General features: G+C 64.2%; 48 protein-coding genes and 1 other RNA gene (2 of these 49 cut by a window edge). 32 read left to right on the top strand and 17 right to left on the bottom strand.

All coding sequences use genetic code 11. The features are described from left to right. Together FTO74_RS02250 and ffs are read right to left on the bottom strand one after the other, a co-directional pair. A protein-coding gene (locus tag FTO74_RS02250; protein WP_162536683.1) for a beta-ketoacyl-ACP synthase III crosses the window boundary here: on the bottom strand, positions 1-958 show its 5' portion. The gene continues 59 nt to the left of window position 1, outside the view; only the first 958 of its 1,017 coding nucleotides appear in the window; it begins with the start codon at positions 956-958; the stop codon falls past the left edge of the window. 216 nt (positions 959-1,174) lie between these two features. Beyond that, an RNA gene (ffs, locus tag FTO74_RS02245) (signal recognition particle sRNA small type) lies at positions 1,175-1,272 on the bottom strand. Between the two features lie 41 nt (positions 1,273-1,313). Here ffs and FTO74_RS02240 point away from each other — a divergent pair. The 11 genes from FTO74_RS02240 (at position 1,314) to FTO74_RS02190 (ending at position 13,263) form a co-directional block, all read left to right on the top strand. Next, positions 1,314-3,185 carry a hypothetical protein gene (locus FTO74_RS02240; protein ID WP_162536682.1) on the top strand — a complete coding sequence of 624 codons (1,872 nt, stop codon included), beginning with the start codon at positions 1,314-1,316 and terminating at the stop codon, positions 3,183-3,185. 330 nt (positions 3,186-3,515) lie between these two features. Next, positions 3,516-4,535 carry a pectinesterase family protein gene (locus FTO74_RS02235; RefSeq protein WP_162536681.1) on the top strand — a complete coding sequence of 340 codons (1,020 nt, stop codon included), beginning with the start codon at positions 3,516-3,518 and terminating at the stop codon, positions 4,533-4,535. 50 nt (positions 4,536-4,585) lie between these two features. Next, the gene (locus FTO74_RS02230) at positions 4,586-4,729 is read left to right on the top strand and encodes a DUF3309 family protein (protein WP_162536680.1); all 144 of its coding nucleotides are present in this window, start codon (positions 4,586-4,588) and stop codon (positions 4,727-4,729) included. A gap of 59 nt (positions 4,730-4,788) precedes the next feature. After that, positions 4,789-6,249 (top strand): GH1 family beta-glucosidase, encoded by a 1,461-nt coding sequence (locus tag FTO74_RS02225; RefSeq protein WP_345933917.1) that lies wholly within the window; start codon positions 4,789-4,791, stop codon positions 6,247-6,249. Between the two features lie 9 nt (positions 6,250-6,258). After that, positions 6,259-7,467 (top strand): glycogen synthase, encoded by a 1,209-nt coding sequence (glgA, locus tag FTO74_RS02220; protein WP_162536679.1) that lies wholly within the window; start codon positions 6,259-6,261, stop codon positions 7,465-7,467. 88 nt (positions 7,468-7,555) lie between these two features. Further along, complete coding sequence (locus FTO74_RS02215) at positions 7,556-8,707, top strand: FUSC family protein (RefSeq protein ID WP_162536678.1); 1,152 nt, start codon at positions 7,556-7,558, stop codon at positions 8,705-8,707. A gap of 473 nt (positions 8,708-9,180) precedes the next feature. Then, a complete protein-coding gene (gene rimO / locus FTO74_RS02210) occupies positions 9,181-10,950 on the top strand; it encodes a 30S ribosomal protein S12 methylthiotransferase RimO (protein ID WP_162536677.1) in 1,770 nt (589 codons plus the stop codon). A 218-nt stretch (positions 10,951-11,168) separates the two neighbouring features. After that, positions 11,169-11,441, top strand: coding sequence for a hypothetical protein (locus tag FTO74_RS02205; RefSeq protein ID WP_162536676.1), 273 nt, complete (start codon positions 11,169-11,171; stop codon positions 11,439-11,441). Next, positions 11,438-11,662: a DNA gyrase inhibitor YacG gene (gene yacG, locus FTO74_RS02200; protein ID WP_162536675.1), complete on the top strand. Its 225-nt coding sequence runs from the start codon at positions 11,438-11,440 to the stop codon at positions 11,660-11,662. The genes FTO74_RS02205 and yacG overlap by 4 nt, the downstream gene beginning before the upstream one ends. Positions 11,663-11,681: 19 nt before the next feature. Continuing rightward, a complete protein-coding gene (locus FTO74_RS02195) occupies positions 11,682-12,170 on the top strand; it encodes a phosphatidylglycerophosphatase A (RefSeq protein ID WP_162539651.1) in 489 nt (162 codons plus the stop codon). A gap of 43 nt (positions 12,171-12,213) precedes the next feature. Then, complete coding sequence (locus FTO74_RS02190) at positions 12,214-13,263, top strand: IPT/TIG domain-containing protein (protein ID WP_174242205.1); 1,050 nt, start codon at positions 12,214-12,216, stop codon at positions 13,261-13,263. Positions 13,264-13,591: 328 nt separating this feature from the next. Here the strand turns inward: FTO74_RS02190 and FTO74_RS02185 are convergent, their stop codons facing one another. Next, positions 13,592-14,341, bottom strand: coding sequence for a hypothetical protein (locus FTO74_RS02185; RefSeq protein WP_220399061.1), 750 nt, complete (start codon positions 14,339-14,341; stop codon positions 13,592-13,594). 171 nt (positions 14,342-14,512) lie between these two features. Between FTO74_RS02185 and FTO74_RS02180 the strand changes: the two genes are divergently transcribed. The 5 genes from FTO74_RS02180 (at position 14,513) to ftsY (ending at position 18,902) form a co-directional block, all read left to right on the top strand. After that, on the top strand, positions 14,513-15,769 hold the full coding sequence (locus FTO74_RS02180; RefSeq protein WP_162536673.1) for a competence/damage-inducible protein A: 1,257 nt from the start codon (positions 14,513-14,515) through the stop codon (positions 15,767-15,769). Between the two features lie 200 nt (positions 15,770-15,969). Continuing rightward, on the top strand, positions 15,970-16,221 hold the full coding sequence (locus FTO74_RS02175) for a hypothetical protein (protein WP_162536672.1): 252 nt from the start codon (positions 15,970-15,972) through the stop codon (positions 16,219-16,221). 48 nt (positions 16,222-16,269) lie between these two features. Beyond that, the gene (gene plsY, locus FTO74_RS02170; protein ID WP_162536671.1) at positions 16,270-16,884 is read left to right on the top strand and encodes a glycerol-3-phosphate 1-O-acyltransferase PlsY; all 615 of its coding nucleotides are present in this window, start codon (positions 16,270-16,272) and stop codon (positions 16,882-16,884) included. After that, entirely contained in the window at positions 16,881-17,873 is a 993-nt protein-coding gene (locus tag FTO74_RS02165) for an NAD(P)H-dependent glycerol-3-phosphate dehydrogenase (protein WP_162536670.1), read from the top strand. Before plsY ends, FTO74_RS02165 begins: the two co-directional genes overlap by 4 nt. Before the next feature lie 30 nt (positions 17,874-17,903). Then, positions 17,904-18,902 (top strand): signal recognition particle-docking protein FtsY, encoded by a 999-nt coding sequence (gene ftsY / locus FTO74_RS02160; RefSeq protein ID WP_162536669.1) that lies wholly within the window; start codon positions 17,904-17,906, stop codon positions 18,900-18,902. A gap of 254 nt (positions 18,903-19,156) precedes the next feature. Here ftsY and FTO74_RS02155 read toward each other — a convergent pair whose 3' ends face one another. Next, positions 19,157-19,603 carry a DUF6249 domain-containing protein gene (locus tag FTO74_RS02155; protein WP_162536668.1) on the bottom strand — a complete coding sequence of 149 codons (447 nt, stop codon included), beginning with the start codon at positions 19,601-19,603 and terminating at the stop codon, positions 19,157-19,159. A 101-nt stretch (positions 19,604-19,704) separates the two neighbouring features. On the opposite strand from FTO74_RS02155, the gene FTO74_RS02150 reads away from it, so the two are divergent. The 4 genes from FTO74_RS02150 to FTO74_RS02135 are packed head-to-tail and all read left to right on the top strand — an operon-like array spanning position 19,705 to position 22,422. Then, positions 19,705-20,274: a sigma-70 family RNA polymerase sigma factor gene (locus FTO74_RS02150; RefSeq protein WP_255462453.1), complete on the top strand. Its 570-nt coding sequence runs from the start codon at positions 19,705-19,707 to the stop codon at positions 20,272-20,274. Continuing rightward, positions 20,256-20,621, top strand: coding sequence for a hypothetical protein (locus tag FTO74_RS02145; protein WP_162536667.1), 366 nt, complete (start codon positions 20,256-20,258; stop codon positions 20,619-20,621). The genes FTO74_RS02150 and FTO74_RS02145 overlap by 19 nt, the downstream gene beginning before the upstream one ends. Further along, complete coding sequence (gene ribD, locus FTO74_RS02140; RefSeq protein ID WP_255462452.1) at positions 20,588-21,748, top strand: bifunctional diaminohydroxyphosphoribosylaminopyrimidine deaminase/5-amino-6-(5-phosphoribosylamino)uracil reductase RibD; 1,161 nt, start codon at positions 20,588-20,590, stop codon at positions 21,746-21,748. The genes FTO74_RS02145 and ribD overlap by 34 nt, the downstream gene beginning before the upstream one ends. 23 nt (positions 21,749-21,771) lie before the next feature. Next, on the top strand, positions 21,772-22,422 hold the full coding sequence (locus FTO74_RS02135; RefSeq protein ID WP_162536666.1) for a riboflavin synthase: 651 nt from the start codon (positions 21,772-21,774) through the stop codon (positions 22,420-22,422). 94 nt (positions 22,423-22,516) lie between these two features. On the opposite strand, the gene FTO74_RS02130 is transcribed toward FTO74_RS02135, so the two are convergent. After that, positions 22,517-23,806, bottom strand: a complete 1,290-nt coding sequence (locus tag FTO74_RS02130) for a GGDEF domain-containing protein (RefSeq protein ID WP_162536665.1) — start codon at positions 23,804-23,806, stop codon at positions 22,517-22,519. A 198-nt stretch (positions 23,807-24,004) separates the two neighbouring features. Beyond that, on the bottom strand, positions 24,005-25,222 hold the full coding sequence (locus FTO74_RS02125; RefSeq protein ID WP_162536664.1) for a D-alanine--D-alanine ligase family protein: 1,218 nt from the start codon (positions 25,220-25,222) through the stop codon (positions 24,005-24,007). Positions 25,223-25,651: 429 nt separating this feature from the next. Here FTO74_RS02125 and FTO74_RS02120 point away from each other — a divergent pair, with 429 nt between their 5' ends. Continuing rightward, the gene (locus FTO74_RS02120; protein ID WP_162536663.1) at positions 25,652-26,281 is read left to right on the top strand and encodes a hypothetical protein; all 630 of its coding nucleotides are present in this window, start codon (positions 25,652-25,654) and stop codon (positions 26,279-26,281) included. Between the two features lie 54 nt (positions 26,282-26,335). Here the strand turns inward: FTO74_RS02120 and FTO74_RS02115 are convergent, their stop codons facing one another. Beyond that, positions 26,336-27,223 (bottom strand): sugar phosphate isomerase/epimerase family protein, encoded by an 888-nt coding sequence (locus tag FTO74_RS02115; RefSeq protein ID WP_162536662.1) that lies wholly within the window; start codon positions 27,221-27,223, stop codon positions 26,336-26,338. A gap of 443 nt (positions 27,224-27,666) precedes the next feature. After that, a complete protein-coding gene (gene ggt, locus FTO74_RS02110; protein ID WP_255462451.1) occupies positions 27,667-29,442 on the bottom strand; it encodes a gamma-glutamyltransferase in 1,776 nt (591 codons plus the stop codon). Between the two features lie 119 nt (positions 29,443-29,561). Between ggt and FTO74_RS02105 the strand changes: the two genes are divergently transcribed. Next, on the top strand, positions 29,562-30,161 hold the full coding sequence (locus FTO74_RS02105; RefSeq protein ID WP_162536661.1) for a class I SAM-dependent methyltransferase: 600 nt from the start codon (positions 29,562-29,564) through the stop codon (positions 30,159-30,161). A gap of 326 nt (positions 30,162-30,487) precedes the next feature. Here FTO74_RS02105 and cysS read toward each other — a convergent pair whose 3' ends face one another. After that, positions 30,488-31,981: a cysteine--tRNA ligase gene (cysS, locus tag FTO74_RS02100; protein ID WP_162536660.1), complete on the bottom strand. Its 1,494-nt coding sequence runs from the start codon at positions 31,979-31,981 to the stop codon at positions 30,488-30,490. Between the two features lie 186 nt (positions 31,982-32,167). Further along, positions 32,168-33,307, bottom strand: coding sequence for a tRNA (adenosine(37)-N6)-threonylcarbamoyltransferase complex transferase subunit TsaD (gene tsaD, locus FTO74_RS02095; RefSeq protein ID WP_255462450.1), 1,140 nt, complete (start codon positions 33,305-33,307; stop codon positions 32,168-32,170). Between the two features lie 38 nt (positions 33,308-33,345). Here tsaD and FTO74_RS02090 point away from each other — a divergent pair, with 38 nt between their 5' ends. Further along, positions 33,346-34,698, top strand: a complete 1,353-nt coding sequence (locus FTO74_RS02090; protein ID WP_162536659.1) for a CCA tRNA nucleotidyltransferase — start codon at positions 33,346-33,348, stop codon at positions 34,696-34,698. A 15-nt stretch (positions 34,699-34,713) separates the two neighbouring features. Here FTO74_RS02090 and FTO74_RS02085 read toward each other — a convergent pair whose 3' ends face one another. Next, entirely contained in the window at positions 34,714-35,733 is a 1,020-nt protein-coding gene (locus tag FTO74_RS02085; RefSeq protein WP_162536658.1) for a hypothetical protein, read from the bottom strand. Between the two features lie 224 nt (positions 35,734-35,957). On the opposite strand from FTO74_RS02085, the gene fdhF reads away from it, so the two are divergent. The 3 genes from fdhF to kdsA all read left to right on the top strand — a co-directional run bounded on the left by fdhF (position 35,958) and on the right by kdsA (position 40,555). Then, positions 35,958-38,996, top strand: coding sequence for a formate dehydrogenase subunit alpha (gene fdhF / locus FTO74_RS02080; protein WP_162536657.1), 3,039 nt, complete (start codon positions 35,958-35,960; stop codon positions 38,994-38,996). A 14-nt stretch (positions 38,997-39,010) separates the two neighbouring features. Beyond that, on the top strand, positions 39,011-39,466 hold the full coding sequence (locus tag FTO74_RS02075; protein WP_162536656.1) for a DUF1641 domain-containing protein: 456 nt from the start codon (positions 39,011-39,013) through the stop codon (positions 39,464-39,466). 255 nt (positions 39,467-39,721) lie between these two features. Beyond that, positions 39,722-40,555 carry a 3-deoxy-8-phosphooctulonate synthase gene (kdsA, locus tag FTO74_RS02070; protein ID WP_162536655.1) on the top strand — a complete coding sequence of 278 codons (834 nt, stop codon included), beginning with the start codon at positions 39,722-39,724 and terminating at the stop codon, positions 40,553-40,555. A 320-nt stretch (positions 40,556-40,875) separates the two neighbouring features. On the opposite strand, the gene FTO74_RS02065 is transcribed toward kdsA, so the two are convergent. The 3 genes from FTO74_RS02065 to FTO74_RS02055 form a co-directional block, all read right to left on the bottom strand. After that, positions 40,876-41,790, bottom strand: coding sequence for an OmpA family protein (locus FTO74_RS02065; RefSeq protein ID WP_162536654.1), 915 nt, complete (start codon positions 41,788-41,790; stop codon positions 40,876-40,878). A 256-nt stretch (positions 41,791-42,046) separates the two neighbouring features. Beyond that, the gene (locus tag FTO74_RS02060) at positions 42,047-42,565 is read right to left on the bottom strand and encodes a DUF2393 family protein (RefSeq protein WP_162536653.1); all 519 of its coding nucleotides are present in this window, start codon (positions 42,563-42,565) and stop codon (positions 42,047-42,049) included. 344 nt (positions 42,566-42,909) lie between these two features. Continuing rightward, positions 42,910-43,686 (bottom strand): ATP-binding protein, encoded by a 777-nt coding sequence (locus tag FTO74_RS02055; RefSeq protein ID WP_162536652.1) that lies wholly within the window; start codon positions 43,684-43,686, stop codon positions 42,910-42,912. Between the two features lie 192 nt (positions 43,687-43,878). On the opposite strand from FTO74_RS02055, the gene rpmE reads away from it, so the two are divergent. From rpmE to FTO74_RS02030, 5 genes are all read left to right on the top strand, one after another. Continuing rightward, a complete protein-coding gene (rpmE, locus tag FTO74_RS02050; protein WP_162536651.1) occupies positions 43,879-44,121 on the top strand; it encodes a 50S ribosomal protein L31 in 243 nt (80 codons plus the stop codon). A gap of 95 nt (positions 44,122-44,216) precedes the next feature. Next, positions 44,217-45,449, top strand: a complete 1,233-nt coding sequence (locus FTO74_RS02045) for a tRNA-dihydrouridine synthase (RefSeq protein WP_162536650.1) — start codon at positions 44,217-44,219, stop codon at positions 45,447-45,449. Positions 45,450-45,600: 151 nt separating this feature from the next. Next, positions 45,601-46,134 (top strand): YfiT family bacillithiol transferase, encoded by a 534-nt coding sequence (locus FTO74_RS02040; RefSeq protein ID WP_162536649.1) that lies wholly within the window; start codon positions 45,601-45,603, stop codon positions 46,132-46,134. 7 nt (positions 46,135-46,141) lie between these two features. Further along, positions 46,142-47,740, top strand: a complete 1,599-nt coding sequence (locus tag FTO74_RS02035) for a hypothetical protein (RefSeq protein WP_162536648.1) — start codon at positions 46,142-46,144, stop codon at positions 47,738-47,740. Between the two features lie 9 nt (positions 47,741-47,749). After that, positions 47,750-48,676: a LysR family transcriptional regulator gene (locus tag FTO74_RS02030; RefSeq protein WP_162536647.1), complete on the top strand. Its 927-nt coding sequence runs from the start codon at positions 47,750-47,752 to the stop codon at positions 48,674-48,676. Between the two features lie 110 nt (positions 48,677-48,786). Here the strand turns inward: FTO74_RS02030 and FTO74_RS02025 are convergent, their stop codons facing one another. Next, complete coding sequence (locus FTO74_RS02025; protein ID WP_162536646.1) at positions 48,787-49,791, bottom strand: putative sulfate exporter family transporter; 1,005 nt, start codon at positions 49,789-49,791, stop codon at positions 48,787-48,789. 215 nt (positions 49,792-50,006) lie between these two features. On the opposite strand from FTO74_RS02025, the gene FTO74_RS02020 reads away from it, so the two are divergent. After that, positions 50,007-50,828 carry a glycoside hydrolase domain-containing protein gene (locus FTO74_RS02020; RefSeq protein WP_162536645.1) on the top strand — a complete coding sequence of 274 codons (822 nt, stop codon included), beginning with the start codon at positions 50,007-50,009 and terminating at the stop codon, positions 50,826-50,828. A 78-nt stretch (positions 50,829-50,906) separates the two neighbouring features. On the opposite strand, the gene FTO74_RS02015 is transcribed toward FTO74_RS02020, so the two are convergent. After that, entirely contained in the window at positions 50,907-52,277 is a 1,371-nt protein-coding gene (locus FTO74_RS02015; RefSeq protein ID WP_255462449.1) for an NAD(P)/FAD-dependent oxidoreductase, read from the bottom strand. Positions 52,278-52,440: 163 nt separating this feature from the next. Then, a protein-coding gene (locus FTO74_RS02010; RefSeq protein WP_162536644.1) for an IPT/TIG domain-containing protein crosses the window boundary here: on the bottom strand, positions 52,441-57,671 show its 3' portion. 214 nt of this gene lie beyond the right edge of the window; only the last 5,231 of its 5,445 coding nucleotides appear in the window; its start codon lies beyond the right edge, outside the window; it ends in the stop codon at positions 52,441-52,443.

Raw genomic sequence — 57,671 nt, 5'->3', positions numbered from 1 at the left:
ACAGGACGATATCTCCCTTTTTCAGCCGGTTCTCATCTATCGCCGTCTGCATCGCCATCGGAATCGTCGCCGCCGTCGTATTACCGAAGCGGTCGATGTTGATGATGACCGAGCTCTCCTTCATCCCCAGCCGCTCGGCCGTGGAGAGGATAATCCGCTTATTCGCCTGGTGCGGAATAAAGCAGGCCAGGTCCGCTCCCGTAAGGCCGTTGCGCGAGAGGACGATCTCGGCCGCCTCGGACATCTTGCGCACGGCAAACTTGTAGACCGAAGCGCCGTCCTGGTGGACGTAGTGCATCTTGGATGCGACTGTCTCCGCCGTAGCCGGGTGCAGGCTGCCACCAGCAGGCATGTTCAGCGCAACCGCTCCCGAGCCGTCGATCTCATGCCAGTAGTCGACCAGCCCTACCTCGGACTCCTCGCACGGCTCGATCAGGACAGCGCCCGCGCCGTCGCCGAAGATGACGCAGGTGGTGCGGTCGGTGTAGTCGATGATGGAGCTCATCACGTCGGCCCCGATCACCAGGACCTTCTTGTGCGCGCCCGACTCGACCAGCTTGGCCCCGACCTGCAGCGCGTACGGGAAGCCCGAGCAGGCAGCCGAGAGGTCGAAGCCCCAGGCGCCCTTGATGCCGAGCTTGTCCTGCACCAGGCAGGCAGTGGCGGGGAACATCATGTCGGGCGTGACGGTGGCGACGATGATGACCTCGATCTCGGAGGCGGAGATGCCGCGCTTCTCGAGACACTTCTTCGCGGCTTCGACGGCCAGATCGCTGGTGGCTACGCCCTTGTCGACCAGGTGCCGCTCGCGGATGCCGGTGCGCTCGACAATCCACTGGTCATTGGTGGCGACCATCTTTTCGAGATCGGCGTTGGTGAGTAACCGGGGCGGAACATAGGTTCCAACCGAACTGATCTTTGCCCGCACAGACTGCTGCGGCTTCAACGTCAAGCTCAAATCATTCACCTCTAAAAAACAACACGACCAGAGCAAGCATACAAAATATCGGGTCTCCCTCGCTGGCCCGGATCGGACCGGCGGTGGGGAAACATGATAGAACCCGCATCATTGCTGGGGATATGCGATTTTCAGGGAATTTGCGGCAACGCGCGGGACAGGCACTTTGTGTGCGTTTTTCGGCGGGGTTACTTTTTTGGAAGGGGTAGGAGGAAAGTGCACCGGGCGACCTACTGCGCCCATACTAGCCCGTTACCGTTGCTTCCTTCCGGACCTGGCGGGGTTGGCGGGATTACGTCGCGTAGGACCCGGCACAAGGACAAGTCTACCATCGAGTGAGGGGACGGACCAAACGATGGCGATGACGTTGGAGGAAGTGCTGGGTGTGTATCGCGGACGGCTCGCGCACTTCGAGGGGGAGAAGCGGGCGGCGGAGCGGCGGCGGGGCGAGGTGCGGTGGGCGATGCTGCTCGTGCTGGCGGTGGTGGCGTGGCGGGCGAGGATGGCGTTTCTTGGAGTAGGCCCGGTCTGGGAGGTGTTATTGCCGCTGGCGGCGGAGGGGGCGCTGCTCTGGTGGTATCTGGAGCTGGAGAGCAGGCTGGGTCGGGTGGGGCGGTTGCTGCTGCATACGGATCGGGCGATTGAGCGGGCGGACGAGAGGGTGGTGCAATCGGGCCGAACAGGTGAAGTGTTCCGAGAAGCCCTTCACGCGAAGCGTCGAGAACCGCACGAAGTGCCGCCCGCCCGGCGTGAGGGCGCTTTTGCTTCTGAGCATTTGTACGAGCGAGATCTAAACGTACTGGGAGAGGCTTCCCTCTTCGGCCTGATGGCCACGGTGCGGACGGGGCTGGGCGAGCGGGGGCTGGCGCGGTATTTGCTGGAGCCGCCGCCGGGGGCTACCGGGAAGGACTCCTTTGCCGAGAACATGAAGCGGCAGGATGCGGTGCGGGAGCTGGCCCCGAAGGTGACGCTGCGCGAGGAGATCGCGGTGATGGGGACGAGCCGGTTCCAGCAGGTTCCGGCGAACTTCTTCGACGAGTGGCTGGAGGCTCCGGCGCCGGTGGTTGCGGGCTGGTATCGCGTGGCGCTAGCGATAACGGCGGTGCTGCTGACGGGGCTGCTGATAGCGACTCTGGCGGGCGTGGCGGGCATGATGCCGAACCTGCTGGCCGTGGCTGCGATCCAGATGGCTCTGGCGTGGCGGCTGCGGGCACGCCTGACGCCGATTCTTGAGTCTACGGTCAGGCTTTCGAACCACATCCAGCTCGTCTCCGAGGGGCTGGCGGTGATGCAGAAGGAGAGCTTCGAGGCGGAGAAGCTGCGGGATTTGCAGGCCACGCCTGCGGACGCGGTGCGGCTGCTGGCGCGGCTCCAGAACCAGGTGGCCGTGGTGCAGCAGCGGGATAAGGGCGTGTTCATGGCCGTGTCGCTGTTGCTGGCCGGAGGGACGCAGGCGGGGATCTCGATTGCCAATTGGAAGCGGGCGCACGGGGCGGCGATGCGCGGATGGCTGGATGCGTGGTCGGAGTTCGAGGCGCTGAATGCGGTGGCTACGTATGCGTTCGAGCATCCCGAGAATGTCTATCCGGAGCTGCTGCCGCCAGACCACGCCGCGGTCTTTCAGGGCACGGCCATCGGGCATCCGCTGCTGCCGCGTGGGGGCTGCGTGGTGAACGATGTGACGCTGAATCCGGCGAATAGGTTCTACCTCATCAGCGGGTCGAACATGGCGGGCAAGAGCACGCTGCTGCGGGCGATCGGGCTGAACGCGGTGTTGGCGTATGCGGGCGCTCCGGTGCGGGCGGCGTGCCTGCGCCTCTCGCCGATGCGGATCGGGGCTTCGCTGGCGCTGATCGACTCTCTGGCTGAGTCCAAGTCGAAGTTCATGGCGGAGGTGGAGCGGCTGGCGGCGATTGTTCGGCTGAGCGAGAGTGGGCCGGTGCTGTTTTTGATCGACGAGCTGTTCAGTGGAACGAACTCGAACGACCGGCGCGCGGCGGCGGAGGCGGTGTTGACCGCTCTGCTGAAAAACGGGGCGATTGGAGCCCTATCCACGCACGATCTGGCGTTGACCTCGCTGGCCGATGGCGAGAGCTATGGGCGGAATGTGCATATGGCCAGTCCGGATGATGAGGACCCATTGGGGTTTGATTATCGGCTGAAGACAGGGGTGAATCGGAGTTCGAATGCCTTGGCGATTTTGAGGATGATGGGGTTGGAGACTTAGGGCGGGCCAAGATCTATGGCAGGGAAAGGAAAGCATACCTCGGGGGCTAAAGCCCGCTTCTGTGTGTGTTTTTAATGTCCGGGCTGAAGCCCGGACCTACCCCAGAAGCAAGAGCAACAGCAGAAGCAGATTCCTCCGCTTCGCTCCTGAATGACAACCAAGAGAACAGGCAACAGCAAAGGCAAAGGCGCAAGCAACGGCAAGAACAGCGGCGGCTCGCTGCCTACCGGTGGAAGGCCCTCAGGAGATCATCCCGCCCATTCCGCATTGAGGACCGCACGAGGTGCCTCGTAGTTGTCAGTTGTCGCGGGTGGGCGATAGGCTTGCGTCATGCGCTTGATTGGACGGACCACTTTGCTGGTGATCGGGTTTGCGGCCTCTGCCGCGGGCTATGGACAGGATGTACACGTGCGGGTCTCGCACGGAGTCAAGGCCGTCGTCGATGGGGCCAACGAGTTTCCGACGATCCAGAACGCGCTCGACCATCATCCCTTCCCCGGACCGGGCGGGCGGGTGTATTTGGAGATCGAGCCGGGCACCTATCACGAGCGGATCATCGTGACCCAGAACCACTGGAACGTGACCCTGGTAGGCAAGGGCGAGAAGCCCGAGGACGTCGTCATCACCAACTCGCTGAACGCGAAGGTAGCGGGCGGCACGTTCTTTACCGAGACCGCCGAGATCAACGGCGAGGGCTTCGCGGCGGTGAACCTGACCATCGAGAACACGGCGGGCAACACCGGGCAGGCCGTGGCCGTCGCGGTGCGGGCCGACAAGGCGGTCTTCAAGCACGTTCGGCTGCTGGGCCATCAGGACACGCTCTTTGCCGACTACGGCCGCCAGTACTACGTGGACAGTTACATCGAGGGCGGAGTGGACTTCATCTTCGGCGACGCCACCGCCGTCTTCGACCGCTGCGAGCTGCACTCGAACGGGCCGGGGGCGCTGACGGCGCAGTCGCGCACGCGGGCAGAGGAGACGACCGGCTACGTGGTGCTGAACTCGAAGGTGACCAGCGGGTTGGACCACTCGGCTCCGGGCAAGTCGCCCGTGATTACGCTGGGGCGGCCCTGGCGGGCGTTCGCGCGAACCGTGTTCATCAACACCGAGCTGCCTGCGGACCTGAATCCGCTGGGCTTCACCAAGTGGGCCAAGCGCGAGAGCGAGACGACGGCGTGGTACGGCGAGGCCGGATCGACCGGGCCGGGCGCGACACCGGAGATGCTGGCGCAGCGGTCGGACTGGGCGCACAAGCTGACTCCGGCTGAGGTGAAGAAGTTTATGCCGAAGGCGTTCCTGGCCGGGAAAGACAAGTGGGACCCGGTGGCCGCAGCGGCAAAGCTACCCTAGAGTTGACCTATTTCCTCCAACCCTGCATCTCACCCTCCAGAGGTGACACGATGCTGATTCTGCTGATTGTCTTGATCCTGGTCTTCGGCCTGGGCGGCTACAGGATGGGCCCCGGCCTGGGGTACTACGGTGGCGGCAGTCTGTCGCTGATTCTTACGATTGTGCTGATCCTGCTGCTGCTCAAAGTGATCTAGCCATTGCACGCACGAGATACAATCCGGAGGCCGGGTGATGCCGGCCTCCGGAGTGATTCATGATGAACGCACGCTTCTCTCGACGATCCTTTGCGCGCCTGCTGGGCCTGAGCGCGAGTGCCGCTTCCCTGCCCCTCCATGCACTTGGAAGTGCGCCGCCGACCGGCTCTGACCTGGCGGGCGGACGGTTTCCCGAGGGCTTCGTCTGGGGCTCGGCTACGGCCTCCTATCAGGTGGAGGGTGCGGTGCGCGAGGATGGGCGTGGGCCTTCAATCTGGGACACCTTCTCGCACATGCCGGGTAAGACGCATAACGGCGATACGGGCGACATCGCCGACGACTTTTATCATCGCTACCTCGATGACATCGCATTGATGAAGGAGCTGGGGCTGAAGGGCTTCCGCTTCTCGATCTCGTGGTCGAGGATCTTTCCGACCGGAACTGGTGCGGCCAATCCGAAGGGCTTCGATTTTTACGACCGCATGATCGATGCGTTGCTGGCGGCGGGGATTCAGCCCTACTGCACGCTGTATCACTGGGATCTGCCGCAGGCGCTCGAGGACAAGGGCGGCTGGCAGAACAAGGACACCGCGAAGGCCTTTGGCGAGTATGCCGGGGTTGTGGCGAAGCACCTTTCGGATCGCGCAAAGCAGTTCATGACCGTGAACGAGCTGAGCAGCTTTGTCGATATCGGCTACCGCGAAGGGAGGCACGCGCCGGGGTTGCGGCTGGATCGGGGCAGGCACGCGCAGGTGGCTCACCATGCCGTGCTGGGGCATGGGCTGGCGGTGCAGGCGATCCGCGCCAACGCGAAGCCGGGGACGAAGATCGGGCTCGCCGATAATCCGGCCGCGATCTGCCCGGTGATCGAGACGCGGGAACATCTCGAAGCAGCGTCGCGGGCGTTTCGCGAGGAGAACGCCAAGTTCCTGACCGTCATCATGGAGGGCAAGTACACCGAGCAGTACCTGCGCGGGCTGGGAGCGGATGCGCCGAAGTTTACCGATGAGGAGCTGAAGACCATCGGCTCACCGCTGGACTTTGTGGGGCTGAACGTCTATGGGCCGCACTGGGTGCGGGCGTCCAGCTCGCCCAAGGGATACGAGATGGTGGAGTGGCCCGCGTCGTATCCGCATATGCTTTCGGACTGGCTGCACGTGGGGCCGGAGTCGCTCTACTGGGTGCCGAAACATACGCATACGCTGTGGGGCGTCAAAGAGATGTACATCACCGAGAACGGCTGCTCGGCAAGCGACGTGGTGAACAACCAGGGGCAGGTTCTGGATACCGACCGGGTGATGTACCTGCGGAACTACCTGACGCAGTTGCACCGGGCGGTAAGCGAGGGCGTGCCGGTGAAGGGGTACTTCCTATGGAGCCTGCTCGATAACTACGAGTGGGCCGATGGGTATGACCGCCGGTTCGGCATCACGCATGTGGACTTCAGGACGCAGAAGCGAACTCCAAAGCTGAGTGCGGAGTTTTATAAGGCTGTGATTGCGAGAAATGGGCTGGCATAGGAGAGAGCAATGCGGATTGGTTTGATGACGCGGGAGTATCCGCCGCAGGTGTACGGCGGGGCGGGCGTGCACGTCGAGTATCTTTCGCGGGAGCTGGCGAAGAAGATCGAAGTAGAGGTGCACTGCTGGGGCACGCAGGAGAGCGACGCGGGTAACCTGCATGTGCGTGGGCTGGAGCCACCTCCCGAGATCTCCGGCGATACGAAGGAAAAGTTCAAGGCTGCGGTCGATGCGCTGGCGCTGAATCTTTCGCAGATGAAAGAGCTGGGCAGGATCGACCTGGTGCATACGCATACGTGGTACGTCTCGATGGCAGGGTTTCTGGCCAAGAAGCTGTATGGCGTTCCGTTTGTGCTGACGACGCATTCGCTGGAGCCTTTGCGGGCGTGGAAGGCCGAGCAGTTGGGGTCTGGGTATGCGATGTCGAGCTGGATGGAGCGCACCGCGATCCTCGATGCGGACGCGGTGATCGCGGTCTCGAACGGCACCAAGGCCGATGTGCTGAAGGCTTATCCCGAGGTAGACCCGGCGAAGGTGCATGTGATCTACAACGGCATCGACCTCGACCAGTATCGGCAGACCGATGCGACCGATGCTCTGGTGAAATACGGGATCGATCCGGCCAAGCCCTACGTGCTGTTCGTGGGGCGGATTACGAGGCAGAAGGGCGTGACGCATCTGGTCGAGGCGATTCAGTATCTGCCCGCGGGGACGCAGGTGGTGCTGTGCGCGGGCGCGGCGGATACGCCCGAGATCGCCGTCGAGATGCGGGAGAAGGTGGCCGCGGCGCGGAGGCAGAACCCCAACATCTTCTGGATCGAAGACATGGTGACCAAGGCGGATGCGATTGAGCTGTACTCGCACTGCGCGGTCTTCTGCTGCCCGTCGGTGTACGAGCCATTCGGGATCATCAACCTCGAAGCGATGGCCTGTAAGGCCCCGGTGGTGGCTTCGGCTACGGGCGGGATTCTGGAGGTGGTGGTCGAGGGGGAGACAGGGTATCTGGTGCCGTGGGAGGCCGATCCCGTGACGACGTTTCCGGCCGATCCGGCGCGGTTTGCGAAGGATCTTGCGGGGCCGATTGCGGCTTTGCTGGCGGACCCGGAGCTGGCGAAGAAGATGGGTGAGGCCGGGCGGAAGCGGGTGGAGGAGAAGTTTGGGTGGGGAGCGATTGCGGATCAGACGATTGCTCTCTATCAGAAGCTACTGGCGAAATGACGCTGCTTCTACGCGAAGCGTCGAGAACGGTACGAAGTACCGCCCGTCCGGCGTGAGGACGCTTTTGCTGTTACATCATAAGGGGTGAGTGGCTGAGGTGATCTCCAATCCGTCCGGCGTGACTGAGGCCAAGGCCCCGCACAGTCCCTTCTTCGCCGACCTGTACACCTTCGACTGGTGCGCGCTGACGCTGCACACGGCTCTGATTACGAGCGTGCCGGTGGTGATCGCGCTGGTTGGCGGGGTGCTGGTGGGTCACCCCTCGGCCGGGCTGATCGCGGGCGGCGGCGCGATGACGATCGGCTTCGGGCTGAACCAGCGCATCTCCGACTCGCGGCTGATGCCGATGATCTTCGCCACGCTGGCCATGGCGGTCTCCACGTTCATCGGGATGCTGGCCGGGCACACGGGCTTTGGGCTGGAGATTGCCGCCACGATCTACGCATTCGTCTACGGGCTGCTGACCGCGCAGGCCGCGGGGATCTCGTGGGTCGGGCAGCAGGCGGCAGTGGTGCTGCTGGTCACCTCGGCCTTCCCCGCCGATGCCTACCACGCGATGCAGCGGGCTCTGCTGACGCTGGCGGGCGGCGCGTTGCAGATTGGCCTGACCAGTCTGTTTTTGCGGATACTGCCGGAGCTGCGGCACGATCTGGCGGTGCTGCCGCAGGTAGGCTATGCCGGGGTGGGGCAGGTGCGGCACCATCTGGGGACGGCGCGGGTGCTGCGCCGTCTGCGCGGGCTGCCGAAGGCCCTGCCGCACCTAACGCGAGCGGCCAGCGTGACCTTTGCGGTGCGAATGGCCGTGACGGTGGGGCTGGCGTCGGAGCTGTATCGCTGGCGCGGGGTGCAGTCGGGGTACTGGATTCCGATGACGGCGCTGCTGGTGCAGAAGCCCGCGTTCTTCGAGACGCTGGTGCGGGGCGCGATGCGGGTGGCGGGGACGCTGGCCGGGGCGGTGCTGTCGACGTTTTTTCTGGTGCATATTCATCCCGACCCGTTGGTATTGGCGATATTGGCGGCGTTCTTCGCGTTCTGCGCGTTTGCTACCAGTTCGGTGAACTATGGGCTGTTTTCGCTGTTTTTGACCTCGTATATTGTGTTTTTGCTGTCGCTCAACCAGTTGCCGGGGCCGGTGATCGCGGAGAGGCGGGCGTATGCGACGATGGCGGGCGCGGCGGTGGCGCTGGTGATTCATCTGGATGCGCTCAGGCGGCATCGGAAAGATCCGTCCAATACCTAAAGCGAGAATCTTTCTTTCCGACCAGCGGGAGGACCACGCGAAGCAGTAAAAAGGCGTGTGAACGCCCGCCCTCCGCGCAGGAGGCCCGTCCGGCAGGACAGGTTTGTGGCGGGGATAGGTCGGGCCTTCAGCCCTCATCTCTCTACTCATGCGATTACCTAGGGCTTCGCCCTAGGCTGGTATAGAACGCGCCTTCAGCGCTAAGGGCAACAGCAACAACAGAAGCAGATTCCTCCGCTTCGCTCCTGAATGACAACCAAGAGAACAAGCAACGACAAGAACAAGGGCGAACAAAAGAACAGGCAACGGCAGGAACGACGGCTGTTCGCTGCCGCCCAGCGGGAGGCCCTCAGACGATCATCCCGCCCATACCACCCCGAGAACCGTACGAAGTACCCGACCATCGGGAGGCCCCATGCGGATAATTCCCCCTTACCTCCCCGAAAACGGCACGAAGTGCACTAAACTGAAGTGTGTCTTCTTCTTTGCTTATTGACGATGTGGTGGTAGCAACCGCCAAGCCCAAGGTTGGGTTTGTTTCGCTGGGCTGCCCCAAAAACCTGGTTGACTCCGAAGTGATGATGGGGTTGCTGCACCACAACGGCGCCGAGCTGACCCCCAGGGCCGAGGACGCCGAGATTATCGTCATCAATACGTGCAGCTTCATCGACTCGGCCAAGCAGGAGTCGGTGAACACCATCCTCGAGATGGTGCAGCACAAGACCGAGGGCCGCGCCAAGCGGGTGATCGTGGCCGGGTGCCTGGTCGAACGCTACCGCGACGAGATTCAGAAGAACATCCCAGAGGTCGATGCGGTCGTCGGCACGGGCGAGTTGGAGGCGATTCTGGCGGCGGCTGGGCTGACGCCCTCCGGGCACACGAAGAACTCGCCTTTTCAGATTCTTCCACAGGATTTTCAACAGCCTCAGATTGCCGCTCACACGCAGGAAGACCTTTCGTTGCTACCAGATGCGCTGGTCAACGAGACTTCCGTGGCGCGTGAGTCCGGGCAGAATGTCCACACCCAGCAACTGGTGAGCCGGGCGGCTTCGGCGGTCTCGCAGCACTCGCGGCCGCTGGCCGATCCCGAGGCGGATCAGGAGATCGCACCGCAGCTTCGGATTGTGCAGTCCCTGGCCGAGACCGGCACCACGCACGGCGACGAGGCTCTGGCGCACGAGGGCAATCATGTAACGACCTCGCGCCCCGAGGGCGATCTGCGCCAGCAGCAGGGACGGTTCTCGCGCGAAGGCTGGGACGGCGCGACCGCCGCGCTGCCGGAGTACCTGTACAACGACGCCACGCCGCGCATCCTGACAACGCCGCGGGCCTCGGCCTACATCAAGATCGCCGAGGGCTGCGACCACCCTTGCAGCTTCTGCATCATCCCGCAGCTACGCGGCAAGTTCCGGTCGCGGCGGATGGGTTCGATCATCGCCGAGGCGCAGAACCTGATCGCGCAGGGCGTGCGGGAGATTACGCTGATCGGGCAGGATACGACCTGCTACGGCGAAGATTTAGGCCTGAAGGACGGGTTGGCGCAGTTGCTCGATGCGCTGGCCGTGCTGCCGGGGCTGCGCTGGCTGCGGTTCCTGTACACGTACCCGAACAAGGTGACGACGCGGCTGCTGGAGACGATGGCAAAGCACGACACCATCGCCAAGTATCTGGACGTGCCGTTGCAGCACGCGAGCCCTTCCGTGTTGAAGACGATGAAGCGCGGCGGCAACGCGGATATCTTCCTGGAGCTGATCGCGAAGGCGCGGGCGACGGTGCCGAACGTGGTGATCCGGACGAGCTTTATCGTCGGCTTCCCCGGCGAGACCGAGGCCGATTACAAGCTGCTCGAGGAGTTCGTGAAGGCCGCGAAGATCGACTGGCTGGGCGTGTTCACGTACTCGGACGAAGAGGGTGCGCGCGCCTTCGAGCTGCCGGATGAGACCAAGGTGCCGAACCGGACGATCCAGGCGCGGCGGCGCAAGCTGATGAAGCTGCAACAGAAGATCTCGACCGCGGCGAAGGCCGAGTGGGTGGGCCGGGAGATCGACCTGCTGGTCGAAGGTCCGAGCGAGGAGACGGACCTGCTGTGGGAGGGACGGACCTCGCTACACGCGCCGGAGATCGACGGCAAGGTCTTCATCAACGACTTTGGGCCGCACGAGGAGCTGGTGCCGGGCACGTTCTACCGGGCCGAGATCACCGAGGCCCATGACTACGATGTAGTGGCAAGGATTCTGGGGTAAGATCGGACCAACGATGAATCGCGCCTGCACAGTATGTCTTATGGCAACCCAGAGCCGCTCGGCTCTGCGGATTGGTGCGATTCGAATTACCTCGATTATTAGCTGTGGCGCTCCGTAGAGTCCAACCTTCGCGTTGTGAACTCCGGAGCCGCCATCGCTAACGATGGCGGCTCTTCTCTTTGTCCGCAAGACAGCCCTCAAATACAAGGAATCAGCTTATGGAATGGAAGTTTCAGCTCACCGCCGCAGCCCGTCCGCGCGTCCTCTCGCGGGTGATGCAGCTCTTCGATCAGCAGAGCCTGAACGTCCGCTCGCTGGTCTTCACGCAGACGGCGGAGGTGATCGTGATTCAAGCTCTGGTGGAGGTGGAAGCGGCGCTGGCGCAGCGTTTGCAGGCGAAGCTCTATCGCCAGATCGACCTGCGAGAGGTGATGCTGACGGCGTGCGAGGAGCGGCTCAGCGGTATCATTGAAGAGAAGGTTATGCCATGAGTCAAGCACCGAAAGCGCTCTTTTGTCCGATATGCCGGAAGGTCGTTCTTGCGACCGATCCGGACTTTCCGTTTTGCAGCGAACGTTGCCGGGTGATCGACCTGGGCAAGTGGGCCTCGGGCGGGTACGTCATCTCGTCGCCGATCCACGACCCCGACCTGCTCGATGAGCTGGAAGGGCTGCGGGATCGGCAGCATAAGACCAGAACGGACGAGGACTAGCGTGGCGCGTCAGGTTCCGATGGATGTGCGGGCGCTGGGCGGCAAGAAGACCCTGTGGGCCTGGGCGGTGGGGACGTTCTTCGGGGCAGGGCTGATGAAGCCCGGGCCGGGGACGTACGGGTCCGTCGCGGCGGCGCTGTTGTGGTTTGGGGCGATGCACCTGTGGCAACCCATCCATGCGGCGTGGTGGACGCTCGCGGCGGCTCTGGTGGCCACGGCTGTGGGGATTCCGGCGGCTACGATTGTGGCCAGGGAGTCGGGCCGGGATGATCCGGGGCATGTGGTGATCGACGAGGTCGCCGGGCAGTTGTTCGCGCTGATCGCGATTCCGGCGGACTGGCCTCATGCGCTGGTGGGGCTGCTGCTGTTTCGGCTGTTCGATATCACGAAGCCACCGCCGGTCAGAAATCTGGAGAGGCTGCACGGCGGCGTGGGCATCATGCTGGACGACGTGGCCGCAGGGCTGCTGGCGCTCGGGGTAGGGCACCTGATCCTGTTGTGGCGATAGGGCGGGTTGCGCCGGGGCGGGCGGCGGCTTAGTCTCGTGCCAGATGAGTATGAGCACTGTACCGAAGTTGACGAGGGTGTACCCGGCGGCGGCGATGCCGGGTGGAGAGATTCATGTGGTGGGGACAGGGCTGGAGGCGCCGATCCGGGCAGAGATCGCCGGGGTTGCGGCCACGGTGACGCTGAGCAGACCGACTCGACTGACCGTGAGAGTGCCCGAGGGCGCGGGGCCGGGGGAGATCGTCGTCACCAACGGGGCGGGGCGGTCGAATGGGCTGCGGGTGAGCGTCGGGGTGGCGATGTCCGGGAGCCTGCATCCAGTGGCGAATCCCGCCGTGGACCGGGCGGGCAATGTGTACGTCACGCTCTCCGGCTCGCGTGGGCAGCAGACGCCGGTGTCGGTCTTTCGGCTAAGCCGGGACGCCGAGGGCGGGTTCGAGATGAGGCCGTTTGTGCGGGAGATTCTGAACCCGACGGGGATGGCGTTTGGGCCGGATGGCTACCTTTACGTAAGCTCGCGGGCTGAGGGGACGGTCTACCGGGTGACTCCCGATGGCGAGACCTCGACCTTTGCCGAGGGGCTGGGCGTGGCGACGGGGATCGCGTTCGACCGCGAGGGGGCGCTGTACGTCGGCGACCGGTCGGGGACGATCTTCAAGATTCGTCCAGCGGCTCATGTGGAAAACCTGGGGCTGTTTGAGGATAACGAGGCCGGATTGCCGCAGGAGACGTTTGTCTTTGCCACGCTGGAGCCTTCGATGGCGGCATACCATCTGGCGTTCAATGCGGCGGGAACGCTGTTCGTGACCGGGCCGACTACCTCTTCGAATCAGGCGATTCATGCGATCGACCGCGATGGCAATGCAACGGTCTTCTTCCGGGGGCTGGGGCGTGCGCAGGGGATGGCGTTCGATGCGGCGGGGGATCTGCTGGTGGCGGCCTCGTGGCAGGGGGAGCGCGGGATTGTGCGGATTACGCCGGAGGGGGAGGCTTCGATAGCTCTGGCGGGGAATGATCTGGTGGGGCTGGGGCTGTTGCCGGATGGGACGGCGGCGGTGGTTACGCGGGATTCTGCGTATTGGGTGGTTTTGTAGAGGGTTGATCCCGACCAGCGGGAGGGCCGATGCCTTTTGAGTCATCGAGACAAGGTATACGCGTCACGAAGTGACCGCCCTCCGCGCAGGAGGCCCGTCCGGCAGGACGTCTTTGCAGTTTTTGAAGAAAGCATACCTCGGGGCTAAAGCCCGCATTGGTGGCGAGTTTTAATGTCGGGGCTAAAGCCCCGACCTACCCCAGAAACAACAGCAACAGCAAAAGCAAGAACAAGGGCAGAAGCAGATTCCTTCGCTTCGCTCCTGAATGACAACCAAAAGAACAAACAACGGCAAAACCAAAAGAGCAGGCAACGGCAGGAACAAGGACTTATTGGCCGCGTAGCGTCTGGGAGAGCCTTTGCAGGCTCTGCGGGTAGATGCGGATGATGCCGCCGCGTGGGCTTTCGATGTCGGCGATGAGGAAGCACGAGATGGAGATGAGCAGCGGCAGCACGAGGAAGAGCTTGGACGACGGGCGGTTGGCTCCATAGCCGACGAGCATGGCGGAGCAGAGGGCGATGGTCGCCAGCAGCGCCCAGGCCGCGAGCGGGATGCGGTTATACCGTCCGGCCAGGGTGGAGTCCTGCGAGCTGAATACGTCGTTCATCCCGGCTACGGCGAGCGAGGTGATGGGGGTGGGAGTCGAAGCGGCAGCGGCCCGGATGACAGACCAGAGCTTCTCCTCCACCTGGTCCGTGGGCTTGTCGAGCTGCTGGTGGGCTAACTCGAGCGAAGGGGCAGTGTAGAAGGAGATGCGGAGGTCGATGTACTGGAGGAGCAGGGGCTTGATGCGGTCGGCGTCGCCGACGGGGAGAAGCTCGGCGCGCAGGTACTCGGTGCCGATGGCGTTGGCTTCCGCCTGTTCGAGGTCCTTGCGTTGGTCGTAGCGGGAGATCGCCATCGAGAAGCTAAAGCCGATGATGAGGCCGAGGATCGCGAGCGAAGATGAGGTGATGACTCCGAGGTCGGAGTGGAGGTTTTCCCCAGCGTCCTGGCGGCGGCGAAGGAACATGCCCGCTCTCGTGGCGGCAAGAAGCAGGACCAGCGCGACGAAGAACACGAGGGTGGAGTTGTTCAAGGCATTCATAACATTGGGGGCGCGGCTGGATGTGAGTGTACAGGGGGCGTGCGGATTTCCTGGTGCAAATTGTTTGCCGGTTTTGGGAGCGGAAGCGCATCCTATAAATGCTTAGTAAAAATACCGATTCTCAATGCTTAGTAAAAATCAGGATTCAAGACTTAGGAACTTATGATTGCGGAGATTATTGCGGTCGGGTCAGAGATGCTGACGCCGTTCCGGGTAGATACGAACTCGCTTTACCTGACCGAAGGCTTGAACGATCTCGGCATCACGGTGGGCTTCAAGACGATTGTGGGCGATAGCCTGGAGCACCTGACCGGCGCGGCTCGCAATGCGCTGGCGCGGGCGGATGTGGTGATCTTCTCGGGCGGCCTGGGGCCTACCGAGGACGACATGACCCGCGAAGCGGCGGCCGGGGCGCTGGGCATCGAGCTGCTGGCCGATCCGGCGATTTTGACCGGACTGTACAAGCGGTTTGCCGAGCGGCGGATCGCGATGACTCCGAACAACGTGAAGCAGGCCGACGTATTGGACGGCGCGGAGATTCTGCCGAACGGCAACGGCAGCGCGCCGGGGCAGATGCTCTTTACCGCCTACGAGGGCAAGGAGCGGGTGATAATCCTGCTGCCGGGGCCGCCGAAGGAGCTGAAGCTGATGTTTACCGAGCAGGTTCGGCCGCGTCTGGCGAGCAGGCTGCCCGCACGGTTCATCGCCCGGCGACAGGTGAAGATGGCGCTGATGCCGGAATCCACGGTGGACTCGCGAACGGCTCCGATTTATACCCAGTACCCGGACGTGGAGACGACGATTCTGGCTCATTCGGGGGAGATTCAGCTCCATTTTGAGTGCTCGAAGGCCACGCTGGCCGAGGCGCAGGAGCGGGTGGACGAGGTGGTGAGCCGGGTGGAGCACGAGATGGACGAGGACGTCTTCTCGTCGCACGGCGAGACGCTGGAGGAGGTCGTGCTGCTGATGCTGGGGATGCGCAACATGACCCTGGCCGCCGCCGAGAGCTGCACCGGAGGCATGTTGGCGCAGCGGCTGACGAGCGTGGCGGGCAGCTCGCGCTACTTTCTGGGCGGGGCGGTGGTGTACGCACCGGAGCTGAAGACGACCTTCGCGGGGGTTCCCGAGGAGCTGCTGGAGCGCGAAGGGACGGTCTCGGAGGCGGTGTCGCGGGCGCTGGCGGAGGGGATTCGGGAGCGTACGGGAGCTTCGATTGGTGTGGGGATTACGGGCGTCGCCGGGCCGGGGCCGGGTGAAGGTCTGGATGCGGGCAAGCCTGCCGGGCTGGTTTATCTGGCGATTGCCGACGAGCTGGGGACCGAAGTGAAGGAGCTGAATCTGGGGGCGAACGACCGGGAGCGGGTGCGGTGGTGGTCGACGCAACATGCGCTGGAGCGGGTAAGAAGGCGGCTGCTGTAGTCGTTCCTCCGCTGGGCGAAGAGCAAGGCGAAACGGGGATAAAAAGGGAACCTTGAGAGCTTTGCTTTTCACGCGAAGCGTCCAGGGCTGCACGAAGTGCCGCCCGCTCGGCGTTAGGGCGTTTTTGCAGTTGCGTCTCAATAGCGGGAGGAGTTGAAGAAAGCATACCTCGGGGCTAAAGCCCGCGTTGGTGGTGGGTTTTGAATGTCCGGGCTAAGCCCGGACCTACCCCAGAAACAACAGCAAGGACAAAAGCAGAAGCAGATTCCTCCGCTTCGCTCCTGAATGACAACCAAGAAAACAAGCAACGGCAAACAAAAAACAGGCAACGGCAGATGCAGGAGCAATCAACGGCAACAGCCGATCCTTGGGTGGCGGGCCAGAAGACGGTTTTCCTGCTGGAATCGCTCATCCTGACCGCAATCACGCCTGCCTTATCTGTCTCTTGCTAAGATCATGAAGCTGTTTATGACTCTCGAACCCTTTGGACTCTCTGGCCTATGACCTCCTGGCTTCTCCCTCTCGCGATTGCTTATCTGCTGGGCTCGATCCCGTTCGGCTACCTGCTGGTGCGGGTGTTTCGGCATGAGGATATCCGGGCGAGCGGCAGCGGCAACATCGGCGCGACCAACGTGGCGCGCTCCGGAGCCAAGGGGCTGGGGCTGGCGACGCTGCTCCTCGACCTGCTGAAGGCATACCTGGCCGTGATGATCGCGCTACGGATGGGGCATGGCAACTACGACCTGGCCGTGGCGGCCGGGGTCGCGGCTATCCTCGGGCACTGCTTTCCGGTGTGGCTCGGCTTTCGCGGCGGCAAGGGCGTGGCCAGCGGGCTGGGGGTCTTTCTGGCGCTGACGCCGCTGACCACCCTTTGCGCGTTAGGGGTCTTCCTGGTCATCTTTCTGCTGACGAAGTACGTCTCGCTGGCGTCGATCCTGGCGGCCTGCGCGCTGCCCGTCTTTGCCTACTTCCTGGTCCCGGTGCGAACACCGATCGCCATCGCGGGCTTCCTGTTCATCCCCCTCCTCATCGTGGTGAAACATCACCAGAACATCCGCCGTCTACTGGCGGGCACCGAGAGCCGCTTCGGCTCTGGAAAGGCCGTGGCATCATGAGCCGCATTGCCGTGCTGGGAGCCGGTGCCTGGGGCACCGCGCTGACGATCTCGCTGGCTCGCCGCGGAGGCCACGAGCTGATCCTGTGGTCGCACTCCGAGACGCTGGCCGAGCAGATGCGCGAGACCGGCGAGAACCTGACCTATCTGCCGGGGTACACCGTGCCGATGGACGTCGAGGTGACCTCCGACCTGCCGGGCGCGATCTTCGAGGCCGACGTGCTGCTGTGCGTGACTCCGGCGCAGCACCTGCGCGGCATGTTGATGGAGATTGCGCCGCTGTTGACGCGCAACCAGATCATCGTCTCGGCCAGCAAGGGCATCGAGAACGACACCTATCTGCGCATGACGCAGGTGATCGCCGCGCTGACGAATAATCCGGCGGGCGTGCTGAGCGGGCCGTCGTTCGCGCAGGAGGTGGCCGCCGGGCTGCCGACGGCGGTGGTAATCGCGATGAACGACCCGAAGCTGGCGGTGGGGATTCAGAAGGATTTTTCGTCGCCCTCGCTACGGCTGTACACCAACGACGACGTGACCGGCGTGGAGCTGGGCGGCGCGCTAAAGAACGTGATCGCGCTGTCGTCGGGCGTGATCCACGGGCTGGGGCTGGGCTCGAATACGGCAGCGGCGCTGATAACGCGGGGCATCGCGGAGATTACTCGGCTGGCCGTGGCCTGTGGCGGGCGCAGGCAGACCCTGGCCGGGCTGGCCGGGATGGGCGACCTGGTGCTGACCTGCACGGGAGCGCTCTCGCGCAACCGCTCGGTAGGAGTGGAGCTGGGGCGCGGACGCAAGCTGCCGGAGATTCTGGCGGGGATGAACGGTAAGGTCGCCGAGGGCGTCAAGAGCACGGCGGCGGCGCTGGGGCTGGCGGCGCGTTACGCGGTGGAGATGCCGATCACCGAGCAGATGGACGCGATCCTGCATCGGGACAAGAGCCCGAAGGACGCGATCCGTGAGCTGATGTCGCGGCCGGGGCGGGAAGAGTAAGGCGGGATTGGTTGTTAGACTGGAACTGGTATGGCCTTCAACTTCTTCAAGCGCAACCAGAGTTCCGATAGTTCTGACGCAGAGCCAGAGAACAAAGCTCCGGAGACGGAGCAGCCGCGCGGCTTTCTAAGCCGCATGCGCGAGGCCGTGACCCGGACTCGCGAGAGCTTCTCGGAGTCGATCGGGCAGGTGCTGGCGCTGACCCGTGAGGTCGATGAATCGACCTTGCAGAGCCTTGAGCCGGTGCTGCTGGCCGCCGATATCGGCACGCCGACGACGCTGCTGATCCTTGAAAACCTGCGCCAGCGGGCGCTGCGCACAGGCATCGAGGGCGGCGTGGAGCTGAAGGCTCTGCTGAAGACCGAGCTGCGGGCGATCCTCGACGGCGTGGCCCAGCCGATCCGGCACCCGGATACGCCGCCCGAGGTGGTAATGATGGTCGGGGTGAACGGTACGGGTAAGACGACGACCTCCGGCAAGCTGGCCGCGCACTTTACCGCGCAGGGCCGCTCGGTGCTGCTGTGTGCGGCGGATACCTTCCGCGCGGCGGCGATTGAGCAGCTCGAGGTGTGGGCGCAGCGGTCGGGGGTACAGATCATCAAGACCAAGCAGGGCGGCGACCCCTCGGCGGCGCTTTATGACGCTTGTACGGCGGCCAAGGCGCGGGGCACGGATGTGCTGATCGTCGATACGGCCGGGCGTCTGCATACGAAGTCCGACCTGATGAAGGAGCTGGACAAGATGCGGCGGACGGCGGAGCGGCTGGTTCCCGGCGCGCCGCACCAGACGCTGCTGGTGATGGACGCGACGACGGGGCAGAACGGATTGCAGCAGGCACGGCTGTTTACCGAGGCGGCGCGGGTGACCGGGATTGTGCTGACCAAGCTGGATGGGACGGCGAAGGGCGGGATCGTGCTGGCGATTGCGACCGAGTTGAAGCTGCCGGTCATTTACGCGGGAACGGGGGAGAAGATCGAGGATCTGATTCCGTTCGACTCGGAGAGCTTTATCAATTCGCTGATCGACTAAAGTTATCGCGGAGAAAAAAGAAGCACGCGCAGCGTCGAGAACCGCACGAAGTGCCGCCCGTCCGGCGTGAGGACGATGTTGCTTGTTCTTTTGGTTGTCATTCAGGAGCGAAGCGGAGGAATCTGCTTCTGCCGTTGCTGTTGCTTCTGGGGTAGATCGGGGCTTTAGCCCCGACATTAAAAACAGCCGCCGATGCGGGCTTTAGCCCCCGAGGTATGCTTTCTTCACACCGGCCCCAAACCATTTGTTGACCACTAAAGATCCTCAGACAGCTCCGAGGAAAACTTTTCGAACTCACGCCTCTGCATCCAGTAATCGACGACGAAACCCAGGCCGATGGCCAGCGGGATGAGGCCGGCGGCGGCCCCCGTCAATATCTCCCTGACGCGCAGAATGGCTGCCAGCGAGGTGAAGAAGACGATAAGGCCGATGCCCACCGAGATCAGCACCACGGCTGCCCGGCGTGCGTTGCCGAGGCTGCGCAGCGGGTTCTTGGGAGCCTGCAACGCCTCTTCCTGCCTCTTGAGCAGGCGTTCGATATCGGGGATGGGCACTCCGCGGGCCAGCAGTGCCATGCGGTCCTGCGAGCGGAGCCGGTTGGCGTGGGCCTGCGACATGATTCCGGCGACAATGGCGACGATGGCGACCGCGAACGCGCCGAGCGGAATGATGAACGGACTCAGGAAAAAGGCTGCGTGCATGAGAGACTCCTCTTCTTTCTGCCCGCGTTAGACCGGATGAGGGATTGAAAGTTTCACCGGCGAGGATGAAACTTTGAGGCCAGAGGCAGGTCTAACCCGACTTGGACGCCAAGGACCAATCCGATCAATTCGAGCAGCTTGTGCGCGAGCATCAGGCGATGGTCTTCCGCACGCTGCTGCGGTTGACGGGCTCGCGCGAGCACCTCGACGACCTGGCGCAGGAGGTCTTCCTGCGTTTCTATCGGGCAATGGCGGGGTTTCGCGGCGAGGCACTGGTGACCACGTACCTCTACCGCATCGCCGTCAACGTAGCGCAGGACGAGTGGAAGCGCAGGCGGCGCGAGCGGCAGGAGACGGTCTCGCTCTCGGACGACGTGCAGGAGTGGGAGAACCGGCTGCCTCACTCCGGCCGCGACGCCGAAGAGCAGATGGAGGATCGCGAGTTTCAGCAGGTGGTGGAAGCGCAGTTGGCGCTTCTGAGCCAGGTGGAGCGGGCGGTGCTGGTGCTTTACCATCAAGAGGAGCGCAGTTATGAGCAGATTGCGGTCGCGCTGGCGATGCCGATTGGAACCGTAAGGACGCACCTGCATCGGGGACGCAAGAAGCTGCGTGAGGGCCTGAAGCAGTGGCGGGCGCAGGAAGGGAGAGCACCATGCGAGAAGGTTTCGTGAAGACGACGATGCAACCCGATGCGCCAGACCGGCAGCTAGACCGGAGAATCGTCGCAGCGCTGGAGCAGCGGCCCGAGGTCGCGATTGATGCCGGATTTGCGGCCCGAGTCGCGACCAGAGTGGCGGCGCGGGTGCCTCGGCAGCGAGCCGTGCAAAAGGCGCTGACGCCTGTGGTCGGGCGGCGGGTTGGCATGGTGGCGCTGGTGGTTCTGCTGGTGGCGATGACGGCTGCGGCACCAGCGTCGGCTGGCCACTCTGTGGCGGCGCTGGCCGTGGAGTGGAGCCTGTGCGTGGAGTTCCTGGGAGTGGCGTTGTGGCTGGGGTTGACCTCGCGGAGTTCGCTATAGCCTCCCCTTCGACACGCGAAGAAGATATGCGCTGGATGGAGCGCGCGGTGGCGCTGGCGCGGGCGAGCGTGGGCTTGGCCTCGCCGAACCCGCAGGTGGGCTGCGTGCTGGTGCGGGACGGCGTGCTCATCGGCGAGGGCGCGCATGTGTACGAGTTGCGCGATCATGCCGAGATCGTCGCACTGAAGCAGGCGGGCGACGCCGCGCGCGGGGCCACGGCTTACGTGACGCTGGAGCCGTGCAGCCACCACGGACGCACCGGCCCGTGCGCGGATGCGCTGATCGCGGCGGGAATCGCGCGCTGCGTGGTGGCGACCGCCGACCCCAATCCGCAGGTGAGCGGGCGCGGGCTGGCCCGGTTGCAGGCTGCGGGTATCGAGACGCTGGTGGGCGTGCTGCAAGAGTCGGCGCGGGAGATGAACGACGCCTTCGCCTTCTCGATCCAGCACGGCAGGCCGTTCTGCACGCTGAAGGCGGCGCTTTCGGTGGAGGGCCATCTGGCACCTCCGCCCGCCGAGCGGAAGACGTCTGCGCCGCACTGGCTGACGGGGCCGGAGTCGCGGACCGAGGTGCAGCGGATGCGGCACGGCTCGGACGCACTCATCACCGGCATAGGGACGGTGCTGGCGGACGATCCCGCCCTGACCGACCGCACCGGAAGGCCACGGCGGCGGCCTCTGCTGCGCGTTGTGCTCGATAGCGAGCTGCGGATTCCGCTGTCGTCGCAACTGGTGCGCTCGGCGCAGGGGGATGTGCTGGTGGTTTGTGGGGATCAGGCTCGGGGCGGCGCGGGGCTTGAGGCTGCCGGGGTTGAGGTGCTGCGGGTGCGCTCTGCGACGGGACGGCTGGATCTTGCGGCGGTGCTCGGGGAGCTGGCGCGGCGGCAGATTCTATCGGTGCTGGTGGAGGCTGGATCTCACGTCAATGGGGCATTTCTTGCGGAAGGGCTGATCCAGAAGGCCGTGCTGTTCTACTCCGAGACCGAGCTTGGCGAGGGCGCGGTGCCGTTCGCCGAAGGGGGCGTCAGCCCGTTTCTGCTGGAGCAGCGTATGCGCCGGGTACAGAGGACGCTGTTCGGGACCGATGCCTGCGTGACCGGATATCTGGACGATCCCTGGGAGGCGTAGTCCCGCCGAAGTACACTAGTTGCATGTTTACTGGATTGATTGAGACCACCGGAACCGTCGTATCTGTGGAGCGTGGACGCGGCGCCATGAGGATCACGCTCGCCTCCGCCGGAATCGCACCGAAGCTCAATACGGGCGACTCCGTGGCCGTCTCGGGAGTCTGCCTGACCGCGCTCGATATCACCTCGACGCATTTCTCCGCCGATCTGGCCGAGGAGACCATCGCCCGCACCACGCTGAGCAAACTGGCTCCGGGGACCGTGGTGAACCTGGAGCTGCCCACGCCCGCCGGTTCTCCGCTGGGCGGGCACGTCGTCCAGGGCCACGTCGACGGCACCGGAGAGCTGCTGGCGCTCGAACCGGCGAATCCTGCCGAGCCGGCGACGACCGACTGGAAGCTGCGGCTCCGCATCCCTGCGGAGCTGAGCCGCTACGTGGTGGCCAAGGGGTCGATTACGGTCGAGGGCATCTCGCTGACGGTGGCGGCGGTCGCGGACGACGTGGTGACGATTGCGATCATCCCCCACACCTTTGCCGCGACGGCTCTGCATACCCTGACGCCGGGTGCACCGCTGAATATCGAGGTCGATGTGCTCGCCAAGTATGCCGAACGGCAGTCGGCAGGGGAGACGTTCGTGTTGACCGAGGAATATCTGCTGGCCAACGGGTATTAAGTCCGGTCTGCCTCAGCAGCAACGGCAAAAGCGCCCTCGCGCCAGGAACTTAGTGCTGTTCTGGACGCTTCGCGTGAAAGGCGAGGAACGCTGCCTATCCCGCGACCTCCATCCGCTCATCGTCGCGGGCAAAGGCCAACAGGCTGCCGCCGTTGCGTTTGGCATGGTACATCGCCTTGTCCGCCGCCTCGCGCAGTTGAACGATGTTCTCCGCGATCCGCGGCGCAACCGCGATGCCGATGCTGATGTGGCAGTCCACCGTCTGGTCCGTGATGACGAAGGGCACGCTGGCGGCGGACATCATCGCCCGCGCGATGAAGCTCAGGTGATGCTCGTCCGCGACCCCGGCCAGGATCGCCGTGAACTCATCGCCGCCCGTGCGCGCCAGCATGTCTCCGGGGCCGATATGCCAGCTTAGCCGAACCGCCAGCGCGCGCAATAGCTCGTCTCCGGCGTGGTGCCCCAGAGTATCGTTGATCCGCTTGAACTCGTCCACGTCGATGACCAGGAAGGCCAACGGCATATTGGTGGCAATCGCCTGGCTCATGGCGGCGGCGGCGCGCTGCTCAAAGAGCCGGGCGTTGGGCAGGCCGGTGAGCGGATCGTGCTGCGCCAGGTGCTCGGCCCGCACGACCACCTCCTCGATGAACGAGAAGACGATGCCCGCCACGAAGATGAACTGCGGCACCACCACCAGCTTGTGGTGAAGCGACAGCGCCGGGTAGAGGAATCCCAGCAGCTCGGCGACCATGAAAGTGGCTCCCCAGGCAAAGAGACCGGCGACCGCCACGATGGAGGATCGCGTAATGCGCGGGAGATAGGCGAGGTAGAGCGCCGCAATGCTCGAAAACATGATGAGCTGCAGCCCATTGAAGACCACTGCGGGGCTGGGATGAGGGGCACACGCCGCGACCGCCCCCACCACCGCAAACGCCGCCGCAAGGCCGGTCAGCGGGCGTGGGCGATGGCGCACCCGTAGCAGAGCCAGAGCCGGCAGCAGGAAGGTGATCGCCACAAACCGCTGTATCAGCGAGTTGTGCAGCTTCGAGCTGTGGGGCGAGAGGACCAGAAGAATCACCTGGACCATGAGCGGAATACCGACTGCGGCCGTGAACTGCCAGTTGACCCGCACCTTGTGGACATTGCCTGCCGCGCGCAGAAAACAGAGCGCGGCGGCCTGCAGGAACATCATGCCGACAAGGGCAAAGACCCGGCCGCGCAGGTCGTGCGACACGCTGAAGACGTGCGCTACATAATGGAGCAGCAGAAAGATCCACCCGGCAAGCCAGGTGTTCGCGTGCCGCCCTGCGCGCGCCACGATGGGCTGAAACAGAATGATCGAGATAAAAAGCGCGCAGATCTCGGGTAAGACGGAAGCATCCACAGAAAATCCTCAGAGTGCGGACATGCTTGAACCGGCAATCGACCAGTATTCCGCGCTTCTACCGCTCAACGAACAGGAGCGGGACGGGAATCGTGCACTAATCAGGGTTCAGGGTTCAGAGTCCATTATTGGACTCTGGTGCTGTCTAATCAATAGTTTTCGTTCCAAATGATGGAGTTATTTTCTCTTCCAGAGGCATTACATCTTCTGGAAGCTGGTGTTGAGCTTCTCGGCTTGGCGCTGCTGCGCGAGCTGGATCAGCCGGTCGATAAGCTGGCGGTAACCCAGCCCGCTGGCCTGCCATAGCTTGGGGTACATGGAGATGCTGGTGAATCCCGGCATCGTATTGATCTCATTGAGGAAGATGGCCGGTTTGCGCCCCCGCTGCGGAGGCTCCATCAGGAAGTCCACGCGGGCCAGCCCGGCGGCGTCGCATGCCTTGAAGGCGGCGACGGCGAGCGTCCGGATCTGCTTCTGCTCGCTCGCGCTCAGTTTGGCCGGGATGATCGGAATGGAAGGCTCGGCGGAGTCCGCATATTTGGAGTCGTAGTCGTAAAACTCCCGATTCGGGACGATCTCGCCGATGACCGAAGCCTCCGGCTCGTCGTTGCCGAGGACGGCCACCTCCAGCTCGCGGGGCTTGGCTCCGGGGCCGCCGACGCCCTGTTCGATGACCAGCTTGCGGTCGTACTGGGAGGCCAGGTCCATCGCCGTCGCCAGCTCCTTGCGGTCGTGTACCTTGCTGATGCCGACCGACGAGCCCAGATTGGCCGGTTTGACGAAGAGCGGGTAGGCCAGCGACTTTTCGATGAGCTTGCGGCAGCGGAGCGGGTCGGACTTCCACTCCGAGCGCAGCAGCGTGACCCACGGGGTCTGCGGCAGCCCGGCCGAGCGGAAGAGCCGCTTCATCACGTCCTTGTCCATACCGGCGGCGGAGCCGAGCACGCCCGAGCCAACGTAGGCGATGCCCGCGACCTCGAGCAGTCCCTGGATGGTTCCGTCTTCGCCGAAGGTGCCGTGCAGCACGGGGAAGATGAGGTCGAGGCCGAGCGCGCTGGTCTTCTCGGCCAGAGCCAGGTCGGCGGCGGCATTCAGATGCAGCCTGGCGGGGGCAGGGGCCGACGGCGGGATGCTGATCGGCTCCCCGCTGCGCAGGACGGCGGCGACGCTGGCGAAGCCGGGGTCGTCCTCATCGGGCGAGACGAGCTGCGGTGCCGTCGGAGCAGCCTCTCCCGAGAGCAGGTGCTGGGCCTCGCCCCCGGTGAGCCACTGGCCGTCCTTGGTGATGCCGATGGGCACGACCTCGTACTTGCGGCGGTCGATGGCCTTGAGGATGGAGGCGGCGGAGAGCAGCGAGACTTCGTGCTCGCCGGAGCGACCGCCGAAGAGGATGCCGAGACGGATTTTTTTCTTCATGTCGACTAACAGGTTACGGCGGCGGAGCCCTGTGCGGGGGAGGGAAAATCCAAAAAAGCGGGGCCGAACATGATCGGGAATCCTGCCGGCGCGGCTGGAGGAGGCAGTCTCGTAAATATTTCTTTCGCAGGCAACTTTCAGGACACATTGCCACATCCATTGAGTCGTGGGGATTGCGATAGATCGCAACTCCGCACATGCAGCCCTCCCCTGTTTCACCCTTTTGACTTATCTAGACTTATCTATAGGATGCAATCCTCCCGGTGCGGCCAGTACAGCCGCATCTTGTGGAGCATCCTTTTCGCCTCTGTTGCCTGCCTGGGTTGGCCGGTTCGATCATCACTCCTTGTGGTGGGGAGATCTTAGGACGGTGATCCCATGCTGCTCCCTGCTCGTGTGCTTCTTGCGTTCTTTCTCCTTCCCAGTACCGTGACCCCGCTTATCCTCGCGCAATCGAACGGAAGCACGGCAACCCCTGCAAATAAAAAGGGCGCGAACGCGGAAGAAACGACTCCCGTCGATGGAATTCCGAAGCAGACCCTCTCCGTCGAGATCCGCGATGGAATGCTGACGGTCGATGGGCTGGTGGTGAAGGCGGGGGTGAACTACGACGTGGAAAGTGTTCCCTTTCTCTACTTCTTTCTGCCCGGCATCGGTACGGCGGTCGTTGCGCGCGAGCACATCCCCAACTCCACGCCGCAGAAGAATGCTTTTCACGGATCGACCCTGACCATCCATGCATTTGGGCATGAGGTGGAGCTGTCCAACGCCAACCCTCTGCTATCGGGCAAGAATAAGAGCGATGATACGGCGTGGGTCTCGCTCGACAATGACTACACTCGCGTTGCCCGCACGCCCATGATGGGCTATGGGCTGGCTCCGCGTGCGCCTTACCAGTGGCCGGGTGCGAAGATCCTGGCTGCGGCCCCCGATCATTCACACTCGAACGCTCCTCCCCTGCCTGCGAGTGCGAAGCCCACGATGGAGTCCAACTACTCGGTGACGGTGCCCGGCACGACCGCCGATAACCCATCCAGGCCCCCGTCAAAGCAGAAGTAGAGAGGCCCTTGCGTCCGGGTCGAAGGTCAGGTCAGGATCGGTGTTAGGGAGTGCCTAGCTTTGCAGTTCGAGCAGCCGCCGCTGCTGGTCGAAGGCCTCGATCGCCGCGCGGGTGACGGCTGCGGGCGACTCGTCCAGGTCGTACTGAATCTCGAGCACCCCGGCGGTCTCCGGGTGCAGCGTCGCCAGCAGAGGGTAGGTCTTCGCCCAGTCGATTCCGCCCTCAATCCGTTGCGCAGAACGCGCTGGCCACAGGTGCTCGTCCAGGCTGCCGTTGCTGGGCCGAGGAGCGTGGGGGCCGTGGTTGTCGTGCAGATGGCACTCCATGATGCGCGGCTTCAGCAGAGAGAAGGTCGCCTCGAGACCTAGCTCGCTGAGGTAAGCGTGGCCGAGATCGAGGCAGACGCCGACCCGGTCGAAGTGGCCGATGCGCAGGATGGCCAGCAGGTGGTCGGGCGTGGTGATCTCGTTCTCGAGGTTCTCGAGCAGAAGGCGCACGCCGAGAGGCCCGGCGAAGGCCTGCAGATGCTCGATGGCGGTCAGCGAGTGCTCGAGCGCGCGGTCGCTCCAGGCCTCGTGCTTCTGGCCCAGGTGCAGCACGCAGGATGCGATGGGAATCTGCTCGGCGGCCTCGAGCGCGCGCTTCACCTCATCCATGGCGGCGATGCGGTGCGACTTCTCGTTGGCGATCAGGTGCAGCGAAGGTTCGGTGTGGCGGGTCCAGCGCGGCTCGGCCGAGAGCGGCTGGTGCAGCGTGGGCGTCACCTGGTTGGAGCGGAACCAGGAGGCGATCTCGCGGACGCTGGCGCGATCAGTGTAGTCGAAGTGGTGGCGCGCGGCGAAGAGTTCGATGGTGCGGGCTCCGCTGGCAGCGAGCGCGTCGAGCAAGCCGGGGTGCAGGCGATGGGGGAGGAAGACGTGGGTCGAGATGCCGGGAGTCATAGGGTTCGGTTCAAGGGTACAGGAGCGGCTTGTGGGTCTGCATCCTCCAAGATGGCACAGCCTTGTGACGGAGCCGAGAAAACACGCGCAGCGTCGAGCACCGCACGAAGTGCCGCCCGCCCGGCGTGAGGGCGCTGTTGTTGCTGTTGGCTTATCCCGGCCCTGCACGTCCAAAGGAGGAGATGCCACCCTCCCCACTTATGCGGCATAACAATTCCCGATGAGAAAACGGTTCGCCCCACGCGCATACTGACGTACAGCTATGAGGCTTACTCCGGCCAGCCGCTCAGCCGTACGACGCAGGAGAATGGCTCTGCTCCAAATGAACGTGCCGCTTATCTGTTGGCTCAGAGGTCGGCTGTGTTGCCGTAAGTACAACAGCAAAGACGCCCTCACGCCGGGCGGGCGGCACTTCGTGCGGTCTTGGACGCTTCGCGTGTTTCTCAGTATCCAGCGGCCTTCCCAAACGCTCTGCGCCGGTCATGCCCACCCAGCAACTCGCCGGTCTTCGGATCGACAGCAATCAACTCACTATCCCCCCAAACACCAGGGTTCTTCTCATCTGCCTCATTGGCCCGCGAGACCCTGTACCCCATCGCCCGCATCGCCTCCACCACCGGCAACGGAAACGCCTTCTCGAACTCCAGCACATCCGGCAGATACTGGTGATGGAATCGCGGAGCATCCGCAGCCTGCTGGATCGTCAGCCCGTTGTCCACCTCGCTGAGCAGGTCATTGGCCACCGTCGTGATGATCGTCGATCCCCCCGGCGACCCCAGCACCAGCGCCAGCTTTCCATTCTTGAGCACCATCGTCGGAGTCATGCTCGAGAGCGGCCGATGCCCCGGCGCAATCGCATTGGCCGGTCCCTGGATCAGCCCGAACATATTCGGCGAACCGGGCTTTGAGGAGAAGTCGTCCATCTCGTTGTTCATCAGGAAGCCCAGCCCTTCGGCCGTAACGCCCGATCCAAACAGCCCATTGAGCGTGTAGGTGCAGGAGACGGCGTTGCCCTCGGCATCGACGATGGAGTAGTGCGTCGTCTGCGTGGATTCCTTTGGCGGAGCGGCAGCGGGCGGCGCAGGCAGAAACCCCGCAGGCCGCACCAGCGTTGCCGAGGGCGTAGGCTTGGCCAGATCAATCGACTTACGCCATGCCGCCGCGTAGTCGGGCGAGGCCATCTGGGCCAGCGGCATCGTCGTGTAGTCGGGGTCGCCAAGGTAGTCCGCGCGATCCATGTACGCACGCCGGAAGGCCTCGGTGATGACATGCACCTGCGCGGGTGAGCGGTCGCTCCCTAACTTTGCAAGATCAAATCCAGACAAGATATTCAGCGTCTCCAGCAGCACGATGCCGCCCGAGGACGGCGGCGGCGAGGTGACGATCTCATAGCCGCGATAATGCCCCGTCAGAGGCACGCGATCCTTGACCTTGTACACCGCCAGATCCTCTCGCGTGATGAGCCCGCCGTGCGCCTGAATGGACGTGGCCAGTTGCTGCGCAATCTCGCCGCGATAAAAATCGTCCGGCTGCTGCGAGATGCGGGTCAGGGTACGGGCGAGATCGGGCTGGGTGAATCGCTCGCCAGCCTGATACGGCTTGCCGTCACGTTGGAAGATGCGCCGCGACTCGGGATAATTCGCCAGGTTGGGATTGCCTAACGCCCGCGCCTCTTCAGCCGAAAGCACATAACCCGCGCTAGCCAGCCTAATCGCCGGAGCCATCACACGCGCCAGCCCCAGCCGCCCGTAGTGCCGCTCCGCGTAGACCAGTCCCGCCACCGTGCCGGGTACGCCGATGGCCTTGTATCCCTTGGTCGAAAGCCCCGGCACCACGTTCTTCTGCGCGTCCAGATACATGTCTGCGGAGGCGGCCAGCGGAGCCTCCTCGCGGTAGTCGAGGAAGTGCGCCGCGCCCTTGTGGTCGCGCACCAGCATGAAGCCGCCGCCGCCCAGGTTGCCCGCCTGCGGGAAGACCACCGAGAGCGCAAAACCCACGGCCACGGCGGCGTCGACGGCATTGCCGCCGGCTTTCAGCGTCTCAACCCCGGCGTCGGTGGCGTCGTGCTGGATGGTGACCACCATGGCGTGCCGCGCCCGCACTGGCTCAACGCCTGTCGCCGGAACCTGCGCCTGGCTTTGGGTCGCAAGCAAACACGTCAGCGCGAGCAGGGACAGCCTGCGCATCGAGCATAGGGGAGTATGCGTATATGGCTTCATCTCTGGCTAGGATACCCGGCAAAGACTGTAACGAACGAGCCATTTCCTTTAGGATCAAAAGACAGTTACGAGGCTGAATGGGACTCTTCCGCAGGAAAATCAAACAGGAACACAAGGTGATGCAGCAGGCCGAGCGCGCCGCCGGAGCCTTGCTGCCCGAGTACCACCGCGCCACGCCTGAGTGCCCGCACCCCGAGCGCTGGCACATGTACGACTCCATGACCGCCGAGGCCGAGGTGCTGGAGTTCCTGCGCACGCTGGTCACCACGACCAAGCCGGAGCTGGTGGTCGAGACCGGATCGTTCCTCGGCGTCAGCACGCTGTGGATCGCGGAGGGCCTGCGCGCCAATGGCCGCGGCAAGATCATCAGCTGCGAGTTCGACCCGGTCGTCTACGCGAAGGCGAAGGAGAAGGTTGCCGTCTCGGGGTTAGCCGAGTGGATTGAGCTGCGTAATGAGTCGTCTCTAGAGATGGTCGTTCCGGGCACGATCGACCTGCTCTTCAGCGATAGCGATATGCCCATCCGCGAGGCTGAGGTGAAGCGGTTTCTGCCGCAGCTCAATCCGTATGGATTGGTTCTGCTGCATGATGCCAGTTCGCACCTGAAGACGGTGCGTGAGGCGGCGCAGCGGATGGAGGCGGAAGGGCTGCTCTCGTGTGTGTTTCTGCCGACGCCACGTGGGTTGGTGGTGGCGCAGAAGCGGGCGGGGCGGTACTAGAGACAAGAGAGCAAGAGCAAGGCGAAACGGGGATAAAAAGGGAAAAAGGGATAAGAGCGGAGCCTTGATATCTTTGCTTCTCACGCGAAGCGTCCAAAACCGCACGAAGTGCCGCCCGCCCGGCGTGAGGGCGTTGTTGCTGTTGCCTGTTCTTTTGTTGTCATTCAGGAGCGAAGCGGAGGAATCTGCTTCTGTCCTTGTTGTTGCTGTTGCTTCTGGGGTAGGCCCGGGCTTTAGCCCCCGAGGTATGCTTTCTTCGACCGTGCCCTTAATGTTCCGGTGTGGGTCGAATATGTCCGGGCTAAAGCCCGGACCTACCTAAGAAGCTACTTCCTCTTCCAGCGCACTCCGTCTTTGCTGTCTTCGATCACGATTCCCTTGGCCAGCAGGTCGTTCCGAATCGCATCGGCCCGCGCAAAGTTGCGGGTCTTCTTGGCATTCGTACGCTCAGCCACCAGCGCATCAATCGCCGCGTCTGTAAGAGAAAGCCGCTCCACCAGCTCAGGGTCCGCCTCGTCGATGCGCCCCTCACCCTCGGCCCACTCGAGCGCCGCACGCGTGATCTCCGCGTCGCGATCCTCCAGCACCGCGAAGACGCCGTCGAAGCGCTCCAGCACGCGCAGAATCTGAGTCGCATTCTCCGCCTTCAGCGAGCCGGTATCCGCAGCCGAGTTCGCCGCGCGCACCAGGTCGAAGATCGCGGCACGTGCCTCGGCCGTGTTCAAGTCGTTATTCAGAGCGGCGTCATACTTGGCCAGCGCCTGCGCGGTCACGGCCTCCAACTCGGCGTTGAGCCCTTCGCCAAAGCCACCCTGCCGCATCCGCTGCGTAAACGTCCGCAGCCGATCCACCGCGTTGGTCGATTCGAGCAGGCCGTCGAACGTAAAGTTCAACTGGTGCCGATAGGGCACGCTCATCAGCAGGAAGCGAATCGCCGAGGCCCGGTGGCCCTTGAGCAGAAGGTCGCGCAGGGTGTAAAAGTTCCCCTCCGACTTCGACATCTTCTTACCTTCGACCAGCAGAAAACGCACGTGCATCCAGTGCCGCGCGAAGGTCTTGCCGCTCGCCGACTCGGACTGCGCGATCTCGTTCTCGTGGTGCGGAAACATCAGGTCTTCGCCGCCCGCGTGCAGGTCGAAGTCGTCGCCCAGGTACTTGGTCGCCATGGCCGAGCACTCGATATGCCACCCCGGACGCCCGCGTCCGATCTCGGTATCCCAGCTCGTCTCGGGTGTGCCGTCGGGGCCGTTCTTCACGGCCTTCCACAGCGCGAAGTCCCGCGCCGCGTCCTTCTCGTACTCGTCCACCTCGACGCGCGCGCCGTCCTCGATGCCGTCGAAGTCCTTCTTCGAGAGCTTGCCGTACTCGGGAAACCGCGCAATGCGGAAGTACCAGCTTCCGTCCTCGACCTGGTAGGCGATATCGCGCGCGCCCAGCCGCTCGATCAGCGCGACCATCTCGGGGATGTTCTCGGTGGCGCGGGGCAGCACCTCGGGCGTCTCTACGCCGAGCGCGGCCATGTCCTCGAAGAACGCTTTCTCGAAGCGTGCCGTATACTCGCCGATGGGCTTGCCCGCGATCGCCGCGTTGCGGATGATCTTGTCGTCCACATCGGTAATGTTCATCACGTGGCGGACGGTGATACCGCTCTGGCGCAGGAAGCGTCGCAGCACGTCGACGTGGATGAAGGTGCGGAAGTTGCCGATGTGGCCGTAGTCGTAGATGGTGGGGCCGCAGGCATACATGCGCAGCACGGCGCCGTCCGAGGGCGCAAGCGGCTCGACGCGCCCGCTGAGTGTGTTGAAGAGTTCGATCGCCACTGTGTCGCTTCTGTCCTGCGCAGCCCTCCGCGCGGACGCGGGCGGCCTCTCTCTATGCGGATCGGTGCAGAAAAATAAGTTCCTGCTGATATCTCAAACCAATTCTAGTCTAGCTGATGCGCTTAAAAGCGCCCTCACGCCGGGCGGGCGGCACTTCGTGCGGTTTTGGACGCTTCGCGTGCTTGCTCAGCCTAGCCGCAGTTGCGGAGCCGCCGTCATCTCCTCCGGGGCGAACTCCCCGGCTTGGAGCTTCGGCCATGCCGCCGCCGCGATCATCGCCGCGTTGTCGGTCGAGAGCGCCACCGAGGGGAACGCCACCGGCAGCCCGCGCCGTGCGGCCTCGGCCGTAAACCGCTGCCGCAACTCCCGGTTGGCCGAGACGCCGCCCGAGACCAGCACGCCGCGCACGCCGAACACCTCTGCTGCCGCGAAGGTCTGGCGCAGCAGAACACCCACCACCGCCGACTGGAACGAGGCGATCAGCCCCAGAGTCTGCGGATCGCAAAGAGAGACCACTTCAGACGCCTTGATCGCCGGGTTCGCGGCCAGCGCCGCCTGCCGCGCCTCCACGCCGGGCTGCATCCCGTGGTCGCGCACGTAGCGCAGCGCCGCCGACTTGATGCCGCTGAAGGAGAAGTCGAAGCGCAGCCCCTGCTCACCCTCGCGGGGCTTGATGGCGTGGAACTGGAACGGCACCGCGCGCGGGTCGCCGTGGACCGCGAGCGCGTCCATCCAGGGGCCGCCCGGATACCCCAGCCCCAGCAGCTTGGCCACCTTGTCGTAGGCCTCGCCCGCCGCGTCGTCGACCGTGCGGCCCACGTTGCGGTAGCGCCAGCCCGGCTCCACCAGGTAGAGGTGCGTGTGGCCGCCCGATACCACCAGCGCCAGCAGCGGCGGCTCCATCGCGGCCTCGCCGCGCTGCCGCGCCTCCATCAGCACGGCGTGGATGTGGCCTTCGAGGTGGTTGACGCCGATCAGGGGGCGGTCGAGTCCGAAGGCCAGCGACTTCGCGTACAGGATGCCGACCAGCAGCGCACCCGCGAGGCCCGGGCCTTCGGTGACGGCCACCGCGTCGAGGTCGGCGAAGCTCACTCCTGCCTGCGCCATCGCGGCCTCGACCACGGGGACGATGTTGCGCAGGTGCTCGCGCGAGGCCAGCTCCGGCACCACGCCGCCGTGCTCGGCGTGCAGCGCCACCTGCGAGGCGACCACGTTCGAAAGAGCGGTCTCGCCCGCGCGCACGACCGAAGCCGCGGTCTCGTCGCAACTGCTCTCAATGCCTAAAATCAGCCCGCTCCGTCTCTGCGGAGGCATAGAATCCGTCATCTTTCTATTGTATGGAGTCGGCGCGGTAGCCTGTATACATGGTTCCCCTCACCCCTCCCGACACGCTGGAGTACCGCGCCGCACTGCTGATTGTGCGCGAGCTGCGTGCCGCCGGGCATCAGGCGTATTTTGCCGGAGGGTGCGTCCGCGACCTGCTGCTCGGCACTCCTCCCCATGACTTCGACGTGGCCACGAGCGCCACGCCGACCGAGGTGCTCGGCCTCTTCGACCACACCATCGAGGTCGGCGCGCACTTCGGGGTGGTGCTCGTGCGCCAGCAGGATGTCTCGACCGAGGTCGCCACCTTCCGCCACGACGGAGCCTACTCTGACGGTCGCCGCCCCGATGCGGTGCGTTTTTCGACCGATCCCAAAGAAGACGTGCTGCGCCGCGACTTCACCATCAACGGGATGCTCTTCGACCCGCTGGCCTCAGAGGTGCTCGACTTTGTAGGCGGTCGCGAAGACCTCGCCCGCCGCGTCATTCGCGCCATCGGCTCGCCCGAACTGCGCTTTTCTGAAGACAAGCTGCGGATGTTGCGCGGCGTCCGCTTCGCCGCCCGTCTGGGCTTCGAGATCGAGCCAACGACCGCCTCCGCCATGCGCCAGTACGCCAGCCAGATCACCCAAGTCTCGCTCGAACGCATCCGCGACGAGCTGACCCGGATGCTCACCGAGGGCCACGCTGCACGGGCCTTCGAACTACTGCACGAGACTGGTTTGCTGCCCGAGATTCTGCCCGAGATGGAGAAGCTGCGCGGCGTCGAGCAGCCGCCCCAGTACCATCCCGAGGGCGACGTCTGGGTCCACACGCTGCTGCTGCTGGAAAAGCTGCCCGCGGGCTGCTCGCCCACGCTGGCCTGGGGGGCGCTGCTGCACGATATCGGCAAGCCCGCCACCTTCCAGCCGCCCGACCCCGCCAAACCCGGCGACCGCATCCGCTTCAACGGCCACGTCGAGGTCGGCGTGAGGATTGCCGAGGTGATTTTGGCGCGGCTGCGCTTCTCGAACGAGGACACCGCCCAGATCCTCGCGCTGATCCAGAACCACATGCGCTTCGGCGATGTGCGCCAGATGAAGCAGTCCACGCTGAAGCGGTTTCTGCGCCTGCCGCGCTTTGAGGAGCACCTGGCGCTGCACCACGCCGACTGCACCAGCTCGCACGGCGACCTGAGTCTCTACGAGTTCGCCCGCCACCACTTCGAGACCGCCGAGCCGGAGGCCATACGGCCCGCGCTGCTGGTGACCGGGCGCGACCTGATCGCCGCCGGATACCGGCCCGGCCCGTGCTTCAAGGAGATGCTGGAGTTCGCCGAAGACGCTCAACTTGAGGGGCAGGTTCAGACCCGGGAGCAGGCGCTGATGCTCCTGAAGAACCGTTTCGCAATCTAACGATTGTGCGGGCCTTTAGCGAGAGATAGCTTCATCATGGGGCGCCGGGAGATAACTCGACTCAAAGATCAACACCGAGATGACCGCGACATAGGGAATCAACTCCGCAAAGACCCGGCTTTCGATAATCTCCCCCTGATAGAACATCACCCCGAACCAAAGCGGAACAACATAGAAGAACGTGCGCAACAGACGGTCTGGAATACGGCGGAAATAGAGGCAGAGAAACGGCAAGGTGAACGCGAACACCGAAATAGTTTGAATCAACCCCTTCGGACCCGATACATAACGAATGTTTTTGAAGAACCGCGGATAATCATCCATTGCGTTGTTGTGCAGGAACGGCTGCGCCATCCGGTGCGTAATCACAACCCAGGCGGCTAATAAGATCGCTGCCGTTATGCACAACTGCATCACCCGCCTCCTCTGGCTTCCCCCCTCGAGCGAAGACACCCAGGCTGCAAGCAGAAGGAGGGGCACCCACATAATCGTTGTCTCCCGGTTGTACGTTGCAATCGGCATCAGAACAAACAGTGGCCAGAGCCAGCCTCGATAGATGAAGTACAACCCCAGGCTGAATAGAAACATCGAGAGAAAGTCATACGGAAAGATGTCCTGATGCTCCCATCGGAAGCCCACAGTGATCACGAAGAACATCAACAGCAGGGTCGAAGGAAGCCAGATCAACGCGCCGTTGTTCGATGCTCTCCGGTATAGGAACGTTACCAGCAAGCCGCATCCCACCAGAGCCGAGAAGTCGATCACAAACAGCACATAGTTTGCGGGCTCTTCAAAGATGCCCAGCCCTTTATGACTGGCTCCCATGCGGGCTAACCTTGAATTATGCTCGGCCGCCCGGATCAAAGGCACCAGCAAAGCTCGTTTCTGATAGGGCAGACGCTCCCGCCCCTCGGACCACGCCCTCAGATTGACATAAGGAGAGTCGTTCGTCAGGGTGGAATGTACGGTGTAAAAGCAACCTGCCAGAAATAGAAGGATGTAAATTACCGCATTGCGCCGACTCATCGCCATCATATGTCCTTTATCTCACATGCCAGCCCATCGGCGGGAAGCACCTTTTCAGGATTCAAAACTCCGCTGGTGAAACTTTTCTCCAGCCTGCTAGCACGACGCGCCACAAAATCTGCGCCCAGAGCCTCCAGCCCAGAGCCAAACCTGCGCGAAAGTCATTCCTCCGCTTCGTCGAAACATCGCCTTCGCAGGCCTCTTCTGCTATTCTCGGCTGCATCTGAAGTTCTATGGCGACGCACGCTAAACTCGACCGCAAGCTGCTGAACACTCCCCTCGACGCAACCCCAGACACCGAGATCCTGATCGATGGCCGCCACTTCCCCGCACACGCGGGCGAGCCTCTCATCAACGCGCTGAACCGCTACGCCGAGACCTACTCCGCCCGCCAGACCCCGCAGGTCTGCTACCACGAGATGATGGGGCCGATCCAATCCTGCGACACCTGCATGGTTCAGGTGGACGGCAAGCTTGTCCGCGCCTGCGCCACGCCCGTGGCAGCCAGCATGTTCGTCGCCACCGAGGGCGAGACGGTCGATATCGCCCAGCGCGAGGCCTTCGACCGCATCCTCCAGAACCACATGCTGTACTGCACCGTCTGCGATAACAACAATCAGAACTGCGTGGTCCACAACACCACCGCCGTGCTGGACGTGAAGCACCAGTCCCGTGAGTACACGCCTAAGCCGTACGAGAAGGACATGTCCAACCCCTTCTACCGCTACGACCCGCAGCAGTGCATCCTGTGCGGGCGCTGCGTGGAGGCCTGCCAGAACGTGCAGGTCAACGAAACCCTCTCGATCGACTGGGCCTCGGCGCACCCGCGCGTGCTGTGGGATGGCGGGATGCAGATCGAAGGTTCTAGCTGCGTCTCCTGCGGCCACTGCGTCACCGTGTGCCCCTGCAACGCGCTGATGGAAAAGACCATGCTGGGCCACGCCGGATACCTGACCAACACCCCGCAGGCGGTGCTGAACGACATGATCGAGGTGGTCAAGGGCATCGAGCCGCCGATTGGCTACGGGCCGATCCTTTCGCTCTCGGAGATCGAGTCCGAGATGCGCCACGAGCGCGTGAAGCGCACCAAGACCGTCTGCACCTACTGCGCGGTCGGATGCAGCTTCGAGGTCTGGACGCGCGACCGCCACATTCTGAAGATCGAGCCGACGCACGGCCCCGCCAACGGCATCTCCACCTGCATTAAGGGCAAGTTCGCGTGGGGGCATATCAACTCCGGCGACCGGCTGGTGAAGCCGCTGCTTCGCGACGGCGATACCTTCAAAGAGATCTCGTGGAATGAGGCGCTGGATGTAATCCAGACGCGCTTTACCAAGATCCGCGACGAGCATGGCCCCGACGCGCTGGCCTTCATCGCCTCCTCCAAGTGCACCAACGAGGAGAGCTTCCTGATGCAGAAGCTCGCGCGCGCCGTCATCGGCACCAACAACGTGGACAACTGCGCCCGCTACTGTCAGAACCCGGCCACGATGGGGCTTCAGAGGACAGTCGGCTACGGCGGCGACTCCGGCTCCATCTCCGATATCGAGATCGCCGGGTTGGTCCTGATCGTCGGGGCCAACCCGGCCGAGAACCACCCCGTGCTGGCCACGCGCGTCAAGCGCTCGCACAAGCTGCGCGGCCAGCGCCTCATCGTCGCCGACCTGCGCAAGCACGAGATGGCCGAGCGCGCCGACCTCTTCTTCCGGCCCAATCCTTCGACTGACGCGGTGTGGATGAACGCCTGCGCGAAGTACATCCTCGATCATCGGCTCGCGAAGCAGGACTTTATAGACCAGTGGGTCAATCACTTCGAGGAGTACAAAAAGTCCCTCGCGCCCTTCACGCTCGAGCACGCCGAGGAGGTCACCGGCGTCCCCGCCGCGACGCTGGTCACGGTGGCCAACGAGATCGCCGCAGCCAACGGCGTCTGCATCCTCTTCGCCATGGGCGTCACCCAGCACTGCGGCGGGTCCGACACCGCCACCGCGCTCTCGAACCTACTACTGCTGACCGGCAACTACATGCGTCCCGGCGCCGGAGCCTACCCGCTGCGTGGCCACAACAACGTCCAGGGCGCCAGCGACTACGGCTCCATGCCCAACGTCTACTCGGGCTACCAGAAGGTCGATGACGAGGAGGTCCGCCTCAAGTTCGAGGCCGACTGGGGCGTGACCCTGCCCACCAGCACGGGCAAGGACAACCACCAGATGATCGACGCGATCCTCGAAGGGACGGTCCACTCGCTCTACATCAAGGGCGAGGACACCATCACCTCGGACTCGAACGCGAACTACGTCGCCGAGGCACTGCGCAAGGTCGACTTCCTCATCCTGCAGGACATCAACTTCTCCGAGACCTGCCGCTACGCCGACCTCGTTCTTCCGGCCTGCCCCTCGCTCGAAAAAGACGGCACCTTCACCAGCACGGAGCGCCGCATCCAGCGTATCTACAAGGCTTTGGAACCGCTCGGCGAGTCCAAGGCCGACTGGGAGATCATCCAGCTCATCGCCAACCGCATGGGCGGCAACTGGAAGTACAACCACCCCTCCGAGATCATGGACGAAGTGGCCCGCCTGACGCCGCTCTTCGCCGGGGTCAGCTACGAGCGGCTCGAAGGCTTCAACAGCCTGCAATGGCCCGTCGCCGCCGATGGCACGGACACGCCGCTGCTCTTCACCAAGGGCTTCCCCTTCCCCGACGGCAAGGCGCGCTTCTTCCCCGTCGACTATGTCGCGCCGTCCGAGGAGACGAACAGACGCTTCGATCTGCACCTGAACAACGGGCGGCTGCTCGAGCACTTCGAGCAGGGCAGCATGACCAAGCGCACGCCCGGCATCCACGAGATCACCCCCAACAGCTTCGTCGAGATATCGCCCGAGCTGGCCGCCGAGCGCGGCATCACCAGCGGCCGCCACGTGCAGCTCGAGTCCGCCTACGGCCGCGTGCGCGTGCAGGTGCTGGTCACCGAGCGCGTCCACGGCAAGCAGCTCTACATGTCGCTGAACTCGGTCGATGAGCCGGTAAACCGGCTGACCAGCTCCCACACCGACCGCCAGACCCACACCCCGGCCTTCAAGGAGACCGCCGTCAGCCTGACCGTGCTGCCCGAGCAGGGCGACAACCCGCTGCCGCGCAAGAACTTCCGCTACGGCACCCGCACCCCGCAGGACGGGCTCGAGATCCAGCGCAAGTGGGAGCAGCCGGGATACCACGTCCCCGGAACCCAGCCCGCCGACAAGCTCGTCCAGATCAAGTCCATCACGGTCTAGTAAGGAATCCTCTCATGGCTAATCCGCTACGCTTTACGCCGCTCCCCATCGACCCCAGGCTCGAGCTGAAGAAGCGTCTCGACGAGGCCCCGGCCAAGCACGCCGAGGCCCTGTTGGTGGCCTACGACCTGCTCCAGACCGCGCACGAGAAGGGCATCCTCGACCTGCTCGACGGAGCCATCAGCGGCAAGGACGCCATCGCGGGCAAGCTGGCCTACTACGCCAAGCAGCCCGGCGGCATCAACGCCATCCGCAACCTGCTCGAGGGGGCCAAGATCCTGATGGCGCTCGATCCCGAGACGCTCGAGCAGCTCTCGAGCGCCGTCACCATCGCAGCCGACCAGCATAAGGCCGAGAAGACCCCGCCCAGCCTTTGGCAGATCGCAAAACGCGCCACCAGTGAGGACAGTCGACGCGGGCTCTCGTTTATGACTCTGGTGCTCTCGAGCGTGGGGAAAGCTCTGAAGTAAACCTGTCCCGCCTATAAGGGCTAGGCCGGGGAAAGAAAGCAGACCTCGGGGGCTAAAGCCTGTACCTGCCCCAGAAGCAACAGCAAGAACAAAAGCAGAAACAGATTCCTCCGCTTCGCTCCTGAATGACAACCAAGAAAACAAGCAACGGCAACAACGCCCTCACGCCGGGCGGGCGGCACTTCGTGCGGTTCTCGACGCTGCGCGTGAAATGCCGACAGAGGCATTTTTTCCTTTTTATGCTCCAATGAAAGGGTGACGACTCACCCCTTCCAGATCGGCTCCATCCCCGTCGGCCACGGCCAGCTCTTCCTCATCGGCGGCCCCTGCGTCATCGAATCCGAGCACCACGCCCGCACCCTCGCCGCCGCCATCCAGCGCATCACCTCCGACCTCGGCATCCCCTACATCTTCAAGGCCAGCTACGACAAGGCCAACCGCACCAGCATCCACAGCTTCCGCGGCCCCGGCCTCGTCGAAGGCGCACGCATCCTGCGCCAGATCGCGCAGGACACCGGTTTGCCCGTCCTCACCGACGTCCACACCCCCGAGGACTGCCCCCGCATCTCGGACGCCCTCGACGACGCCGAGTTCGTCCTCCAGATCCCCGCTTTCCTCTGCCGCCAGACCGACCTGCTCATCGCCGCCGCCCAGACCGGCCGCGCCATCAACATCAAGAAGGGCCAGTTCGTCGCGCCGCCGGATATGAAGCACGCCGTCCAGAAGGTCCGCGACTCCGGCAACGAGCGCGTGAGCCTGTGCGAGCGCGGGGCCAGCTTCGGCTACAACAACCTCGTCGTCGATATGCGCGCGTTGCCCATCATGCGCGGCTTCGCGCCGGTGGTCTTCGACGGCACCCATTCGGTCCAGACCCCGTCGTCGGCGGGCGGCGTCTCCGGCGGACAGCCCGAGTTCATCCCGGTGCTCGCCCGCGCAGCCGTGGCCGCGGGCATCGACGGCCTCTTCCTCGAGGTCCACGACAATCCCGCCCAGGCCAAATCCGACGGAGCCAACGCCCTGCACCTGCACCACCTGAAGGCTCTGCTGGAGCAGTTGCTGGCCATCCACGCGGCTGTCCAGCCGAAGTAAAGCGCCCTCACGCCGGGCGGGCGGCACTTCGTGCTGTACTTAGCTTCGCGTGCTCCTCCCGTTGGTCGGAAAGAAAAATTCTCGCTGCCGACCAGCGGGAGACCCTCAGAAGATGATCCCTCCCACACCACCCCGAGAACCGTACGAAGTACCCAAAAAAAAGGCCCCTCGTGAGAGGGGCCAATCTGCCTTGGTTCTCTCTGGTTAGGAGAGCTTGGAGCTGACGCGCTCGTTACTGCGGGCGCATCTCGCAAACTTGCTACTGAACTTGCGGGTGACGGGGGATTAGACTCCCGCCACCCTGGAGAGGTTGTAGAGGGTTACTGGGGCGTGCTCGCGGTAATCGCCGAGTTCGGCGGATTCGCAACGCCGCGTGCCGAGCTTTGCTGGCCCGAAGCGCCGCTGTTCATGGTGGCGAGGCTGTTATGCAGCAGCGTCACCTGCACTCCGTTGGTCAACGGCTTCTCGCCGTCCGCGGTCGCGACCGTGTTCTTGCCGAGACCCGTGCGATAGATCCGGTAGATCGGCACCTGGTGCTCGGTCACGAGATAGCGGACCACCGAGTCCGCCATCGCCTGCGACGTCTGCACGCCGCCGCGCGAGTAGCCCTGCACCTCGACGATGTAGCCCTTTTCAGACGCCAGCCGGGACGCAACCTCGTCCAGATCGGCCTTCGCCTTCGGTCCCAGGGTGGTACGACCCGCGGCGAACTTCACCGACGTCGCCGTCACCTGCTGGTACTGGTCCAGATTGCTCACCGTGCCGTTCAAGGCATTGGTGCGGTCGCTGGCGCTGCCGGCCAGCGTGTTAGCCTGATTGGCGCGGTTGGCGGCATCCTGCGCGTGGGTGTCGGCCGTGTTGGCGGCCACCAGCGCCCGGTTGATACCGGCGGTAGCGCGCGAGTCTACGTCACGGATATCGTTCGCATTCTTCGCCTGCAACTGGTCAAGCTCGTTGGTGCGATCCTTGATCGGATCGATCTGCCTGTGAACCCACTTCTTACGGGCCAGGGGGTTCATGTGGCCCCAGAAGCCCTCCTTCGACTGAGTCTCGAGCGGCTTGCCCGTCGCGTAGCTGCCCGTGTTATCGGGGCTCATGTTGGACGAAGCAGCCGGGGCGCTCTGCGCAGGCGCTGCGGCATCCTGACCGGCCTGGGCCGACTGGGCAAACGCCGAACCGAAGGTAGTTCCTACAATCAGTGCCGAGAGTCCAAGTACTTTGCGTGGATTCATCATATTGGTCTTTGCTCCTTAGTCCCCGCCTCTGCCTTTTTATCGAAACCGGCGAGTACGGTTGCTGGCAGAAGGTCACCAAGCTTGTACGCATTGACTAGAGCAGCCCGAGTGCCAAACTCGAACTAAACCAATAAGTGTTTACAAATGAGCACCTTATGTAAATTTGCACAGGTTTTACTCATGCCCTGAAAGCTCTCTGGGTCGGCAAATACTTCCGGGTCACCGGCGATTTTTTCCGCGCAGAATCCTCCCCCCGTTACCTCAGAGATACCCCGGTGACGTGAATCTCCGGATACTGCTGGTTCCAGTTGCCGGTAATTCCTTCGAACGCCAGGCGGAACTCACGGTCCTCACCCGGCTGGAGCGGGGTAGCGCTCAGGGTCTGGGTATCCACGTAGGGCTCGTGGGTGCGGATCAGGCTCACCGGCACGGTCTCGACCTGGGGCGGCATCTGGACGTCGTTCTTGAAGAGCACCTGCACGGTCGCGCCGGTCAGGGTCTTCGCGCCGTTGTTTTTGATGTGACCGTCGATGAAGGTCGTCTTGCCGCCCGAGAGGCTGGTCGATTCGCTCATCTGGATGCCTGAAATCGCCAGGCTGGCCGCATAGGGATCGAGCGGCAGCAGCGTGCCTGCGGGCGGCGCGGGCTTGCGGTGGCTGGTGAGCAGGATCACCGCGGCTACCAGCAGCATGACCACTCCGGCCACGCCCCAGGCCATCACTGGTACGCCGCCCCGTTCGGGAGTTGGCTCGGAGAACATCTTTGCATCGCTCATAATGCCCAGATTGTAATTCGGGTGATTGACGGAGAGAGATTAGGACGGGGAAAGAAAGCATACCTCGGGGGCTAAAGCCCGCTTCTGTGGGGAGTTTTAATGTCCGGGCTAAAGCCCGGACCTACCCCAGAAGCAACGGCAAAAGCAAGAACAAGGGCAAAGCAGAAGCAGATTCCTCCGCTTCGCTCCTGAATGACAACCAAGAAAACAGGCAACGGCAAAAGCAACGGCAACGGCAAGAACAACGGCTGCTCGCTGCCGACCAGCGGGAGGCCCTCAGAGGATCATTCCCCCATGCAGCCCCGAGAACCGTACGAAGTACCCCCGAGAACGGTACGAAGTACCTAGCCGAATTGGGGTCTCTTTACCGTCTGGCGCAGGTCTTTGCCCTGCATCTCGACCACCACGCACATCTCCTGCAACCGGCTCCTCATGCGCTCGCCGATGCGGTCGCCCAGCGTCTCCTCGCGCATCGCCGCTCTGGCCGCGCCGCCCGAGGCCAGCTCCAGCGCCGTGCCCAGCGGTGCGGCGTTGCCGTAGTTCGTGGTGATGATCGTCGTCCGCCGGTCGTTGTAGCGAGTGTTCAGGATGTGCGCGACCGTATCCCAGACCCAATCCGTCGGCTTCGACGCGCCCAGCTCGTCCAGCACCAGCACGTCAGCGTCGAAGACCGGCGAAAGAATCTCCAGCTCGGTCGCCTGCACCTGGCGGTTGTAGCTGTTCTGCACCTGCTTCAGAAGCTCGCGATAGTCGCAGAAAAGCCCTGTAACGCCGCGCTCCAGCACCAACGCGCGCAGAATCCCCGTGGCCAGGTGCGTCTTCCCCACCCCGATCGAGCCGGTCAGCAGCAGCCCCGTTCCGCCGGTCTCCAACGGATAGCCCTCCACGAACTTCTTCGCCAGCAGATGCGCGGCCTGCAGCGAGCGGGTCGCACCGGCAAAGTCCGTGTCGAAGTCCTCGAGCGTGCAATGCTCGTACCGCTTGGGGATGCGGGTCTGCGCCAGCTTGCGCTCCGCACGCCGCTGGACCCGGCAGACGCAATCCCGCACAAAACGCTCGCCATCCGGCCGCACCACGGTGCGCAACCCGGCTCCTTCGCAGATGGGACAAACCTCTTCCATCTCCCTAGTATCGCAGTCTGAATCCATTTGCCCGGTGTGCGAATCTTATCTACAATGAGGAAAGCCTCCGTGTATCTTCAGCGGAAGCCTCAAAAGCAAGCCGGTAGCGCGACAGGCCCTTCGATGTGTACGTGAACATACCGTATGCAAGCGATCCGCAAGCCGGCCACTGCAATCAAAAGGATACGCATCATGCCAAAGGCAGGGATTCACCCGTCTTATAACGAAATCAACGTCAAGTGCGCCTGTGGTTCGGTCTTCCAGACCCGCTCGACCCACAAGGGCGACATCGTCCTTGAAATCTGCTCCGCTTGCCACCCCTTCTTCACCGGTAAGCAGAAGCTGATCGACACCGCCGGTCGCGTGGACCGCTTCCGCCGCAAGTTCGCCCAGTCGGATGCCGCCAAGGCAGCCGCTGCCGCCGAAACCAAGTAACGGCTGGAACCAGGTAATACAAGGGCAACTCAACCGAAGAGGCTCCCGCTGCCCGCGGGGGCCTTTTCACTGTAAAAATTCTTTTAGAGAAGACCATGCAGAAGCACTGGGACAATCCGGCCGAACACGCCATGCCGACGCACACCCGCGTGCCTGCAACGTTCTCCATCGGCAACGTGCGCATCGCGCCCGCGACGGTGCTGGCCCCCATGGCCGGGGTCACCGATACGGTCTTCCGCCGCTTCATCAAGAACGCGAGCAAGTTTACTCCAGACGCCAGCGACGCCAACGTTGATGCCGTAACCTCGAACGAGCAGTCCGGCTGCGGGCTGATTATGACCGAGTTCACCTCGGCCGACGGCCTCTCGCGGATGCGCGAGACCAAGCGCAAGCGCTACCTGACCTACTACGACGACGAGCACCCCATCAGCGCCCAGCTCTTCGGGTCCAAGCCCGATACGCTCGCCGACTCGGCGCGCATCTGCCAGGACGCGGGCTTCGATATCGTGGACCTGAATCTGGGCTGCCCGGCCAAGCGCGTCGTCTCGTGCAATGGCGGCTCGGGCCTGCTGCGCGACCTGCCGCTGATCGAGGTGCTCTTCAAGCAGATTCGCGCCGCCGTTACGATTCCCTTCACCGTGAAGTTCCGGCTGGGGTGGAACGACGCCAACATCGTCTGCGTGGAGCTGGCCAAGCTGGCCGAGGACTGCGGCCTGAACGCCGTGGCGCTGCACGCGCGGACGCGCGAGGACGGCTACTCCGGGCAGGCGCGCTGGGAGTACATCGGCGCGGTGAAGGATGCTGTGAAGATTCCCGTCATCGGCAACGGCGACATCCTGACGCCCGAGGACGCGGTCTCGATGGTCCACACCACCGGCTGCGACGCCGTGATGATCGGCCGCGCTGCGCCCGCGAATCCGTGGATCTTCCGCCAGATCGCGCAGTACACCGCCACGGGCCGCTACGACAAGCCCACCGACCAGGATCGCTACCGGATGATCCGGGCCTACTTCGGAATGTTGCTCCACGAGTTGGAGGAGCACCCGGTCATCACCGGGGTTCCCGGCGTCGAGCTTTCGGACGAGGACAAACGGCTGCAACGCAACCGCGAGTCCGCCCTGCGCGAGGCCATCGGCAAGATGAAGCAGTTTGCGAGCTGGTTCACCCACGGGATTCCCGGCGGCTCCACGCTGCGTAAGCAGATCTTCGAGGCGAAGAACGGCGACTCGGTGCTCGACGCCGTGGAGGCGTTCTTCGAGACACGCTCTGCGCAGCCTGAGCCAGAGCCCGAGCTGGTCGCCGCCAGCAGCTACCCCTTCCGTTCATAAGCCGCAAGAATCTTTCTTCCGACCAACGGGAGGACCATGCGAAGCTCTAAAAAGGCGGGCAAACGCCCGCCCTCCGCGCAGGAGGCCCGTCCGGCAGGACAGAATGTTTCCAGTTACAAATTGTGCCTCCACGGTGTGCTAGCTTGAGGCTATGAACGAGTCGTTGCGCTTCCCGATTGGAAAGTTTTTCCCGCCTGAGACCATCCTCGAAGAGACCCGCCTCAGCGCCATCGCCACATTGGCCGAGCTGCCCGCGCAGCTTCGCGCCGCCGTTGCAGGACTGGATGACCACCAGCTCGACACCCCTTATCGCGAGGGCGGCTGGACCGTCCGGCAACTGGTGCATCACATCGCCGACAGCCACATGAACGCCTTCATCCGCGTGCGTCTCGCTCTGACTGAGGACTGGCCGACGATCAAGCCCTACAACCAGACCGCGTGGGCCAACCTGGCCGATGCCAAGGCCCCAGCCGCGTGGTCTCTGGACCTGACTGAGAGCCTGCACGCCCGCTGGGTCATGATGCTGACGGCCATCGCGGGCGACGAGAGCCAGTGGCAGCGCGGCTTCCTGCATCCTGAGAGCGGTCGCCGCCAGACTGTCGAGCAGGTCACGCTGCTCTACGCCTGGCACTCGCGCCATCATCTGGCGCACATCACCGGGCTGCTCCAACGCGAGGGGTGGTAGCTCGAGAATGAAGGCAGCGGCAGAGCCGGAGCAGACGCCTCAACAGATCGCGGCAGCGCTTGAGGCCTTCCTGGCCGAGTCGCCCGCCGCCGTCGTCCTCGAGGACGGCAAGGTGCTCTTCGACATGCGCAGGGCGAAGTACAGCCTCTCCACTGAGCATGGCCGCTGTACCGTGCAGTTCTGGGGCGAGGAGGGCAACCTCGTCCGGCGGGTGAGCGCGGCGGTGGTGCGCAGCAAGGTGCTGCGGCTGACGACGCACCGCTTCGGCCACGTTCGCACCCAGTTGCTCGAGATCGCCGCCGACCTCGACCGCCGCACTCCCAGCACCCGCGAAGCCACCCGTATCCGCTTCCTGAAAGTCCTCGAACGCGCCCTCTTCCGCCAGTTTCCCGACTGCCGCGCCGATGCCTTTCGCACCGCGATGGACCTTGAAAAGAGCTTCGGCCCGGCCTACGCGCGCGGCCTGCTGGTGCGCGGGCAACAGGCCTGGGCAGTGATCGCGGTCAACCGCGAAGAGACCCAGACGACCGTCGACGGCATCCTGACGCTGGGGCTGCTCTGGCTGCACGCCTGCCGTGAGAGCGGCGATGGCCGCCGCGTCGTGGCTGGTCTCAAGCTTGTGGTTCCGCGCGGCATGGGCACGCTGACGCTCTCGCGGCTGGCGTGGATCAACGCTGAGGCCGCGCCCTGCGAGCTGTGGGAGCTGGACGAGCGCGGCGAGGAGATGGAGCCGCGCGAGGCCGCCGACCACGGCAACCTGAAGACCCGCCTCATCCACGCTCCGAACCTTGCCGCCGCCCACGAACGCTTCGCCGAAGCTGCCGCACGCGTGCTGGCGCTGGTGCCCGAGGCCATGCGGTCCGTGGTCGAACAGCGCGTCCGCACCGGCGGCGAGATGGCCTTTCTGCTCCACGGCCTCGAGTTCGCCCGCGTCCGCGTGGGGGCTTCGGCTGAGTCGTTCAACCGCGTCGAGCAGCTCACCTTCGGGGCCGGGGCCAACGCGGTCGAGCTGACCGCCGACACCGAAGCCGACCTCCGCGAACTGGTGACGCGGCTCTTCGAGCGCCGCACCGCCACCGGCGACAAGCGCGACCCGCTCTACCGAATGCAGCCCGAGCGCTGGCTCGAGAGCGTCCTCCGGCGGGATGTCACGCTCATCGAGCCGCACCTCGACCCCGCCCACGTCTACACGCAGGTGCCCGCCTTCGCCGCCTCGGATCGAGGGATGCTCGACCTGCTCTCGGTCTCGCGTGATGGCCGCCTAGCCGTCATCGAGCTGAAGGCCGACGAGGACCTTCACCTTGCGTTGCAAGGGCTCGACTACTGGGTCCGCGTGCGCTGGCATCACCTCCAGACCGCCGATCACTTCACCGGCCTCGGCGAGTTCCAGCGCCACGGCTACTTCGGCGGAGTCATGCTCGCCAAGGAGTCGCCGCACCTCTACCTCGTGGCCCCGGCGCTGCGCATCCACCCTGCTACCGAGACCGTTCTCCGCTACCTTTCGCCGCGTGTGGACTGGAGGCTGGTCGCCCTCGATGAGCGTTGGCGCAGCCGCCCCAAGGCCATCTGGCGCAAGCACAACCGCCCGCAGACTCCAGCCGTGTAACCTCTCTGCATGGAAAACTTTCGCCTCCGTGTCTTCCGCGCGGTCGCCCGCCACCTCAACTTCCGCCAGGCCGCGGAGGAGCTATTCCTCACCCAGCCCGCGGTCACCCAGCAGATCAAGGCGCTCGAGGCCGAGCTGGCCGTGGCGCTCTTCGACCGCTCCGGTGGCCGGGTCACGCTCACCCCATCGGGAGAGGCCCTGCACCCCTTCGCCGAGCGGCTGGCTGGCCTTGCGGAAGAGGCACGCGAGGCCGTGGCCGCCACCACCGGGGGCAACGCCGGACGGCTCACCGTCGGGGCCTCCCAGACCATCGGCCAGTACCTGCTGCCGCGTCTCATCGCGGGCTTCCTCAAGGAGAATCCACGGGTCGAGATCGGCGTCATCGGCGGCAACACCCAGGCCATGCTCGAAGCCCTGATGGACCACCAGGTGCAGGTCGCCCTCATCGAAGGCCCAGCCATGCGGCGCGACGTCCGCGTGGATGATTTTATGGAAGACCACATGGTCTGCGTGGCTCCGGCGGGGCACGAGTGGGCCGGAGAGGAGATATCAGTGTCCGATCTAGCGACCGCGACCCTGGTCACGCGGGAGCTTGGCTCCGGCTCCCGCCGCATCGTCGAGACGGCGCTCGAGAACGCCGGGCTGAAGATCAAGAACCTCAACCTCGGCATGACCTTCGACTCCACCGAAGGTCTACTGAGCGCGGTCGAAGCGGGGCTGGGGATCGCCTTCGTCTCCCGCTGGGCGGTGCGCAATCAGCTCGCGCTCGGCACCCTGCGGCTGGTCCGCGTGCGCGGGGTAGAGCTGGGGAGGATGTTCTCCATAGCCACCGTCGCCGGGCCCGATCCCACCGGCCTCGCTGGAGCGTTTCACCGCTTTGTGCTGGAGCGAGCCGAGGATCTGGCTCCACGGGCTACAGGGCGTGGCGCTAAATGATTTAAGAGCGCCCTAACGCCGGGCGGGCGGCACTTCGTGCGGTACTGGGCTTCGCGTGGTCCTCCCGTTGGTCGGAAACTAACTTTTTGTTTTCGACCAACGAGGGTACTTCAAATGGAGATAACTCCGTAGTAGATCGCCGCCAGCGATGCTGTCGCCACCACGATCCACAGCACAACCCCCTGCACCAGCGGCCTCACCCCCACCTGCTGCAACGTCTTCTTCGACAGCCCCGTCCCAATCAGGAACAGCGTCGCCGTCAACCCCGTCCGGCCCAGGTGGTTCAGGCTCGCGGACCCCGCCGCGAACTGCGGCAGATACGTGTTCGCCACCGAAGCCACGACGAACAGGAAGATGAACCACGGAATCTTCACCTTGGCCTTCTTGCCCGAGGTGCTCTTGCGGCTCATGTAGGCCGCCGTCAGCAGCGAGACCGGCACGATCCACAGCGCGCGAGCCAGCTTGACCGTGGTGCCGATGGCCAGCGCCTGGTTGCCGTACCTCGCCGCCGCACCCACCACCGAGCTGGTGTCGTGAATGGCCAGCGCGCACCACAGGCCGAACTGGTTCTGGTTCAGGTGCAGCGCCCAGCCGATCGCCGGGAAGATCAGCAGCGCGATCGAGTTCAGCAGAAAGACGGTGCCCATGGCGACGCTGATCTCTTCCTCGCTCGCCTCGGTGATCGGCGCGACCGCCGCGATGGCCGAGCCGCCGCAGATGGCGGTGCCCGCCGTGATGAGGAACGAAGACTTGCCCGCGACCTGGAGAAGCTTGCCCACCACGAGGCCCAGCACCATTGCGCCGGTGATGCTGATGGCCGTGTAGAGGAAGCCCGAGCGCCCGGCGTGGACGACCTGCGCGAGGTTCATCCCAAAGCCCATCGCAACCACAGAAATTTGCAGCAGCAGCTTCGAGAGCTTGCTGGACTCGCGGTGGAAGGGGTGGTCGAGCGTGAGGCCGAAGGTGATGCCGCCGACCAGCGCAATCGGCGGCGAGACTAGGCCACTGGCCGCGAGCAGCAAGCCAAGGAAGAAGAGGGTCTTGGGATCGAGCTTGCTGGGTTCGGAGGGTTTGGTTCTGTTGAGTGCGGCGGGAGTTTCGACTGCGGTAGCCATCGTTCAAAGCCTCTGATGATTACCTTCCGCCTATGGCTGGGCAGAGTCCAAGTAGAAGATTTGATGGCCGATAAGGAATAGTTTGAAGAGGTGATTAAGGCAGGAAACACGCGCAGCGTCGAGAACCGCACGAAGTGCCGCCCGTCCGGCGTGAGGACGCTTTTAAGCTGTTGTCTCAGTTGCGGAATCGCTTCCAGTCTCGTAGCCTCTACCCCATGCGTCTTCCCTGCCTCGCCCTGATCGCCGCCGCGCTGCTCCAGCCCCTCGCCGCCGCCACGCCGCCGCGCTTCGTGGGCTTCGACCGCAACGACTACCCCGGAGACGCCGCGCTGCCAGCGCTGCATCGGCAGTTCGCCTTCGCGGGCTACTGGCTGAACACGCCGCCGGGCGCGAAGCAGAACACCTGGCTCGGCCACCGCAGGCAGTTGATCGCCGCGGGCTTCGGCTTCCTGGTGCTGTTCAACGGACGGCTGCAAGCGGAGATTCAAGCGTCTCACCGCAAGCCCGAAGAGCTGGGCCGAGCAGACGCCGCCAGGGCCATTGCGGCCGCGCGCAGCGAAGGTTTTCCCAACGGCACCATCCTCTTTCTCGATCAGGAAGAAGGCGGCCGTATGGACCCGGATCAGGCGGGCTACCTCTTTGGCTGGACCGAGGCCGTCGCCCTATCGACTTACAAGCCCGGCGCTTATGTCAGCGGCCAGCCCGTGCTCGACGATCCCGGACCCGGTACCATCACCTCCGCGCAGGATATCCGCGAGAAGATCGCCGCACGCCATCTGCACCCGATCTCGCTGTGGGTCGCGCAGGACGCCTGTCCGCCCGCGCCGGGGTGCGTAGTCACTCATCCACCGGCGTTGAGCAGCAGCGGCACGCCGGATATCGTCGCGTGGCAGTATGCGCAATCGCCGCGCCGCAAGAGCATTACGCGGGCCTGCGCCCAGACCTATGGCGCGGACGGCAACTGCTATGCCGAGGATAAGAAGTTGTTTCTAGACCTGAATGTTGCCGCCTCGGATGATCCTTCGCATGGACGATAAAAGCAACAACAACAGCGCCCTTGCGCCGGGCGGGCGGCACTTCGTGCGGTTCTCGACGCTTCGCGTGTTTTTTGCCTACTAGTTTGTTTTAGGTGATCCCAGATCCATCGCCTGCGCGGGCCGATCACCCGCCTCATGCTCCGGCGTCTCCCACCCCGGCAGCACCTGCGACCCGGTAATCAGACGCACCCCATCGTTGAACGTCAGGTACGTCCAGGCCCACTGGCGAAAGACCGCAAACCGATTGCGGAAGCCGATCAAAAAGAAGATGTGGACGACGAGCCACACCAGCCAAGCCATAAACCCGCTCCAGTGCGCCTTGAACGGCCACTCGATCTTCGCCACCGCGGCAGCGCGCCCGATCGTCGCCATGTCGCCCTTGTCGAAGTAGCGAAAGCCCTGCGGCGACGGCTTGCCCGCCAGCAGCCCGCCGATGCGCTTGGCCACGTAATCGCCCATCTGCATCGCCGGCTGCGCCACGCCGGGAACCTGCTTGCCGTCCTGCTCGAAGTGCGCCAGATCGCCGCAGATGAAGACGTTCTCCATCCCCTTGGGATTGAGGTACTGATCGACCAGCACCGCGCCGCGCTTGTCCGTCTCCGCGCCCAGCAGCTTGCCCAGCGGCGAGGCCTGCACGCCCGCAGCCCATAGCGTCACCACCGAGTCGATTCGCTCCTGCCCGACCATCACGTAACCCGGCTGCACCTCCGTCACATGCGCGCCCGTGCGCACCGTGACTCCAAGCGCGTTCAGTTGCTCCAGCGCCTTCTGCCGCAGGTCCGGCGGGTACGCGGTCAGCAGGTTCGGCGAGCCTTCAAGGATCAGTACCTGCGCTGACTTTGTATCGATGTGCCGAAAGTCCTTGGTCATGTAGAGCCGGGCGATATCCGAGATGGCTCCCGCCAACTCGACGCCCGTAGGCCCGCCGCCGATGATGACGAAGTTCAACGGGGGATGGCTCCCCGTCTCGAGCATCTGGCGCTCGGCCAGCTCAAAAGCCAGCAATACCCTCCTCCGTATCTCAGTCGCGTCCTCAAGCGTCTTGAGTCCCGGAGCCAGCGCCGCCCAGTCGTCTCGGCCAAAGTAGGAGTGCGTAGAGCCGGTAGCCACCACCAGGTAGTCGTACTCGAGAACCGAGCCGGTCTTGAGGTGGACCTCGTTAGCTGCGGTGTTGAAGCCCACGGCTTCGTCCATCAGGACGCCGACGTTCTTGTGATCGCGCATGATGGAGCGGATAGGCTGCGCGATGTCGCCGGGCGAGAGCACCGCCAGCGCAACCTGGTAGAGCAACGGCTGAAAGACATGGTGGTTACGGCGATCGACCAGGGTGATATCCACCGGCAATTTAGCTAAACCAAGCGCGGCGTGGATTCCGCCGAAGCCGCCTCCGATGACCACCACACGCTTCCGGACTCGCCCGCCTACCCCTGCCATCTGTGCCGATGCCATGCGCTCTCCCCCTGGTTGTCTTCTGCCCCAATTGTACTGATGGCACTTGGACACCAAGCGACGAGAATCTTTCTTCCGACCAACGGGAGGACCACGCGAAGCTTTAAAAAGGCGTGCAAACGCCCGCCCGCCGCGCAGGCGATCCGTCCGGCAGGACATGCCTTTACGGTGAACGCAGCAGCACAGCCGTGGCAAAGCCCTGCGTACCGGCGGAGATCGTCACGTTCGTCGCGGTGGACGCTCCGTCCACGGTTGGCGGAGTGATCGTCACCTGTCCACTAACATCGGTCACCGCGGACAGGGTCTTCGAGGCCAGCACCGGAGCCGCCGGGCAACGGCCCTGTGTGGGGCAAGCCATCGTCTGCTCGGTCACCGTCTCGTGGATCGTCATCGGCGCACCGGCGATGCTATGTCCTGCGCCATCAATCACGCGGGCCACCACGGGCTGCAATGCGCCGCCCGTAACTACCTGTCCCGCGCCGCTGACGACAACCACCCTCCACTCCGATGCAGAGACCGACACGGCCTGGAAGCTGGCGCAGACCATACCCCAGGCGCACGCCTGCGCACTCGCGGAGAGGCCCGCAGCCAGCGGTCCGGCGACTGCCGAGATAGTACTGAGGCCGGTGGCGTCGGTCAACGACTGGGCACCCGACACCGACAGCCCGCTCGAACCGGTCCAGCTTACCGGGATGCCCGCGCCCGGCGATCCGTTCAGGATCGCAGCGGCCGCAAGCGTCCACGGCACCACCGCGCCCTCGGCCATGAAGAGCTGCGGCACGCTCGCGATCAGGGCTTCGGTATCGGCGATGCCGGTCACCGTCGCCTCCTGCACCGCGGCTCCGTCCGCTGCCTGCAGCACAACCGTGCCCTCCGCCAGAGGAGTAATGACGACCGAGGCAATTCCGTCGACATCGCTCACCACGTTGCAGGAATCTGCGGCGCAGGCTGACAAGCGCCCCAATCCACTCGTAACAGTAAACGTTACGTTTCTTCCAGCGACCGGCGTCACGCCGTCTCCAGCCAGCACCTGTACCGCAAACGGCGTCACGAAGGCGGTCCCGATGTAGCTCGATCCCGACGGCACGCTCACCGGTTGCAGCGACTCCGGCTTCTCCACGGCGATAAACGAAGCCGTCTGGGACAGGCTGCCGCTGGAGGCCAGGAGCGTAACGGTGCCAGCCGCCAACGGCTTGACCGTCAGCGATACATTGCCGCCCGCATCCGTTGTCACGACGCAGCTTGCAGCACCGCAGCCCAGCGTGGCCGATCCTCCTGTAACCGATACAATTACACTCTTACCCGGGTCAGGGGCCACCCCTCCATAGAGCGAGAGCCGAACCGCAAAAGGCACCGCCGCCACGTCGCCCACGTAGGCGCCGCCGCTGGGAGTACTGACCAGACTCAGAACATCCGGCGCACTCACCACCACAAAGCTGGCACTCTGGGTGACCGCACCATCGGCGGCCAGCAGAGAGAGGGTGCCGGTCGAAGTCGGCGTAATCAGGCTCGAGGCCATTCCCGCCGCGTCCGTCGCCAGCGTGCAGGTGGGCTGTCCGCAGGCGAAGAAGACGCCCGAGCCATTTGTAATTGAAAATGTTACATTCCTTCCCGCGGTCGGAGTAACTCCATCTCCAGCCAACACCTGCACCGCAAAGGGCGTTGCGGAGAGGACCCCGGAGTAGTTCAAGCCCGACGGCACGCTGACCACATGGACGATATCCGGCTTGGCCACGGCGGTAAGCGAGGCCGTCTGGGTCAGCGGTCCGCTGGAGGCGAGGAGAGTGATGGATCCAACCGCCAGCGGAGTGATCGTCGTCGACACATTACCGCTCGCATCCGACGTCACGACGCAGCTTGCGGCACCGCAGCCCAGCATGGCCGAACCTCTTGTAACCGACAAAGTTACATTCTTGCCCGCATCTGGAGTTACCCCGTCGTAGAGCAGCAGCCGCGCCGCAAAGGGCACCGCCGCCACGTCGCCCACATAGATGCTCCCGTTGGGAGCACTCACCAGTCGCAGGACGTCCTGCGTGCTCGACACCGTAAAGCTTGCTCTCTGCGTGACCGTGCCATCGGCAGCCAGCAGCGTGACGGCCCCTGTCGAGAGCGGCGTAAACAGGCTCGATGCGGTTCCGGTCGCGTCCGTCACCAGCGTACAGGTGGAGAGGCCGCAGGCCGAGAACGTCCCCGTCCCGCTTGCTACCGAAAAAGTTATAACTTTGCCGGGAGTAGGCGTGCTCTGCCCCGCGCCGATCACCTGGACAGCAAAGGGCGTCGTGACGGCTTGGCCCGCGTAAAGGGTGCCTGTCGGCGCACTGACCAACTGCATGATGTCCGTGCTCGCGACGCCGTTCATCTCCGCTGTGACCACAAGCTGCAACTCCTCGGCTTGCAGGGCGATGGGACCGGGCACCAGCGGCGTCACCGTCGAGCTGACATACCCGTTGGCATCGGCTGTGAGGATGCAACTGGGAAAGGCGCACGCGCCAAAGCTCACCTGGCCCGGAATACCGGTCAGCGTCACCTGGATGATATACGGCGTAACACCGTTAGATTGCAGAGACTGGACTTTGAATAGCGTCGGCGAGACCTGGCCGATCGGCTGGTTGCCCGTGGGGGCCGAGATAAGGCGCAGTATCCGGGGCGCGGCCAGAACCGTCTCGCCAAACGACTGCACGGCGGTGCCGTATGCTGCCTGGATCGTATACGTGCCGATCTGCGTAAGGTAGACCTGCCCTGCTGCCGCCTGCCCCTGATTATTGGTTGTCACGATGCAGGGGTTCGTACCGCACTGCGTGAATATGGCTCCTTGCAGGGTTCCATCGGCGGTCGAGGTGGAGGTGAACACGATCTGCTGCTGCGCGATAGGCGTGATGCCATCGGCCTGATACAGGCCCACGGTAAAGCCTCCCAGGCCGGAGTTGATATAGCCGCTGGCCACAGGAGCCGCGAGGATCTTGAGCACCGGGGTGTTATCGAGAGCAGTGAAGGAGGCCGTCTGGGAGACTAAGCCATCGGTCGCCAGCAGAGTGACGGGGCCAGCCGTGGAGGGCGTGACGCCGGTGGAGGCCAGACCGTTCGCGTCCGTGGTAACCACGCAGGTGGATGCGGAGCAGGCATTGAAGCTGACCACGCCGGTAGTGGCCGAGAAGGTAATCTGCCTTCCAGCCATCGGCGTGCGCCCGTCCGTGGCCAGCAGCTTCACCGTGAAGGCCGCGGCAGCGGTTCGGCCAGCATAGACGCTGCCCGAGGGCGCGCTGACCACCTGTACGGAGCCCGCCGGAGCAATCGCGGTAAAGGTCGACTGTAGCGTGACCGTCTTGTCCGTGGCCTGGAGGGTCACGGCTCCGGCAGACAGCGGGATTACGGCGGTGGAGGCTACGCCGGTCGCATCGCTCATCACCACGCAGGTCGCCCGGCTACAGGCTCCGCACTGCAAGGCGCTGGGCTGGCCGGCGACGCTGCCCGAGAAGGTCACCGGCTCGCTCACCACCGGCGTTACACCGTCGGGCTTGAGGATCTGCACGGCGAAAGGGACGCTGGCCGCCTGGCCGGAAAAACTTGTGCCCACCTGCGCGGTCAGCAGCTTCATCACGTTGGGCTGGCTGGCCGTGTTGCTGTAGGTCAGCGCGGCGGGCAGGGTGCTGGTCGCGCCGGTGGTCAGGTCGGAGACGGTGACATCGACCGCCGTGCCGCTGCGCGCGAAGGCGGCGGACAGGGAGGGCACCGCCACGACCAGATTGTTGGAGCTGGCGCTGATGGGCGTGGCCTCGACCCCGTTCACCTGCACGATGTTGCCCGCGCGGAAGCCCATTCCGGTGATGGTGAGGGTGTCTCCGCCCGCGGTCCCGACCGTCGCCGGAGCCAAGCTATCCGCGTAGAAGAGGCGCGCCTGGTAGGCGAAGTCGGGGCGGCCGTCGCCTCGCTGATCCGCTACGACCAGGCGGATAGACGTTGCCGAGCCGGACGCGACCGTCAACGTGGTCATCCCGTTCACCAACCCATTGAAAGGCGTGGTCGCTGCGCCCAGCGTGGGCAGCGCCGTCAGCGAATCGCTCGCAGCCCACGCGCCGATCACCGGCATCGCCTTGGCCGAGGTAGCGTTGCCCTGCTCGTCGAGCGCCGTCACCTCCATGGTGAAGCTGCGGCCCGGCTGCACATTCAGCGAGGTCCACGCAAAGTGGCCGTAGGCGCAGAGCAGGCCGTTCCACCAGCCGGAGACGTCAGCCGGTGCGGGCGCGGAGAGGGTGCCGTCGGCCCCGTTGCCGCACTGCGACGACGCATCCGGAATCACTGTCGTGAGCTTGGCCGTGGTATTGGCATAGACGGTAGTGCGGTTCGACATCGGCGACCCCGACGGGAGTACTCCCCCCGCAACGTAAGGGCCTACCGCGTAGCTGCCCGTGTAGAGCGGGTTCACCGGCTCCGAGGAGATCACCTGCGTGTCGTAGTTGTCCCCCGCGTTGACCGGCAGATAGCCCACAAAGTAGCTTCCCTCCGTCGTCTTGTCGAAGCCTCCCTGGCTGTCGTCGACCGCGGTGCCCTGCGCCGCTACCGGCGTCGCCTGTATACGGCGGAAGTATGTGCCCGTCACCGCGGACGCGGTCTGCCAGGGCTCGGGCGTAGCGGCGTTCTTGTTGAGCCGGGTGAAGACCATGTTCACCCCGGCCATGCCCTCTCCCGTGGGGAACTGCAGCACGCCTGAGGCCGAGTTGGCCTGGGTCAGGCTCACCTGCTTGCCCGGAGGAGCCGGACTCACTACCGGATAGAGCGTGGCCAGCGAGGCAATATCGTCAGGGCGCAGCGTGAACGGCTGCGGCAGGCACTGATAGCTGTAGCTGCCGCACAGTATGTCTAGGGGGTGCAGGATGGGCCAGTTCTGCGCCTGCTGATACGTGGAGGCGGGCGTTCCCGTGAAGACGTTGTCGTTAGTCTGCGACCAGGCCAGGCCGAGGACGCGGCCAAAGGCGCGCATCAACTGATACTGCATCTGTTGCTGCTGCTCGGGCGCGGGGCCGGTGCAGAGGCCGTTCAGCACCAGCACCGCGTGCTGGATGTACCCCGCCGGGTCGAAGCGGTCCACGCTCTCGGTCACCGCGTTCTGGCGGCAGGAGCTGGGGTCGCTGGCTCCGCCGCCGAGCAGCGTGTCAGTCACCGCGCCGTCCGCATCGTAGATGACGGCGATGGGCACGGCGGCGAAGTTAGTGCCGGCCACATCGTCCGGGTAGACCATGCCCGTGCCGCCCAGGTACACGTTGGCCCCGCTCACATCCTCGTTCAACACTCCGCCCTGGGCCAGTGTGATCCTGGCCACCGGCAGGTTCCAGACGGCGGCGGCGGCGGCCACCAGGGCGTCTGCGGCCTGGTGGTTCACGCTCGCGCTCAGGTCGC

The organism is Granulicella sp. WH15 (genome assembly GCF_009914315.1).
Classification (GTDB): domain Bacteria; phylum Acidobacteriota; class Terriglobia; order Terriglobales; family Acidobacteriaceae; genus Edaphobacter.
The sequence above is the reverse complement of the archived record's forward strand: the minus strand, read 5'-3'. Positions and strand labels throughout refer to the sequence as shown.

Excerpts from the sequence above, each read along its gene's own strand:
- FTO74_RS02240 (WP_162536682.1), top strand. The coding sequence starts at position 1,314 with ATGGCGATGACGTTGGAGGAAGTGCTGGGTGTGTATCGCGGACGGCTC.
- FTO74_RS02235 (WP_162536681.1), top strand. The coding sequence starts at position 3,516 with ATGCGCTTGATTGGACGGACCACTTTGCTGGTGATCGGGTTTGCGGCC.
- FTO74_RS02230 (WP_162536680.1), top strand. The coding sequence starts at position 4,586 with ATGCTGATTCTGCTGATTGTCTTGATCCTGGTCTTCGGCCTGGGCGGC.
- FTO74_RS02225 (WP_345933917.1), top strand. The coding sequence starts at position 4,789 with ATGATGAACGCACGCTTCTCTCGACGATCCTTTGCGCGCCTGCTGGGC.
- glgA (WP_162536679.1), top strand. The coding sequence starts at position 6,259 with ATGCGGATTGGTTTGATGACGCGGGAGTATCCGCCGCAGGTGTACGGC.
- FTO74_RS02205 (WP_162536676.1), top strand. The coding sequence starts at position 11,169 with ATGGAATGGAAGTTTCAGCTCACCGCCGCAGCCCGTCCGCGCGTCCTC.
- yacG (WP_162536675.1), top strand. The coding sequence starts at position 11,438 with ATGAGTCAAGCACCGAAAGCGCTCTTTTGTCCGATATGCCGGAAGGTC.
- FTO74_RS02195 (WP_162539651.1), top strand. The coding sequence starts at position 11,682 with ATGGATGTGCGGGCGCTGGGCGGCAAGAAGACCCTGTGGGCCTGGGCG.
- FTO74_RS02190 (WP_174242205.1), top strand. The coding sequence starts at position 12,214 with ATGAGTATGAGCACTGTACCGAAGTTGACGAGGGTGTACCCGGCGGCG.
- FTO74_RS02180 (WP_162536673.1), top strand. The coding sequence starts at position 14,513 with ATGATTGCGGAGATTATTGCGGTCGGGTCAGAGATGCTGACGCCGTTC.
- plsY (WP_162536671.1), top strand. The coding sequence starts at position 16,270 with ATGACCTCCTGGCTTCTCCCTCTCGCGATTGCTTATCTGCTGGGCTCG.
- FTO74_RS02165 (WP_162536670.1), top strand. The coding sequence starts at position 16,881 with ATGAGCCGCATTGCCGTGCTGGGAGCCGGTGCCTGGGGCACCGCGCTG.
- ftsY (WP_162536669.1), top strand. The coding sequence starts at position 17,904 with ATGGCCTTCAACTTCTTCAAGCGCAACCAGAGTTCCGATAGTTCTGAC.
- FTO74_RS02155 (WP_162536668.1), bottom strand. The coding sequence starts at position 19,603 with ATGCACGCAGCCTTTTTCCTGAGTCCGTTCATCATTCCGCTCGGCGCG.
- FTO74_RS02145 (WP_162536667.1), top strand. The coding sequence starts at position 20,256 with ATGCGAGAAGGTTTCGTGAAGACGACGATGCAACCCGATGCGCCAGAC.
- FTO74_RS02135 (WP_162536666.1), top strand. The coding sequence starts at position 21,772 with ATGTTTACTGGATTGATTGAGACCACCGGAACCGTCGTATCTGTGGAG.
- FTO74_RS02125 (WP_162536664.1), bottom strand. The coding sequence starts at position 25,222 with ATGAAGAAAAAAATCCGTCTCGGCATCCTCTTCGGCGGTCGCTCCGGC.
- FTO74_RS02115 (WP_162536662.1), bottom strand. The coding sequence starts at position 27,223 with ATGACTCCCGGCATCTCGACCCACGTCTTCCTCCCCCATCGCCTGCAC.
- ggt (WP_255462451.1), bottom strand. The coding sequence starts at position 29,442 with ATGAAGCCATATACGCATACTCCCCTATGCTCGATGCGCAGGCTGTCC.
- FTO74_RS02105 (WP_162536661.1), top strand. The coding sequence starts at position 29,562 with ATGCAGCAGGCCGAGCGCGCCGCCGGAGCCTTGCTGCCCGAGTACCAC.
- tsaD (WP_255462450.1), bottom strand. The coding sequence starts at position 33,307 with ATGACGGATTCTATGCCTCCGCAGAGACGGAGCGGGCTGATTTTAGGC.
- FTO74_RS02090 (WP_162536659.1), top strand. The coding sequence starts at position 33,346 with ATGGTTCCCCTCACCCCTCCCGACACGCTGGAGTACCGCGCCGCACTG.
- FTO74_RS02085 (WP_162536658.1), bottom strand. The coding sequence starts at position 35,733 with ATGATGGCGATGAGTCGGCGCAATGCGGTAATTTACATCCTTCTATTT.
- fdhF (WP_162536657.1), top strand. The coding sequence starts at position 35,958 with ATGGCGACGCACGCTAAACTCGACCGCAAGCTGCTGAACACTCCCCTC.
- FTO74_RS02075 (WP_162536656.1), top strand. The coding sequence starts at position 39,011 with ATGGCTAATCCGCTACGCTTTACGCCGCTCCCCATCGACCCCAGGCTC.
- FTO74_RS02065 (WP_162536654.1), bottom strand. The coding sequence starts at position 41,790 with ATGATGAATCCACGCAAAGTACTTGGACTCTCGGCACTGATTGTAGGA.
- FTO74_RS02060 (WP_162536653.1), bottom strand. The coding sequence starts at position 42,565 with ATGAGCGATGCAAAGATGTTCTCCGAGCCAACTCCCGAACGGGGCGGC.
- FTO74_RS02055 (WP_162536652.1), bottom strand. The coding sequence starts at position 43,686 with ATGGAAGAGGTTTGTCCCATCTGCGAAGGAGCCGGGTTGCGCACCGTG.
- rpmE (WP_162536651.1), top strand. The coding sequence starts at position 43,879 with ATGCCAAAGGCAGGGATTCACCCGTCTTATAACGAAATCAACGTCAAG.
- FTO74_RS02045 (WP_162536650.1), top strand. The coding sequence starts at position 44,217 with ATGCAGAAGCACTGGGACAATCCGGCCGAACACGCCATGCCGACGCAC.
- FTO74_RS02040 (WP_162536649.1), top strand. The coding sequence starts at position 45,601 with ATGAACGAGTCGTTGCGCTTCCCGATTGGAAAGTTTTTCCCGCCTGAG.
- FTO74_RS02035 (WP_162536648.1), top strand. The coding sequence starts at position 46,142 with ATGAAGGCAGCGGCAGAGCCGGAGCAGACGCCTCAACAGATCGCGGCA.
- FTO74_RS02030 (WP_162536647.1), top strand. The coding sequence starts at position 47,750 with ATGGAAAACTTTCGCCTCCGTGTCTTCCGCGCGGTCGCCCGCCACCTC.
- FTO74_RS02025 (WP_162536646.1), bottom strand. The coding sequence starts at position 49,791 with ATGGCTACCGCAGTCGAAACTCCCGCCGCACTCAACAGAACCAAACCC.
- FTO74_RS02020 (WP_162536645.1), top strand. The coding sequence starts at position 50,007 with ATGCGTCTTCCCTGCCTCGCCCTGATCGCCGCCGCGCTGCTCCAGCCC.
- FTO74_RS02015 (WP_255462449.1), bottom strand. The coding sequence starts at position 52,277 with ATGGCATCGGCACAGATGGCAGGGGTAGGCGGGCGAGTCCGGAAGCGT.